General features: G+C 54.8%; 52 protein-coding genes (2 of these 52 cut by a window edge). 48 read left to right on the top strand and 4 right to left on the bottom strand.

From position 1 onward, the window contains the following. Positions 1-192, top strand: partial view of a DUF421 domain-containing protein gene (locus MKY74_RS28650; protein ID WP_432206630.1) — the final stretch only. Its footprint begins 669 nt before the window's first position; the window shows 192 of its 861 coding nt (coding positions 670-861); its start codon lies beyond the left edge, outside the window; its stop codon occupies positions 190-192. 23 nt (positions 193-215) lie between these two features. On the opposite strand, the gene spoVB is transcribed toward MKY74_RS28650, so the two are convergent. Then, a complete protein-coding gene (gene spoVB, locus MKY74_RS28645; protein ID WP_076177012.1) occupies positions 216-1850 on the bottom strand; it encodes a stage V sporulation protein B in 1635 nt (544 codons plus the stop codon). A 278-nt stretch (positions 1851-2128) separates the two neighbouring features. Here spoVB and MKY74_RS28640 point away from each other — a divergent pair, with 278 nt between their 5' ends. The 12 genes from MKY74_RS28640 (at position 2129) to MKY74_RS28585 (ending at position 16424) form a co-directional block, all read left to right on the top strand. Further along, positions 2129-2371, top strand: coding sequence for a post-transcriptional regulator (locus MKY74_RS28640; protein ID WP_076177013.1), 243 nt, complete (start codon positions 2129-2131; stop codon positions 2369-2371). A gap of 141 nt (positions 2372-2512) precedes the next feature. Next, on the top strand, positions 2513-3796 hold the full coding sequence (gene secD, locus MKY74_RS28635; protein ID WP_076176985.1) for a protein translocase subunit SecD: 1284 nt from the start codon (positions 2513-2515) through the stop codon (positions 3794-3796). Beyond that, on the top strand, positions 3786-4691 hold the full coding sequence (secF, locus tag MKY74_RS28630) for a protein translocase subunit SecF (RefSeq protein ID WP_076176986.1): 906 nt from the start codon (positions 3786-3788) through the stop codon (positions 4689-4691). The genes secD and secF overlap by 11 nt, the downstream gene beginning before the upstream one ends. A gap of 159 nt (positions 4692-4850) precedes the next feature. Continuing rightward, on the top strand, positions 4851-5807 hold the full coding sequence (locus MKY74_RS28625) for a cation diffusion facilitator family transporter (protein WP_076176987.1): 957 nt from the start codon (positions 4851-4853) through the stop codon (positions 5805-5807). Positions 5808-5863: 56 nt separating this feature from the next. After that, on the top strand, positions 5864-8263 hold the full coding sequence (gene recJ / locus MKY74_RS28620; protein WP_076176988.1) for a single-stranded-DNA-specific exonuclease RecJ: 2400 nt from the start codon (positions 5864-5866) through the stop codon (positions 8261-8263). Positions 8264-8374: 111 nt separating this feature from the next. After that, the gene (locus tag MKY74_RS28615; protein ID WP_076177014.1) at positions 8375-8893 is read left to right on the top strand and encodes an adenine phosphoribosyltransferase; all 519 of its coding nucleotides are present in this window, start codon (positions 8375-8377) and stop codon (positions 8891-8893) included. A gap of 440 nt (positions 8894-9333) precedes the next feature. Continuing rightward, a complete protein-coding gene (locus MKY74_RS28610) occupies positions 9334-10659 on the top strand; it encodes an ABC transporter substrate-binding protein (RefSeq protein WP_076176989.1) in 1326 nt (441 codons plus the stop codon). A gap of 71 nt (positions 10660-10730) precedes the next feature. Further along, positions 10731-11612: a carbohydrate ABC transporter permease gene (locus MKY74_RS28605; RefSeq protein WP_076176990.1), complete on the top strand. Its 882-nt coding sequence runs from the start codon at positions 10731-10733 to the stop codon at positions 11610-11612. A gap of 86 nt (positions 11613-11698) precedes the next feature. Continuing rightward, a complete protein-coding gene (locus MKY74_RS28600) occupies positions 11699-12457 on the top strand; it encodes a carbohydrate ABC transporter permease (RefSeq protein ID WP_373319006.1) in 759 nt (252 codons plus the stop codon). Positions 12458-12495: 38 nt separating this feature from the next. Further along, positions 12496-14040 (top strand): DUF4127 family protein, encoded by a 1545-nt coding sequence (locus tag MKY74_RS28595; RefSeq protein ID WP_076176992.1) that lies wholly within the window; start codon positions 12496-12498, stop codon positions 14038-14040. 38 nt (positions 14041-14078) lie between these two features. Next, positions 14079-14786, top strand: a complete 708-nt coding sequence (locus tag MKY74_RS28590; RefSeq protein ID WP_432206631.1) for an N-acetylmannosamine-6-phosphate 2-epimerase — start codon at positions 14079-14081, stop codon at positions 14784-14786. A 57-nt stretch (positions 14787-14843) separates the two neighbouring features. Then, positions 14844-16424 (top strand): FAD-dependent oxidoreductase, encoded by a 1581-nt coding sequence (locus MKY74_RS28585; protein WP_076176993.1) that lies wholly within the window; start codon positions 14844-14846, stop codon positions 16422-16424. Between the two features lie 133 nt (positions 16425-16557). Here MKY74_RS28585 and uraA read toward each other — a convergent pair whose 3' ends face one another. Beyond that, positions 16558-17880, bottom strand: coding sequence for a uracil permease (gene uraA, locus MKY74_RS28580; protein ID WP_076177016.1), 1323 nt, complete (start codon positions 17878-17880; stop codon positions 16558-16560). Positions 17881-18159: 279 nt separating this feature from the next. Here uraA and MKY74_RS28575 point away from each other — a divergent pair, with 279 nt between their 5' ends. The 29 genes from MKY74_RS28575 to MKY74_RS28435 all read left to right on the top strand — a co-directional run bounded on the left by MKY74_RS28575 (position 18160) and on the right by MKY74_RS28435 (position 48695). Continuing rightward, positions 18160-20337 (top strand): RelA/SpoT family protein, encoded by a 2178-nt coding sequence (locus tag MKY74_RS28575; RefSeq protein WP_076176994.1) that lies wholly within the window; start codon positions 18160-18162, stop codon positions 20335-20337. Between the two features lie 106 nt (positions 20338-20443). Further along, the gene (gene dtd, locus MKY74_RS28570; RefSeq protein WP_076176995.1) at positions 20444-20890 is read left to right on the top strand and encodes a D-aminoacyl-tRNA deacylase; all 447 of its coding nucleotides are present in this window, start codon (positions 20444-20446) and stop codon (positions 20888-20890) included. 70 nt (positions 20891-20960) lie between these two features. Continuing rightward, the gene (locus MKY74_RS28565; protein WP_163879807.1) at positions 20961-21122 is read left to right on the top strand and encodes a hypothetical protein; all 162 of its coding nucleotides are present in this window, start codon (positions 20961-20963) and stop codon (positions 21120-21122) included. Positions 21123-21410: 288 nt separating this feature from the next. Next, positions 21411-21917 carry a type 1 glutamine amidotransferase domain-containing protein gene (locus MKY74_RS28560; protein WP_076176996.1) on the top strand — a complete coding sequence of 169 codons (507 nt, stop codon included), beginning with the start codon at positions 21411-21413 and terminating at the stop codon, positions 21915-21917. 71 nt (positions 21918-21988) lie between these two features. Further along, entirely contained in the window at positions 21989-22447 is a 459-nt protein-coding gene (locus MKY74_RS28555) for a hypothetical protein (RefSeq protein WP_076176997.1), read from the top strand. 612 nt (positions 22448-23059) lie between these two features. Next, a complete protein-coding gene (gene hisS / locus MKY74_RS28550; RefSeq protein WP_076176998.1) occupies positions 23060-24325 on the top strand; it encodes a histidine--tRNA ligase in 1266 nt (421 codons plus the stop codon). A gap of 30 nt (positions 24326-24355) precedes the next feature. Then, on the top strand, positions 24356-26143 hold the full coding sequence (gene aspS, locus MKY74_RS28545; RefSeq protein WP_076176999.1) for an aspartate--tRNA ligase: 1788 nt from the start codon (positions 24356-24358) through the stop codon (positions 26141-26143). 23 nt (positions 26144-26166) lie between these two features. Further along, the gene (locus MKY74_RS28540; protein ID WP_076177000.1) at positions 26167-26922 is read left to right on the top strand and encodes a tRNA threonylcarbamoyladenosine dehydratase; all 756 of its coding nucleotides are present in this window, start codon (positions 26167-26169) and stop codon (positions 26920-26922) included. A gap of 163 nt (positions 26923-27085) precedes the next feature. Further along, positions 27086-28381: an NCS2 family permease gene (locus MKY74_RS28535; RefSeq protein WP_076177001.1), complete on the top strand. Its 1296-nt coding sequence runs from the start codon at positions 27086-27088 to the stop codon at positions 28379-28381. Between the two features lie 144 nt (positions 28382-28525). Continuing rightward, the gene (locus MKY74_RS28530) at positions 28526-29491 is read left to right on the top strand and encodes a 3'-5' exoribonuclease YhaM family protein (protein WP_076177002.1); all 966 of its coding nucleotides are present in this window, start codon (positions 28526-28528) and stop codon (positions 29489-29491) included. 292 nt (positions 29492-29783) lie between these two features. Next, positions 29784-30272: a DUF5643 domain-containing protein gene (locus MKY74_RS28525; RefSeq protein ID WP_076177003.1), complete on the top strand. Its 489-nt coding sequence runs from the start codon at positions 29784-29786 to the stop codon at positions 30270-30272. Beyond that, positions 30269-30853, top strand: coding sequence for a DUF5044 domain-containing protein (locus MKY74_RS28520; protein WP_076177004.1), 585 nt, complete (start codon positions 30269-30271; stop codon positions 30851-30853). The genes MKY74_RS28525 and MKY74_RS28520 overlap by 4 nt, the downstream gene beginning before the upstream one ends. 210 nt (positions 30854-31063) lie before the next feature. Further along, positions 31064-33229 (top strand): HelD family protein, encoded by a 2166-nt coding sequence (locus MKY74_RS28515; RefSeq protein WP_076177005.1) that lies wholly within the window; start codon positions 31064-31066, stop codon positions 33227-33229. 168 nt (positions 33230-33397) lie between these two features. Continuing rightward, positions 33398-34333, top strand: coding sequence for an SDR family oxidoreductase (locus MKY74_RS28510; protein ID WP_076177006.1), 936 nt, complete (start codon positions 33398-33400; stop codon positions 34331-34333). A gap of 35 nt (positions 34334-34368) precedes the next feature. Next, the gene (locus tag MKY74_RS28505; RefSeq protein ID WP_076177007.1) at positions 34369-34962 is read left to right on the top strand and encodes a TetR/AcrR family transcriptional regulator; all 594 of its coding nucleotides are present in this window, start codon (positions 34369-34371) and stop codon (positions 34960-34962) included. Between the two features lie 357 nt (positions 34963-35319). Further along, positions 35320-35634, top strand: coding sequence for a CD3324 family protein (locus tag MKY74_RS28500; RefSeq protein WP_076177008.1), 315 nt, complete (start codon positions 35320-35322; stop codon positions 35632-35634). A 48-nt stretch (positions 35635-35682) separates the two neighbouring features. Next, the gene (locus MKY74_RS28495) at positions 35683-35874 is read left to right on the top strand and encodes a hypothetical protein (protein ID WP_076177009.1); all 192 of its coding nucleotides are present in this window, start codon (positions 35683-35685) and stop codon (positions 35872-35874) included. A gap of 836 nt (positions 35875-36710) precedes the next feature. Then, positions 36711-38249: a PucR family transcriptional regulator gene (locus MKY74_RS28490; protein WP_076169625.1), complete on the top strand. Its 1539-nt coding sequence runs from the start codon at positions 36711-36713 to the stop codon at positions 38247-38249. A gap of 149 nt (positions 38250-38398) precedes the next feature. Beyond that, a complete protein-coding gene (locus MKY74_RS28485) occupies positions 38399-39049 on the top strand; it encodes an aspartate/glutamate racemase family protein (protein WP_076169626.1) in 651 nt (216 codons plus the stop codon). A 236-nt stretch (positions 39050-39285) separates the two neighbouring features. Next, positions 39286-40896 carry an OPT/YSL family transporter gene (locus MKY74_RS28480; protein ID WP_076169627.1) on the top strand — a complete coding sequence of 537 codons (1611 nt, stop codon included), beginning with the start codon at positions 39286-39288 and terminating at the stop codon, positions 40894-40896. A gap of 12 nt (positions 40897-40908) precedes the next feature. Further along, a complete protein-coding gene (locus MKY74_RS28475; protein WP_076169628.1) occupies positions 40909-41967 on the top strand; it encodes a DUF917 domain-containing protein in 1059 nt (352 codons plus the stop codon). A 72-nt stretch (positions 41968-42039) separates the two neighbouring features. After that, entirely contained in the window at positions 42040-42975 is a 936-nt protein-coding gene (locus MKY74_RS28470; RefSeq protein ID WP_076169629.1) for a DUF1177 domain-containing protein, read from the top strand. 163 nt (positions 42976-43138) lie between these two features. Then, positions 43139-43810 carry an AroM family protein gene (locus MKY74_RS28465; RefSeq protein ID WP_076169630.1) on the top strand — a complete coding sequence of 224 codons (672 nt, stop codon included), beginning with the start codon at positions 43139-43141 and terminating at the stop codon, positions 43808-43810. Between the two features lie 44 nt (positions 43811-43854). Further along, positions 43855-44805: an aminopeptidase gene (locus MKY74_RS28460; RefSeq protein ID WP_076169631.1), complete on the top strand. Its 951-nt coding sequence runs from the start codon at positions 43855-43857 to the stop codon at positions 44803-44805. A gap of 47 nt (positions 44806-44852) precedes the next feature. Next, on the top strand, positions 44853-45713 hold the full coding sequence (locus MKY74_RS28455) for an NADPH-dependent oxidoreductase (protein WP_076169632.1): 861 nt from the start codon (positions 44853-44855) through the stop codon (positions 45711-45713). A 19-nt stretch (positions 45714-45732) separates the two neighbouring features. Beyond that, a complete protein-coding gene (locus MKY74_RS28450) occupies positions 45733-46254 on the top strand; it encodes a nitroreductase family protein (RefSeq protein ID WP_076169633.1) in 522 nt (173 codons plus the stop codon). Then, positions 46244-46558, top strand: a complete 315-nt coding sequence (locus tag MKY74_RS28445; protein ID WP_076169634.1) for a DUF6092 family protein — start codon at positions 46244-46246, stop codon at positions 46556-46558. The genes MKY74_RS28450 and MKY74_RS28445 overlap by 11 nt, the downstream gene beginning before the upstream one ends. Positions 46559-46698: 140 nt before the next feature. Beyond that, complete coding sequence (locus tag MKY74_RS28440; protein ID WP_076169635.1) at positions 46699-47262, top strand: GNAT family N-acetyltransferase; 564 nt, start codon at positions 46699-46701, stop codon at positions 47260-47262. A gap of 122 nt (positions 47263-47384) precedes the next feature. Beyond that, entirely contained in the window at positions 47385-48695 is a 1311-nt protein-coding gene (locus MKY74_RS28435; RefSeq protein ID WP_076169636.1) for a replication-associated recombination protein A, read from the top strand. A gap of 150 nt (positions 48696-48845) precedes the next feature. Here the strand turns inward: MKY74_RS28435 and mnmA are convergent, their stop codons facing one another. Continuing rightward, positions 48846-49970, bottom strand: coding sequence for a tRNA 2-thiouridine(34) synthase MnmA (gene mnmA / locus MKY74_RS28430; protein WP_341013333.1), 1125 nt, complete (start codon positions 49968-49970; stop codon positions 48846-48848). A 404-nt stretch (positions 49971-50374) separates the two neighbouring features. Here mnmA and cymR point away from each other — a divergent pair, with 404 nt between their 5' ends. Further along, on the top strand, positions 50375-50794 hold the full coding sequence (gene cymR / locus MKY74_RS28425; protein ID WP_076169637.1) for a cysteine metabolism transcriptional regulator CymR: 420 nt from the start codon (positions 50375-50377) through the stop codon (positions 50792-50794). Between the two features lie 162 nt (positions 50795-50956). Here cymR and MKY74_RS28420 read toward each other — a convergent pair whose 3' ends face one another. Next, complete coding sequence (locus MKY74_RS28420; protein WP_076169638.1) at positions 50957-51292, bottom strand: hypothetical protein; 336 nt, start codon at positions 51290-51292, stop codon at positions 50957-50959. Positions 51293-51460: 168 nt separating this feature from the next. Between MKY74_RS28420 and MKY74_RS28415 the strand changes: the two genes are divergently transcribed. The 5 genes from MKY74_RS28415 to alaS form a co-directional block, all read left to right on the top strand. Further along, positions 51461-52603 (top strand): cysteine desulfurase family protein, encoded by a 1143-nt coding sequence (locus MKY74_RS28415; RefSeq protein WP_076169639.1) that lies wholly within the window; start codon positions 51461-51463, stop codon positions 52601-52603. A 160-nt stretch (positions 52604-52763) separates the two neighbouring features. Further along, complete coding sequence (locus MKY74_RS28410; protein ID WP_076169640.1) at positions 52764-53285, top strand: PRC-barrel domain-containing protein; 522 nt, start codon at positions 52764-52766, stop codon at positions 53283-53285. Between the two features lie 13 nt (positions 53286-53298). Continuing rightward, positions 53299-53505, top strand: a complete 207-nt coding sequence (locus tag MKY74_RS28405) for a hypothetical protein (RefSeq protein ID WP_076169641.1) — start codon at positions 53299-53301, stop codon at positions 53503-53505. Between the two features lie 414 nt (positions 53506-53919). Continuing rightward, positions 53920-54951, top strand: a complete 1032-nt coding sequence (locus MKY74_RS28400; RefSeq protein WP_373309599.1) for an AI-2E family transporter — start codon at positions 53920-53922, stop codon at positions 54949-54951. A 394-nt stretch (positions 54952-55345) separates the two neighbouring features. Next, positions 55346-57671, top strand: partial view of an alanine--tRNA ligase gene (gene alaS, locus MKY74_RS28395; RefSeq protein ID WP_076169643.1) — the 5' portion only. It continues 299 nt past the right edge of the window; the window shows 2326 of its 2625 coding nt (coding positions 1-2326); the start codon lies at positions 55346-55348; the stop codon falls past the right edge of the window.

Raw genomic sequence — 57671 nt, 5'->3', positions numbered from 1 at the left:
AAATTTACCTATGGCATACTGCCGATCCCGCTCATCATGGACGGAAAAGTACAGGACGACAATTTGGAGCGGCTGAACAAAAATCGCTTCTGGCTGAAAAATCAGATCCGGCAGCAGGGAATCAAAGAGTTTAAAGACGTGTTTCTCTGCTCCATCGACCATAAAGGCCGGCTTTACATCGACCGCAAATAAGACGGGAATTTCCGTGCTGCGGATCAGGCGGCAGGCGTCTTGGGGTTTCTTGGATTTCTAGGTTTGAACCATTTTTCAAGGTAGGGCATGCGGGACAGATCCCGCAAGGACACCAGCTTTAAAGCAAATACGGCGGCCAGAAAAGCGATCATGCCTATAGACATGGCTGCCAAAAAGCGGATCCAAACGATTCCTCCCAGTGGCAGATGGAGATAGCCGTATTGGGTAATGCCCGTCATGATAATCATGGCTCCCGCCAGCTTCAGCAGATCGAACATCCGGAATCGGTAGGCGAGCAGCCGGCTGACGCTGAACCCGTGCAGGAACGTGACCACGATGCTGTTGATGATAATCGCGATAACGGCCCCGTAAATGCCGTACTCCGGCTGGGAGGACAGGTACCAGATCAGGAACAGCTTGAGGACGGCTCCGATCAAGGTGTTGAACAGGGCGCGGCTTGGCCGGTCCAGCGCCTGCAGGGTGGCCTGAAGCGGTGCCTGAACGTACAGAAACAGCGCAAATGGCGCCATCGTGCGCAGCATGTTGGAGATGTCCGCATTGTTGTACAGCAGCAGGCACAGCGGCTCTGCAAGGACATACATAATGACGGCAAAGGGGGCGCCGGTGACGAGCGCGAGCCGGATCGTCTGGTTTAACCGTTTGTGAATCGTAAGCTTGTCTTTGCGGGCGGCGGCTTCGGACAGCGAAGGCACAAGCGAGACCGCGAGGGACGAGGTCAGTACGCCCGGAAGCAGCAGCAGCGGGATGACCATGCCTTGCAGCGCGCCATACTGGGCAGTTGCTACAGCAGTGACAACACCGGCGAGCGCTAGGCTCTGGGCTGTAATAATCGATTCAAGCAGGTAAGAAAAGGAGCCGACCAAACGCCCGGCGGTGACTGGTACGGTGATGCCAAGCAGACGTGGAAACAATCCGCGGCTGACCTGGCTGCCGGAACTGTCTTCAAGGCCGGCTTTTTTGTGCTGCTCTGCTTTCTCTCTCCGGGCTTGCCTGGACGACAGCCAGTTTTCGTCCCGGTGGTACTGCCACAGCAGGGCGAGCAGCCCGAAAAATTCCCCGGCCATCACGCCAAGCATGGCTCCGGCAGCCGCATAAGCTATTCCTTTTGGCAGCAGCAGGTAGGCGAACCACAGCGTGCACACGATCCGAAAAACGGTCTCGATAATCGAAGAGGTCGCAGACGGAATCATGTTCTGCCTTCCCTGGAAATAGCCGCGGTAGACGGACGAGATGGCCACGATAACGAGCATGGGCGTCATGCTGACAAAGGTGTAGTACACGCGGGAATCCGTTATAATCGTTGTCGTGATCCAAGGGGCCAGCCACAGGCATAAAGCCATAAACAGCACGCTGAGACCCACCGTCAACGCGAGGCTGACCCGCAGGACATACTTTGAATTTTGCGGTTTACCTTCGGTTTCCGCTTCCGACACCAGCTTGGCGATCGCCAGCGGGACACCCCCAGTAATCAGCGTCATAATCACCAGGAAAAAAGGATAACCCAGCTGATAAATCCCCACCCCTTCGGCGCCGATGATCCGGGGCAGGGCGATGCGCGGTATAAACCCGAGAATGCGGTTCACGATGCCGGCGGCAAGCAAAATCATCGTGCCTTGGATAAAGGTTTGCTTTTTGATGCCTGGATTTTTAGGATGCTTGTTCAATTGTCCACTCCCTCTTCCCGTGTCGAAGCTGTGCTGCCACTTTTGGTAATGTCAGACCTTGTTTAATGGATATGCTGAACCTGTCCCAACTCATTCATCCTTTCCGGTAACATTTGGACAAAAGAAGGAATCGAAGGCGATGGGGTCGAATACAGAACCAATCAGTGCTACAATGGACTGTAGGACATCCAGAACAGATCGTGCGTGGAAAGAGGCAATCGAGAGGAGGCCGTAGAGTGAGCTCTGAGGAAATGAACGACAGGCAGCTGGAGGAAGCGATTGAATCGCTCTGCCGCAGCAAGGCGGAGGAATTCAGACTCGTCGGCTACGAGCATGTAACCAGCAAGGATATTTGGAACTGCGTCAGCGTCAAATACGAGAAGGAAGGGATTCCTCCGCTCTACATGCTGGTCAATGATATACTCTCTTTGAAAGTGATGACGTTTATGAATTTTATGACTATATCCGCATATAAAGGATCCACTTTCGATTGAAAGGGATCTTTTTTTCTGTTTGTGTTAAAAGAGATGAGGGATACAGTAAAATCGGAAAACGACAAATATTGATAAATTGACTGCCTTTTGGCGCATGGCTATAATAGGAATATTGAGAACGAAAGGGGAACTAGGAACGGCATGAAAAGAATTGTCACTTTCATCATCGTCGTGCTCGTATCGATTGCGGTCATGGCTGGGACAAGCCCTGCGCTGCTCGACAACGTACGACTCGGTCTCGATCTTAAAGGGGGCTTTGAGATTCTGTATGAGGCCCAGCCGCTGGAGCAGGGGCAGAAGATTACGAGAGAGTCCCTCATACGGACGGCGGAAAGCTTGGAGAAACGCGCCAACGCACTCGGAACGAGCGAGCCTGAAGTTACCACTGAGGGCACAAACCGGATCCGTCTGAAAATCGCAGGCGTGACGAACGAAGCCGAGGTCCGCAAGAAAATGAAGGAGCCGGCGTCGCTGACTTTCCGCAGTGCGGATGGTTGTAAGACTCCCGAAGCGGGGAAAGACGGCACGGTAGATCCGAAGGATCTCTATTGTAAAATCGAACTCATCGGAAGCGATTTCGTGGAAAACGGCGCACAGGTGGGTTATAACCAGCTGAACCAGCCGCAAATCGATATCAAAGTCAAAGATAAAAAGAAATTTGCCGACGTGACCAAACGTTTGCTTGGCAAAGAGCTTGCCATTTTCCTGGATGATACCCTTTTATCCGCTCCGACCGTACAGCAGGAGCTGACGGACGGCAAAGCATCGATTACGGGCAATTATACGATTGACGAAGCGAACCAGATCCGCGATACGATCAACCTCGGGGCGCTGCCTTTGAAGCTGACGGAGAAGTACTCTCAGAGCGTGGGCGCTACGCTGGGCATGCAGTCTTTGCATAAAACGATCGAAGCGGGTATCATCGCTTCCATCCTGATTCTGATCTTCATGATCGGCATGTACCGCCTGCCGGGTGTCATCGCCAGCTTCGGACTGATTGCCCACACCTGGCTGCTCATTCTCGTCTTCGTCTGGGCCGACTTTACGCTGACCCTGCCGGGGATCGCGGCGTTTATTCTCGGTATCGGGATGGCGGTTGACGCCAACATCATTACGAATGAACGGATCAGGGAAGAAATGCGGAACGGCAAGAGCGTCATGTCTGCGGTCAAAGCAGGGAACAAGTCGTCCTTCCGTACGATTCTCGATTCCAACATTACAACCATTATCGTCGGAGCGGTTATGTTTGCCTTCGGTACAGGCGCCGTCAAAGGCTTTGCGCTGGTACTGATCGTGGAAATCGTACTCAGTATTCTCACGAATGTGTACTTCACCCATTACCTGCTCAACCTCTTGGTTAAAGCCGGCGTGCTGAAGAAGCCGAAGCAGTTCGGGGTAAAGGAGAGTGATATTCGTGCACTTTAAAAAAGATTACGATTTTATGAAGATGAGCAAGTATGCGTTCATCTTCTCCATCGTCCTGACGATTGCGGGAATCATTACCCTTTCCGCTTTTGGATTAAACTACGGCGTTGATTTCCAAGCAGGCTCCAATGTGGACGTCAAGCTGTCGAAGAACGTGACGAAGGCTGAAGTTGAGCCGCTGCTGGACAAGATCCACCTCAGCGACGGCGCAACGGTTGCTCCTGGGGACAAGCGGGTCAACATCCGTTTTACCAAGGAGCTTAACGAAGACCAGAGTGAACAGCTCAAGTCCGCGATCCAGGAGCTGGATAAAACAGCATCGTTCGAAATCAACACGGTCGATACGGAAATGGCCAAGGAGCTCGGACGGAATGCCATTTACTCGGTTCTGATTTCCTGTATCGGGATTATCATTTATGTAAGTATCCGGTTTGAATGGCGGTTCGCCCTGGCGGCCATCGTGGCCCTGCTGCATGACGCCTTCATGGTCGTGGCCGTCTTCTCGATCTTCCGATTGGAAGTCAGCCTGACGTTTATCGTGGCGGTATTGACGATCATCGGTTACTCCATTAACGATACGATCGTTATTTTCGACCGGATCCGCGAAAATCTGCGGTTCGGCAAGCAGAAGACCAAAGACGATTTGAAAGCTATTATGAACAAGAGCGTGAGCCAGATGCTCATGCGCTCCTTGTATACGGCGCTGACGGTGTTTATTGCGGCCTTCTTCCTGTTCCTGTTTGGCGGGGAATCGATCAAGATGTTCTCGTTGGCGATGGTTATCGGGCTGTTGTTCGGAGCGTATTCTTCGATCTTTATCGCCAGTCCGCTGTGGCTCGTATTCAAAAGCAAACAAAAGACCAGTGCCAAGCCAGCCAAACCTTCCAAGGCGTAACCTTGTGAAGCGAATGTTATGAAGGAAAGCCGCGTCTGATTGGGCGCGGCTTTTCCGCTGGAACTTATCTGACTTTATCTAAACTTATTGTCGTGAATGTCATATCTTTTTCAAACAACAGATCAGAATCGGTATTCAGATTGCCGGGGGGAGGCTTTCATGAGTATAGAGCGTTCAAATCCATCGGGTACCGTCGCCTGGACGGGAATTGCCGGTGAACTGTTACTTGCCTTGTTCAAAGGCGTGGTCGGATATTTTACAGGGAGCAAGGCACTGCTGGGAGATGCGCTGTATTCCGCATCGGACGCAGCCGGCGCACTGGCCCGGCGCATTCCATGGCGGACGTCATCAAAGCTCCGGAGTGCGCAGCAGTCTGATCTGCGGGCCGGAAGAACAGAGCCGATTCTGGCGATTTTGTTTTCGGTTCTTGTGCTGATGGGCGGATTGCAAATTGCCGTAGCGGCGGTCCGGGACCTGGCTTCAGGCCGTGTGCAGACACCCGGGCAGTTTACGCTGATTGCGATACTCGTCTCGCTTGCGGTCAAAGAAGCGCTCTTTCAGTTCCAGTACCGCCAATCCAAGAAGCAGGGTGACGGCATGCATACGGTGTACGCCGACAACCACCGCTTCAGCTTGTATTCGTCCATCACGGTATTGATCGGTGTCATTTTGGCGATGACCGGCAGCGCCTTTCATTGGTCCATGCTGCAGTATATGGATTCCATCTCGGCTCTAATCGTCGCGGCGCTGCTGCTGCGCAGAGGCTACCGCCTCATCGTCAGCTCCGTGTACGGACAGCTGGTGCAGGAGACCGAGCAGGAGGACGCGATTAATTTTATCGATACGGTGCAGCGGGTTCACGGCGTCATTACGGTGGATGACCTGAAAGCATCGGAGCAGGGACATTACATTACGATCGATTTGAAGATCAGCGTCAATCCGCGGATTACCGTCCAGGAAGGCGCCGAGATCGCCGACCGGGTCAAGAAGCTTCTGATGCACCGTTTTTTGCATGTCAGCATCGTAAATATCCAGGTCGTCCCTTATGATCCCGGTTATCCGTACAAGTCGAACCATCATCTGACGGATAATGAGCAGCCGACACTGCTCCAATAGCTTGCTCATGACTTATACGAACAGAAGACGGGGCGGGGAAAGAAAGGTGAAGACGATTGTTTGATTCAAAATATGAATGGCGGACTTCCGAAGCGGATCCGGAGAAGGCGGGACTGCTGGCACAGGAGCTGTCGGTTTCTCCTCTTGTAGGCTCGCTGTTGGCGGCCAGAGGAATTAACAGTGCAGAGGAAGCCGCCTTGTTTTTAAACGGAAGTTTGGACGCATTGCATGATCCGTTCCTGCTGCTCGGCATGAAGGAGGCTGTTCCACGGATTCAGAAAGCGGTCGAGACCGGCGAACATATATTAATCTACGGGGATTACGACGCTGACGGCGTGTCCAGTACTTCGCTCATGATTCATTTCATGCGCTATCTTGGAGCGTCCTACGATATCTATATTCCGCACCGCTCCAATGAGGGGTACGGACTGCACAACCATGCGCTGGATTGGGCGCATCAGCAGGGAGTCAGCCTGATTATCACAGTTGATACCGGCATCAGCGCCGTCGAGCAGATCGCGTATGCCAACTCGCTCGGGATGGATGTGATCGTCACCGACCACCACGAGCCTCCGGAAGTGCTGCCCGACGCCTATGCGCTGATCAATCCGAAGCAGCCGAACTGCCCATACCCGTTTAAAGGCCTGGCCGGGGTCGGGGTGGCTTACAAGCTGACCCAGGCGATGCTCGGCCAGCCGCCAGTGGAATGGACGGAAATTGTGGCCATCGGTACCATTGCGGACTTGATGCCGCTCAGCGGCGAGAACCGCATCCTGGTCAGCCGCGGCTTAGAGCAGATGCGCAGCTCTGCGTTTCCGGGGATCCGCGCCCTCATGGAAGTCGGGGGCATTACGATGCGGAATGTTACATCGACCAATGTCGCCTTCGGCATGGCCCCGCGCATTAATGCCAGCGGGAGGCTGGATCATGCAGGATCGGCCGTAGCCTTGCTGACGACGGAAGACGAGGATGAGGCATTAAGATTGTCCCATGGGCTGGATGAACTCAATAAGGAGCGGCAGCAGGTAGTCGACGATATCGTCCAGGAGGCGACCAGCCAGCTTCTGGCCAAGACCGATGGGAGCCGGGTGCCCGACGTGATCGTGCTGGCCGGAGAAGGCTGGAATGTGGGCGTCGTCGGCATTGTCGCTTCCAAAATTTTGGAACGGTATTACCGCCCGGTCATCATATTGGGTATAGATCCGGATACCGGCATGTGCAAAGGGTCAGCCCGCTCCATTCCGGGGCTCGACATCTATGAGGCGCTGACCTCCTGCAAATCGCTGATGGACCATTATGGCGGCCATCCGTCCGCTGCGGGCATGAGCCTGCACAGGGATCAGCTGGATGCGTTCGAGCAGGCGCTGAACGAGTATGCCGCCGGGGTTCTGACCGAATCCGATTTTATTCCCGTCGCGGCATCAGACGGAGAATGGCGGCTGTCGGACGTTCCCTTGTCGGTCATCGATGAGATGGAAATGCTGTCGCCCTTCGGTATGGCCAATCCTGTGCCCAAGTTTATTTTTCGAAACTGCAGGCTTCTTGAGACCCGGAAGATGGGACGTGACAGCAAGCACCTCAAGCTGCTCGTTCAGCAGGACGGCATCCGCCTGGAAGTGGTCGCGTTCGGCAAAGGCGAGCTGGCCGAAGTGTTGATGGAAGGCGCGGAGCTCGATCTGCTCGGCGAAATGAGCGTCAATGAATGGAACGGATCGCGCAGACCGCAGCTGATGCTGCAGGATCTGAAGCTTACGCAGCCGCAGGTGTTTGACCTGCGCGGATCCAAGGATCCTTGGCAGGAGATCGACCGGGTCAGCCAGCTGATCGGTTCGCATTTCAGACTGGGGCCGACGCAGGTGGCGGCGGTGCTGGAACGGGAGATTCTGGATCCGGCAAAAATCCGTTTGAATGAATCCACCCTTTGGGTATATGATAAGAATGCTGGAATTTTGGCGTATCATCCGAACGAGGAGCGGTCCGGCCAGGACGACGTAACGACGCTGTTCATGCTGAACGCGCCGGAGACGACGGAGCAGCTGGATGCGGTTCTGTTTTCTTTTCCGAAACTGTCCAACGTATTTCTGCTTCATCAGGTACATAAGAGGGAAAGACTCTCTGTGCCGGACAGGGATCAGTTTAAGAAGCTCTATATATTGTTGTCAAGAATCGCAGCCGAGCCCGTCCAAGAAGAAACCGCCTTATCGAGGCTCAGTCAGCAGGCATCGTGCAGCATCCGCATGGTGACGAAGATGATGGATGTGTTCGAGGAGCTTTCTTTTATAGACAGGCAGGAAGGCCTTATCCGTTTTATTCCTAAACCGCCCAAGCGTGATTTGGCTTCATCCCGCCATTTCCTTGCGCTAGGGAACTTGGCGGAAATGGAACAGCATCTGCTGTATGCCAGCACGCCGCAGGTCACGAGCTGGTTCATTGCCCGCATGCAGGGAGCTTCGTGACCGGAGACAATCGGTCGAAATGAATGCTTACGAGGGTCCGTTTCTTCGTAAAACCAAGTAACGCTTACGAAGTCTGTTTTACTTCGTAAAACTCTAGAAGGAGAGATTATGTTGAATTACAAAGATTATATCCGGGTGATTCCGGACTTCCCGGTGGCTGGAATCAGTTTTAAAGATATTACGACCCTGCTTCAAAACGGGGAAATGTACAAAAAGGCCATCGATGACATCAAGGCCATGGTGTCTCATCTGCAGATCGATGTCATTGCCGGTCCGGAAGCCCGGGGCTTCGTCGTCGGGGCGCCGCTTGCATACGCGCTGGGCGTCGGATTCGCGCCGATCCGTAAGAGCGGCAAGCTGCCTTACGAAACGATTGAAGTCGGTTATGATCTCGAATATGGCAAGGATAAGCTGGCCATGCACACCGACGCGATCAAGAAAGGCCAAAACGTTCTGATCGCTGACGATCTGCTTGCCACGGGCGGAACCATTTCCACATCCGTAAATCTGGTTAACCAACTGGGCGGCAACGTGGTTGGGGCGGCGTTCATGATTGAGCTTGAAGCTTTGAAGGGACGCGACAAGCTGCCTGGCGTGGAAGTATTCTCCCTCATGTCCTACGAAGATTAAAAACCGGGAGTTCGTTTCCCGGGAAATAAACAAAGAGCTGTCTGAAGTCGAAATGACTTTCAGGCGGCTCTTTTTTTGTTCTTGTGATAGGATGCCGGCGCCCCTGTGCACTCAGTATATAGTTGCGTCTGAGTCTACTTACAATAAGATCCGGGGAATTATGCGCACATAAAGGAGCAGCGCTGATTTCGTCTCATCAGGCTTGAACGCAGGTTCGCTGTGGAGCGGCAGAGTTTGCCGCTGCCATATATTGAGCTTTTGTTGAAAAGTGGCTGCATTAGAAACGGAGCTTGATAAATCTATTTGGGAAAATAACTCCACTTTTTTTAATAAATATGAAAAATATCTTTTTTATTTTTATGCGGTTTGCTATAATCTGCCTAAAGCAGGAAACACATGCTTGGAATCATCTTTTATGATCAAAGGGGAGGCCATTGCTAATGAGGAAACAGGGAAGAGGTAGAAGTAGAGGATTTGTTCTGACTTTGCTGTCTGTCATGCTGTTGTCGGTCGTACTCAGCGCTTGTGGAGGAGGGAATAAGGCGGATGCTCCGCCATCGCAATCCTCCGAACCGCAGCCGTCCACCGAGACGAAGAGCAGCGATCCGGTCAAGCTGGAGTTTTGGACCATCGCGCTGCAGCCTACATTCACGGACTACTTCAATAAGCTCATTGCCGATTACCAGAGCAGTCATCCGGGCGTCACGATCGATTGGAAAGACTATCCTTATGACGCGGTGACCAACAAGCTGCTGACCAGCATCGCCAGCGGCAACAGCCCGGATGTCGTGAACCTGAACACCGAATTTGCCAGCCAGATGGGCTCCAAAGGAGCCGTGCTCGATTTGAACGGGTTCCTGACGGATGAAGAGAAGGGAGCTTATTTCGACGGCATCTTCAACTCCACCGTTATCGACGGCAAGGCTTATGCCCTACCTTGGTATACAGGCACCGAGGTTCTCTTTATGAACACGAAAATCGTGAAGGAAGCCGGCCTGGATCCGGCGAATCCGCCGAAAACGATGGAGGAGCTGGCCGATTGGGCGCGCCAAGTGAAGGCGAAAACCGGTAAGCTCGGATATTCGCAGCAGTTTGCCTCGAAGCTGCTTCCGGTCAACGGTATTCCGATTCTGAATGATGACAAAACGGCCGCAGCCTTTAACACACCTGAGATGACCAGCATGATCGAAACGATTCAGAAAAACATCGCCGACGGCGTCATCATGAAAGAAGACGTTCCGTTCACGAAGCAGATCCAATATTACTCCGGGGAGCAGGTGGCCTTTGAGCTGGCCGGTCCGACCTTCATCAACTTCCTGAAGACTTCGGCCCCGGACGTGTATAAGAACACGATTGCCGTACCGCTGCCGACCGGAAAAGCCGATGTCCGCTTGTCCAACTCCATGAACCTGGTCGTTCCGGCCAAGTCGAAGCATCAGAAGGAAGCGGTCGAGTTTGCGGTCTTCGTAACGAATGCCGAAAATCAGACGTCATTCTCCAAAGCGGCCAACACGCTGCCGTCCACCAAGGAATCGATCAAGGATCCGTTCTTTACGGAAACCGACAAATCGCTGGAGGCGGAAGCCAAGATCGCTTCGGCCAACAGCTTGGATAAGGCGGTCGACTACATGGTCGGCGTGCCGAACGCAGGGGATATCAACTCCGCCATCGCCCGCGGCCTGCAGAAAATTTTCCTGAACGGGGCTGATGTCAAAGCGACGGTGGATGCAATGGAACAGGAAGTCAACGGGGTGCTTAAGAAGTAAGGGACCCTTAGACGGAAGGCGTACGGGGGACTGGGTTCCCCCGTACATTCTAGTTAGGTGGTGATCACAGAGTGTACAAATGGATGCGGTCGGAGTCATTCACGGCATGGGCTTTTATGGCCCCGGGACTTCTGGTTGTCGCTGTATTCGTATTTTGGCCTATTATTTACGGTATCCCGCTGTCCTTCACGGACTACTCGGTTATTTCCGAAACGCATTATGTCGGTGTCGATAACTTTGTGAACGCGTTTAAAGACCACAATTTCATCATTTCGCTGTGGAATTCGCTGCTGTACGTGATCGTCGTTCCGATCATCCAGATTTTGTCCATCCTGATGGCGATTCTGGTCAACGGGAAAATCCCGGGCGTGAAGTTCTTCCGAACCGCTTATTATATTCCGGTCGTGACCTCCATGGTCGCCGTGGCGCTGATCTGGAGCTGGCTCCTGAGCAACAACGGGGTCGTCAATTTTCTTTTGATTAAAGTAGGAATCATCAGCGACCAGGTATCCTGGCTCGCCACCAGCAGTACAGCACTGTTCGTGCTTATGTTCATTACGATGTGGAAGGGCCTGGGCTATTACATGATGCTGTACCTGGCTGGACTCCAGGGCATTCCTTCGGATCTGTACGAAGCGGCGCGGGTGGACGGAGCGAGCAGGCTGCGGTTGATTCTGAACATCACGATTCCGCTGCTGAGACCCCACATTTTATTCTGTACCCTGATCTCTTTGATGGGGGCGATCCGCGTCTTTGACGAGGTCTATATTTTGACCAAAGGCGGACCGGGTACATCAACGCTGACATCGAGCGTCTATATTTTCCAAAAAGGTCTGGAACAGTTCAACTTCGGGTACGCCTCGGCGCTGGGGCTCATCGTCAGCGTCATTATCGCCATATTCAGCGTGCTCGTGTTCCGATTTAACCGGAAAGGCGGTGTCAATCCATACTGATGATAGCGAATCGTGGGATGAAGCAAGTGAAGACAGGGGTTCGGCTGACGATCGTCTATATTTTGCTGGTCGCGCTGGCTCTGTTTATGATGGGACCGTTTCTCTGGCTGCTCAGCGTGTCTTTGATGCCAGGGAAAAACGTGTTCGCCAACCCGCCGGCCATCCTGCCGACGTTCATTGACTTCGACAATTACGTGAAGGTTTGGCAGTTCATGAACTTTCCGAAGTATATCTATAATACGGTCGTGATCACGGTGCTCGGGGTTGTGACGAACGTCGTTCTCTCCAGCCTGACCGCGTATCCGCTGGCGACCTTTCGCTTCAAAGGAAGGGATCTCGTGTTTACCTTACTGGTGGCCACGATGATTATCCCGTCTTCGACGGCGATGATCGTGCATTATCTGACGATTCAGTCTCTGCATTTAACCGGGTCCTTTCTGGGGGTCGTACTGCCTTCGGCCGTGTCGGTGTTCAACATCTTTTTGATGCGCCAGACGTTTCTCGGGATTCCTTCGGACGTGCGGGATTCGGGGAAAATGGACGGTGCCTCCGAGTTCCGGATCTGGTGGCAGCTGATTCTGCCCTTGGTGAAGCCGGCGATTGCGGTCATTTCGCTGCTGGAGATGATGGCGTTCTGGAACAACTTCCTGTGGCCGATCGTCGTGCTGGACGATCCGCAGAAGTATCCGCTCGCCGCGGCGCTGACGTACCTGAACGGCCAGTTCTCCTACAATTTCGGATGGATCGCAGCGGGAACAATGATCTCGGTGCTGCCGATTATTATCGTGTTCCTGTTTACCCAGCGTTACTACATGGAAGGCATGGCGGGCGCGATCAAGGGGTAAGATGGGCTAATTTACGCTAGGAAAGGAAGCTTGCAGACATGGAGAAAAGTCACAAACTGGTGTTCGTCCCTCTGGACGAACGTCCCTGCAACTATGAATTCCCGTATATGCTGGCGCAGGGAACCGAGTTTGAGATGGTCCGGCCGCCGATGGACATGATGGGTCTCAAAAAGCGCCCGGGCGATACCGAAAGGTTGTGGGCCTGGCTGGAACAGGAGGCCGCTGACGCCGACGGGGCCATCGTCGCCATAGACACGCTGCTGTACGGCGGCATCATCCCGTCGCGCCTGCATTACCTGAAGCCGGGGGAGCTTGCGAACCGGGTGGACCGGCTGCGGCGGCTGAAGGCACGGAATCCGAACTTGCGGCTCTTTGCCTTTCAGCTGATCATGCGCTGTCCGCAGTATTCGATCGCCGATGAGGAGCCGGAGTACTATGGCGACTGGGGCCGGGAAATCTTCCGCAAAGGCTTTATCAGCCACCGGCAGGAGCTGGGGCTGGCCACGGCGGAAGAAAGCATGGAACTGGCCGAGATCGATACCCGGCTGCCCGCTGATGTGCTGCAGGATTATCTGGACCGCAGGGCGGTGAACATCGAGGCAATCGGCCGCGTGCTGGATGTGATTGCAGACGGCAGCATTGATTTTATGATTTTCCCTCAAGACGATTCGGCGCCATACGGTTATACGGCCAAGGATCAGCAGAAGGTCAGAGCGCAAATCTCTGAGCTCGATGTGGAGCTGCGGGCTTACATGTATCCCGGCGCCGATGAGGTCGGATGCACCCTGCTGGCTCGCATGGTCAACGAAATCAAGGGAAGCACGCCGCTCATTTATCCGCGCCTTGCTGCGGTTCAGGGCAGCTTTGTCACACCGCTGTACGAGGACCGGTACTTCTATGAGACGCTGAAGTATCAAATCATGGCGGCGGGCGGCTTAATCGGGTCCGGCTGCAGCGAGTCAGACTTGGTGCTGCTCGTGAATACGCCGGGTGAAACGATGGTCGAAGCCGTGTCCCAGCAGCACCCGTTCTTCGGTTATGACATCAACCGGAATATTATCGAGCTGGTGGAGTATGGGGATTATGTGATGAAGGTTCACGGCACGCCGACAGCTGTCGCGGACGTCGGATATGCGAACGGCGGCGATTTGAAGCTGGTGAAGCTGCTGCGGCAAAAAGGGATGCTGTTTAACCTGGCGGGTTATGCCGGATGGAATACGAGCTCCAATTCGCTGGGAACGGTCATTTCACAATCCATGCTGTACCTGCATTATGGCAGGACGCAGGAGCACCTTGACTTTCTGGCGCTGCGGTATGCCGAGGATGTCTGCTATTGCGCGGGTGTCCGGATGGAGCTGAACGCCGGTCTGGTTGAGCAGCTGGGGCTCAGCGTATTCGAACTGGACGGCCAGCGCGGCGAAGTGTCCAGGCTGGTCAAGGAACGCCTTGGGGAAATGCTGGATCAGCGCATTAACAGCGATCAAGGGGTGGTGGAGATTACGGATTGCTTCATGCCCTGGAACCGTACTTTCGAAGTAGGACTACAAGCGCGTTTTCATGTGAAACCGCCGATATATAGATAATAGTGGCTTTGATAAGCCACATAAAAAGATGAGAGAGGGTGGACATACTGGAGCCAATACTGCAATCTCTGCGATACTGCCTGATCGCATCCTGCCAGGCGCTGCCGGATGAGCCGCTGCACGGTGCGCACATTATGGCCCGCATGGCCAAGGCCGCCGAAGAAGGCGGAGCTTCGGCGATCCGGGCCAACGGGGCGGACGACGTCCGGGCGATCAAGGCTTCGGTTTCGATCCCGGTCATCGGGATCATCAAGCGGGAGTATGCGGGATCGGACGTATATATTACGCCTACGCTCAAGGAGGTGGAGGAGCTGCTTGAGGCTGGTGCGGACATGATCGCTTTTGACGCGACGGGACGTAGTCGGCCCGGCGGAGCCCGGCTGGAGGATCTGATCCAGCTGATGAAGCAGGCGGGCGTTGCCAGCATGGCGGATGTTTCGACGCTGGATGAGGCCGTTCATGCCGCTTCCCTCGGCGTCAGCTGCGTATCGACGACGCTGTCGGGATATACGGATTATTCGCCGCAGCTCGAAGGTCCCGACCTGAAGCTGGTTGAAGAAGCGGCGGCCCGGCTGAGCATTCCGCTCATTGCCGAAGGCCGGATTCACGAGCCTTACCAGGTCGAAGAGGCACTCAAGCTCGGCGCGCACGCCGTCGTGGTGGGCGGGGCCATTTCCAGACCGCAGCAGATCACGCGGCGCTTCTCGAACGCGGCCCGGAAGGCGGCCCAGTCGCTGAGAGCATGAGAAGGACGGGCGTCCACTGAATATGACTGGCTAATAAGGAAAGGAGCGTGGATAACGTTGATTCAAGAGCTGGTGGCTGATGTCATTATCATCGGCGGAGGACTCGGCGGAACGTCAGCCGCCCTGGCGGCGGCCAAAGCCGGGATGAAGGTGGTCGTGACCGAGGAGACCGATTGGATCGGAGGGCAGCTGACCTCGCAGGCGGTTCCTCCCGATGAGCACCGCTGGATCGAAAGCTTCGGCTGTACGGCATCCTACCGGGAGTTCAGAAACCGGGTCAGGGATTATTACAAACGCAACTACCCGCTCAACGAGAAGGCGCTAAACGACCCGGAGCTCAATCCGGGGAACGCTTGGGTCAGCAGGGTGGCGCATGAGCCGAAGGTTGCCCTGCAGGTGCTGGAGGATATGCTGGCCCCGTACGTCAATACCCGCCGGATCCAGGTGCTGCTTAACACGCGCCCTGTTCACTGCGAGACGGCAGGTGATCAGGTGGCGTCGGTAACGGTGGAGAAGACAGATGGGCAGACCAGCTATAAGCTGAGAGGCGCGTATTTTCTGGACGCTACGGAAAACGGAGAGCTTCTTCCCCTGGCCGGTGCGGAATATGTGAGCGGAGCTGAGGCGCGCAGCGAAACGAACGAGCCGCACGCGCTGGAGGAAGCCGATCCGCTCGATATGCAGTCCATCACCCATGTGGCGGCTGTGGAATACATCCCAGACGGCAACTTTACGATCCCGAAGCCCGACAGCTATGATTTTTGGCATGAATACAAGCCCTCATTTTCCACGTATCCGATCTTAAGCTGGTATGCGAACGAAGCCGAGGATACGTCCAAATTGCGGCGGTTTACGATGTTTCCGAACGACCAGGGGATCATGTCGCTGTGGGATTACCGGCGGATCGTGGACCCCTCCCTGTGGCGCGTGCCGCTGAGCGACGGCGAGGTGACGCTGCTTAACTGGCCGATGAACGATTATTATCTGGGGCCTGTGATCGGTGTATCGGAGCAGGAGCGCAAGCGTCATCTGGAGGCGGCCCGCGGGCTTACTCTGTCGCTTGTGTACTGGCTGCAGACCGAAGCTCCCCGGCTTGACGGGGGATACGGGTATCCAGGCATCCGGCTGCGAGGCGATGTACTCGGCACGGAAGACGGCTTGGCGAAATCCCCTTATATCCGGGAGTCGCGGCGGATCCGCGCGCAGTACACGATCACCGAGCATGATGTCAGTCAGGAGCTTCGCGGCGCTAATGGAATCAAGCGGTATGAGGACAGCGTCGGTGTCGGAAGCTATTATTTGGACCTGCATCCGACGACGGTGAACCAGCGGGCTTTCTTTATTCCGAACTATCCTTATGAAATTCCGCTCGGATCGCTGATTCCGGTACGGATGACCAACCTGCTTCCGGCATGCAAAAATATCGGCATGACGCAGATCGCCAATGGCTGCTACCGGCTGCATCAGACGGAATGGAACATCGGCGAATCCGCGGGACTATTAGCCGCTTATGCGGTGATGCACGGCATTCCTCCGCGTGAAGTAAGGGCCTCGGCAGCGCATTTATGCGATTACCAGGCGATGCTGGAGCGATATGGGGTTCAGCTTCACTGGCCGGAAGGGACATTGGAAATGTAGATGCCCTGATTTACGCCATAAATATACGAAAAAGCCGGACGGCATCTTTCGGATGCTTGTCCGGCTTTCTTGCGTTACGTCTGCTTTTTATTTGTGGGTTGGCGGTTCAACTGTTGTTCCGATCCCTTTTTACTCAATCCGGAATTTTCTCTACCAGTTCCTGCTCTTTGCCGCCCGGTTCATTGGACAGCCCGGTGACCTCAATCAGCTTGAAGAACAGGCTGAGCACGATGCCCACGACCGTGGCGAGCGCCATGCCTTTAAATTGAACGGGGCCAATGTTGAGCTGAACGCCGCTGATGCCGACGACCAGAACCAGCGTCGCCAGGATCATGTTGGTCGGCTTGGAGAAATCGACCTTTTGCTCGACGAAGATTCGCAAACCGGAAGCGGCGATGACGCCAAACAGCAGCAGGGATACACCGCCCATGACTGGCGTCGGAATGTTCGCGATAACCGAAGAGACCGTGCCCGAGAAGGACAGCAGGATCGCGATGACGGCCGCGCCGCCGATGACAAAGACCGAATATACTTTGGTCAGCGCCATGACGCCGATATTTTCCCCGTACGTCGTGTTCGGCGTGGAGCCGACAAAGCCGGAAAGGATGGTCGAAATGCCGTTGCCCAGCAGCGAGCGGTTCAGTCCCGGATCCTTCGACAAGTCTTTGCCGACGATGTTGCTTGTTACTAGCAGGTGGCCGATGTGCTCGACGATAACAACCAGGGATACCGGGATGATGGTCATGATGGCGGCCCAGTCCCAGCTTGGCGTGGTGACCGTCGGCATCGTGAGGAAGTGGGCGCTGGCGATCGCGTCCTTATTAACCATGCCAGGCATAAAGAAGGACAGGACGTATCCGACGACGATACCGATCAGAATATGGATGATCTTCGGAAATCCGCGGAACAGAACCGCGCCGATGACAGTTACGCCGAGCGTCGTCATGGATAAAATGATGCTGTTCATGTCATAGGTCATCGCGCCGGAAGCCGCGTCTGCCTTCGGAAGCAGTCCGGCCATGCCTGCCGCAGTCGGCACCAGCTCCAGTCCGATCGTGGCGACGATCGCGCCCATGGCGGCCGGCGGGAACACGACGTCGATCCAGCCCGTTCCCGCGAACTGGACGATCAGGCCCACGATGACGAAGATGATACCCGTAATGATGAAGGCGCCCAGGGCCAGCGGGTAATTTTCCTTCGGATTGTTGCCGAGCACGGCCAGCACCGGAGAAATGAAAGCAAAGCTGGAGCCCAGATACGCCGGAATCTTGGCCCGGCAGATCAGGATGTACAGCAGGGTGCCGATCCCGTTCATCAGCAGGATCATGCCCGGATCGACGCCGAACAGGTTCGGCACGAGCACCGTGCTTCCGAACATGGCGAAGAGGTGCTGCAGGCTGAGCAGCAGCCCCGGTCCAAACGGAAGCTTCTCATTGACTTGAATTTCGCGTTGCAATTCGTTCACTCCCATACGTGATTTCGTCCATATCAATAAATTCATTCAATCTAATTTATCTGGAATTATGACATTTTTCAATCTTTTTTTTCACTCCCGGGGCGCAATTTGGCCAAAAAACTTGTTTGTTGTTCCCAGGCTTCCTGTTCCTGGCAGGAAATGTTGACGTAACGCCGTTCAAGCGTCATAATTATATAAAATCATTACATGACAGAACCTGCAAAGATGGATTATGACGCGGGTTCTATTTTATATAGAAGGGAAACGGAAACGACTAGAATGGGCATAGAGCGATTACTTGAAAAGGCTGGAGCCTATATAAAAGAGCCGGATTTGGACCGCATCAGGGAAGCCTATGAATTTGCGGAACAGGCCCATCACGGTCAGGTGCGCAAATCAGGCGAGCCTTATATCCTGCATCCGCTTGCGGTTGCAGATATTGTCGTGAACTTGATGATGGATACGACCTCCATCGTCGCCGCGCTTCTTCATGACGTGGTCGAGGACACGACCGTATCGCTCGAGGATATCCGTACCCGATTTGGCGCCACCTGTGCCATGCTTGTCGATGGACTGACCAAGCTGGAGCGAATCCAGTTCCGTTCCAAGGAAGAACAGCAGAACGAGAATTACCGTAAAATGTTTATCGCGATGGCGCAGGATATTCGTGTCATCGTCATCAAGCTGGCCGACCGCCTGCACAATATGCGGACACTGAAATACCAGTCCGAGGAGAGTCAGCGGCGGATCGCTTATGAGACGCTCGAAATCTTTTGTCCGATCGCCGACCGTCTCGGTATTTCAGCGATCAAGAGCGAAATGGAGGATTTGTCGCTCCGTTACCTCAATCCGCAGCAGTATTACCGCATCGCCAACCTGATCCACAAGAAAAAGGCTGAGCGTGAGCAGTTCGTCGAAAACGTCATCGTCCGGATCCGCGAAAAGCTGGAGGAAATGGGCATTGAGGGCGATTTGTCGGGACGGCCAAAGCATATCTACAGCGTCTTTAATAAAATGACGACCAAAAACAAGCAGTTCAACGAAATCTACGATTTGCTCGCGATCCGTATTATTGTGGATAACATTAAGGACTGTTATGCCACCCTGGGAATTATTCATACCCTGTGGAAGCCGATGCCGGGCCGGTTCAAGGACTATATCGCCATGCCGAAGGCCAACATGTACCAGTCGCTGCATACGACCGTAGTCGGACCTAACGGTGAGCCGACCGAGGTTCAGATCCGGACCTGGGAAATGCACCGCACCGCCGAGTACGGGATCGCGGCCCACTGGGCTTATAAAGAAGGTACAACCGCCGTCGGCGGCAACTTTGAGAATAAAATGACCTTTTTCCGCGAAATTCTGGAGCTGCAGCATGAAGCCAAGGACGCTTCGGAATTTGTGGAATCGCTCAAAATGGACTTTTTCTCGGATCTTGTTTTTGTGTTTACGCCAAAAGGCGAAGTCATTGAGCTGCCTTCCGGCTCGGTGCCGCTGGATTTTGCTTACCGGATTCATACGGAGGTCGGAAACCGGACCATCGGGGCCAAGGTGAACGGGCGGATCGTACCGCTGGATCACCGTCTCAAAACCGGGGATATCGTTGAGATTTTGACGTCCAAGCATTCTTACGGACCGAGCGGCGACTGGCTGAAGATTGCCCAATCTTCGCATGCGCGAAGCAAGATCAAGCAGTGGTTCAAGAAGGAAAAACGGGAAGAGAACGTGGAGAAGGGCCGCGAAATGGTCGAGCGCGAGCTGAAGGGCCGCGGCCTGGACATCTCTGAATGGATGACGGACGAGAAGCTGCTGGAAGTGGCGAAAAAGTTTTCGTTCAACGATATCGAAGACATGCTGTCGGGCGTCGGCTTTGGCGGCATTACCGCAGCGCAGATTTGTACCCGCCTGACGGAGCGGCTCCGTAAGGAGCAGGAGGAAGCCAGCCTGCTGGAGCTCACGACCGAGAAGAAGGAAATCAAGCCGGCCGAGAAGAGATCGCGCCCGACCAACGGCGTCCGGGTCAAGGGGATCGACAACCTGCTCGTGCGGTTCGCCCGCTGCTGCAATCCGGTGCCCGGCGACGACATCGTCGGTTACGTCACCCGCGGCCGCGGCGTATCGGTGCACCGCTCGGACTGTCCGAACATTCCGGCGTCGGGCGACGGTGAAGAAGCCGCACGCGTGATCGAAGTCGAGTGGGAAACCGAGATCGAGGCGAATTACAGCGTCGATATCGAAATTACGGGACATGACCGGAACGGGCTACTGAACGAGGTGCTTCAGGCGGTATCGGAGAGCAAAACGAACATTTCCGCAGTGACCGGGCGCTCGGACAAAAACAAAATGGCGCTCATCCACATGACGATCCTGATCCGCAACACCGATCATTTGCAGTCGGTCGTGGAACGGATCAAGCGCGTGAAGGATGTGTACACCGTACACCGGATCATTCAGTAAGGATATTCAGTAAGGGGCCTGGGGAATGCACACTGCTCACCGGAGCATACGTTGACAACTCAGGTGCCCAGGGAGCGGAACAAGCGAAGGAGCGTAGAGAGACAGCATGAAAGTGGTTGTACAGCGCTGTAAGGAAGCGCAGGTTACGGTAGATGGGGAGGTCATGGGGGCGATCGGCCAGGGGCTGATGGTGCTCGTCGGCGTGACCCATGAGGATACGGAGAAAGACGCGAAATATTTGGCTGATAAGGTTGCCGGGCTGCGCATTTTTGAAGATGATGAGGGGAAAATGAACTACAGCGTCATGGAAGTTGGCGGGGGCATACTGTCCGTGTCGCAGTTCACCCTGTACGGCGACTGCCGCAAAGGCAAACGTCCGAACTTCATGGCCGCGGCCAAACCGGATATCGCGGAGGGGCTGTACGAACAATTCAACCGCGAGCTCAGAGACAAAGGGCTTGAGGTCGCCACCGGCCGGTTCGGGGCGATGATGGACGTCACCTTTACCAACTGGGGGCCGGTCACGCTGATTATCGACAGCAAAGGGGCATAGAAACGGTAAATATCGGGCAAAATAGGGATGAGCATCCGCCATTTATATACACATAAGGAGTTCATCCAATATGCGCCAATCCGTTCAGACCCAGACGCTGCAGTCGCTGCCGCTTGCGCCGGTCGCCTCGCTGCACGAGGCCGCCAAGACGATGCAGGCTGTACGGGAAATCCCTTTTCCCTTATGGACCTTGTACACGAAGGGAATCGGTCGGCAGCAGACCATCCGGTAGTCGGCCCATGATTGTTTCAAGTAAATAGAACCGAGCAGAACCCTCTTTTGTTGCGAAAGAGGGTTCTTTTCTGTGGAAAAGAGCCCTTTGCAGTTATTTGAGATGATCGGCCCCAAGTTTATTACGAATATCCACCTCCAAAATGACTTGATCAGCTTGCAAACCGAAAATTCCGCCTCTTCTCCTTTCTTTCCTCGCGAATGGAATCCGCGAGCATGTTATAAACGTGCTCGTTTCGGGTAATAACAAGGCGTGGACCACTTATCCATGAAAGGAGAACGATATTCCATGAGCAAGGTTGCATTTTTACTAGCGAACGCATTTGAAGATTCGGAAATGAAAGTCCCATATGATGAAGTCAACAAAGCGGGCCATGACACGGATATTATCGGCCTCCAGCAGGGTGAGAAGCTGACCGGTAAAAACGGCGAAGCCTCGTATACGGCGGACAAAGCTATCGCGGACGCGAAGGCGGCCGATTATGATGCCGTCGTCATTCCCGGAGGCTCTTCTCCGGAGAACCTGCGGCTGAACAAGGATGTGCTGAACTTCGTGAAGGAGATCAACAGCGCCGGCAAGCCGATCGCCGCGATTTGCCACGGCCCGCAAATTTTAATCAGCGCCGGTCTGCTGAAAGGTAGAACGATCACCTCGTACCCGCCGCTGCAGGATGACATGGTGAACGCCGGCGCGGAATTTAAGGATGAGGAAGTCGTCCTGGACGGCAACTTCATCACTTCACGGACTCCCAAAGACGAACCGGCCTTTGTCCGGGAACTGCTGAACGTGCTGTAAGGCTCCGGGAGTGCCTTGGAAGCTTTCGTTTTGTGATTCATGATTTTAAATAGAGATGGAGGTAATGTATCATGACGAAGCAAATTCAAGCGTACTTCAAAACCGAGGATGACGCGGAAAGCGCAAAAACGAAGCTGATTGGCTTCCAAACGGAGCACCTGGAGGTAAGCCGGCTTGGGGAGGGCATCGGCAGTGACCGCCGCATCCTGCTTCCAATCGCCCCCGTCAATTTTAGCGGCAGCTCCAATGCTGCAGGAACGTCAGGTGCGGTAGGCGTGCCTACCGCTTACCCGGCCGCAGGCATCCCTGTGGTGGACGACCGGGATCCGGACGAGCTGTCCGAGGAGGACCGCGAACGCCGTGCGGACGAGGGAGGCGACCTGCTCTCGGGAGCGGTGGACGTGTCCCGGGACGATGAGGACTACCGGGACCTGGAGTACGTCCTTGCTGCCAAAGTGCCTGACGATTCTTATCAGGACGTTGTCAATAAACTGCGGGCAAGCGGCGGTTATGTGGAAATTTTCGACTGATTTCCTCACAAACCGATGCAAAGAAAGCGCCGGATAAAGCGCTTTCTTTTATGTAATATAACTGTAATATTAGTTTCATATTTCCTTAATATTGGCTGTCTATAATAACAGCATGACCCCCTTTTTTAATATATTACCTTATTGAACCTACAATATGGATTGTAGGTTTTTTCTTTGCTGAAAAGTCTGTAAATTGACAGCTGCATCCAATTTGTGACAGAGGCTCTTGACTTTAGTGCAGCGGTTCATTACAATCTAAAAATAATCTAAAATCGATTTGATGACGGGACCAAGTAGTCCGTGCCCCACCATGCAGAGAGGAATCCCTTAGGCTGAGAGGATTCTATGGATGACCGGATGAATGACTTCCCCGAGAACAGGCGGCGAAAGTGGCTTGCAGCGCAGGATGTGCGCTGTTCCAGATCATGAGTAGACGTGCTGCGCTGAACGGGCGTTAATCGTTTGGAGCGGATACATAAGAAGTATCCGGAATGTGGGTGGTACCACGGGAATCAAAGAATAACGATCTCTCGTCCCTGTTGGCTTGTTCAAGCGCAGGGGTGAGGGATTTTTTTGTCTAGCCACAAATGATCTATGAAAAGAGGGGTTGCTATGGCTTACCAAAAACCGACGGGCACGCAGGATTTGCTGCCGGGCACGGTGGAGAAATGGCAGTTTGTCGAAGAAAAAGCCAGAGATTTGTGCCGGCGGTTCAATTACCGCGAAATCCGCACGCCGATGTTTGAGCAGACCGAACTGTTTGAACGCGGCGTTGGCGAAACGACGGATATCGTCGAAAAAGAGATGTACACGTTCAAGGACAAGGGCGACCGCAGCATGACGCTGCGCCCGGAAGGCACTGCCGGCGTGGTCCGCTCCTACGTCGAAAACAAGCTGTACGGTGAACCCGATGTCACCAAGCTTTACTACATCGGCCCGATGTTCCGCTACGAGCGTCCTCAGGCGGGACGTTACCGCCAGTTCCACCAGTTTGGGATCGAGGCGTTCGGTGCAGTGGATCCGGCCATCGATGCGGAAGTCGTCTCGCTCGGATACCAGTTCTGCAAAGACCTCGGCCTGCAGGGCGTGACCGTGGAAATCAACTCCGTGGGCAATCCCGCCAGCCGGGCGGCGTACCGCGAGAAGCTGCTCGCGTTTCTGACGCCGATGAAAGACACGCTGTGCAAGGACTGCCAGTCGCGGATGGAGCGCAACCCGATGCGGGTGCTGGACTGCAAGATCGACCAGGACAAATTCGTCGATGCGCCATCGATTCTGGACAGTCTGGACGAGGAGTGCACCACCCACTTCGAGCAGGTGAAGGCGTACCTCACCGCGATGGAGGTCGACTTCAAGGTCAACCACCGGCTGGTGCGCGGCTTGGACTATTACACCCACACCGCCTTCGAATACAAGGCGCAGGGCATCGGCGCGATCGATACGATCGGCGGCGGCGGGCGCTATAACGGCCTCGTCGGCGAAATCGGCGGTCCGGACCAGCCGGGCATCGGATTCGGCATTGGCCTCGAGCGGATCCTGCTGATCCTCGACAAGCAGGAGATCGACCTTCAAGCGGTGAAGCCGCTGGACGTGTACCTGGTGGCCCTAGGCGAAGCAGCCGACCGCGAAATCACCAAGCAGCTGTACCTGCTGCGCAAGGAAGGCTTTGCCGCAGAGCGTGACTACCTGGGCCGCAAGATGAAAGCGCAGATGAAGTCCGCTGACCGCCTGAAGGCGCGTTATACCGCGATTCTCGGGGACGACGAGCTGTCGCGCGGGGAAATCGCCGTGAAGTCGATGGAAACCGGCGAGCAGCAGACGGTGAAGCTCAGCGAACTGCATTTGGCATTACGTAAATCCGCCGATAAGGCTGAATAAATATACCAATTAAAAGGGGAATGACAAAACATGCATAGGACCCATCAATGCGGTAGCCTGACCACCGCGAACATTGGAGAAACGGTAACATTAAACGGCTGGGTGCAAACCCGCCGTGACCTCGGGGGCGTCTTGTTTATCGACCTGCGGGACCGCAGCGGCATCGTGCAGATCGTATTCAATCCGGCATACTCCGGCGAAGCCCTCGCCATCGCCGACCGAGTGCGCAGCGAATACGTGCTGTCCGTCACAGGTAAAGTTGTGCAGCGCGACGCAGAAACGGTCAACCCGAACCTGCCGACCGGCCAAATCGAAGTGCAGATTACCGAGATCGAAGTGCTGAACGGCGCCAAAACGCCTCCGTTCTTCATCGAAGACGGTGTGGAAGTTGACGAGTCGCTTCGCCTCAAATACCGTTATCTGGACCTTCGCCGTCCGGAAATGCAAAAAACGCTGCTGCTCCGCTCCAAAGCATCGAAGATCTTCCGTGACTTCCTGGACGGAGAAGGCTTTATTGAAGTCGAAACGCCGATCCTGACAAAAAGCTCCCCGGAAGGCGCACGCGACTATCTCGTACCGAGCCGGGTGCATGAAGGCGAGTTCTTCGCTTTGCCGCAGTCCCCTCAGCAGTATAAACAGCTTCTGATGGTAGGCGGCATCGAGCGTTATTTCCAAATCGCCCGCTGCTTCCGTGACGAAGACCTGCGCGCCGACCGGCAGCCGGAGTTCACGCAGGTGGACATCGAAACGTCCTTTATGAACCAGGACGAGCTTCTGGGCATGATGGAGCAGCTGATGGCCCGCCTGTTCAAAGAAACGATTAACGTAGACATTCCTTTGCCATTCCAACGCCTGACTTATGCCGAAGCGATGGACAAATACGGCTCTGACAAACCGGACCTCCGGTTTGGGCTGGAATTGATCCAAGTCAGCGACCTGGTAGCTTCGAGCGGCGTCAAGGTGTTTGCTTCCGTCGTCGAAAAAGGCGGAGAAGTCAAAGTGCTGAACGCCAAAGGCTGCGGCACGTGGAGCCGTAAGGAAATCGACGATCTGGGTCCGTTCGCGGCCCGTTACGGGGCCAAAGGCTTAGCCTGGATTCAAGTCAAGGAAGGCGAGTTCAAAGGGCCGATCGTGAAGTTCTTTACGCCTGAAGAGATCGAAGCGCTGAAAGAGCGTACCGGGGCCGAAGAAGGCGACCTGCTGCTCTTCTCCGCTGACAATAAAAAAGTCGTAGCTGACGTGCTTGGCGCGCTTCGCCTGAAAATCGGCAAACAGCTCGGCCTGATCAACGAAAATGAGTTCAAATTTGCCTGGGTGGTCGACTTCCCGCTGCTCGAGTGGGATGAAGAAGAGAAACGTTACGTTGCTCTGCACCATCCGTTCACCCGTCCGCGCGACGAAGACCAGCATCTGTTTGAAACCGATCCGGGCAGCATTCTGGCCCAGGCTTACGACATCGTGCTGAACGGTTACGAAGTCGGCGGCGGTTCCATGCGGATCTACAAGCGCGACATGCAGGAGAAAATGTTCGCGGCCCTCGGCTTGTCGCCTGAGGATGCCAAATACAAATTCGGCCACCTGCTGGATGCCTTTGAATACGGCACGCCACCTCACGGCGGCATCGCATTTGGCCTGGACCGGCTCGTCATGCTGCTCTCCGGACGCAGCAACCTGCGCGAAACGATCGCCTTCCCGAAAACAGCCAGCGCGACCGATCTGCTCATGGATGCACCGTCGCCGGTCGACCAAGGGCAGCTTGAACAGCTTCACATCAAGCTCGTGAAAAAGCCGGGGGAAGAGAAGAAAGTTCATTCTTAAGTTAAGGGAGGCCACCTGACGATATGCTTAATCAATTTTCACGTACGGAGCTGGCCATCGGGCCGGAAGGCCTGGAAGTCATGAAAAACAGCACGGTGGCGGTCCTCGGCATCGGCGGGGTGGGGTCCATTGCGGTGGAAGCCCTGGCCCGCACCGGGGTCGGCCGCATTATTCTGATCGATAAAGACGTGGTTGACATTACCAATATCAACCGCCAGATCCATGCATTGACGACGACCATCGGCCAGAAGAAGGCGGATCTGATGGTAGAGCGCGTCAAACTGATCAACCCGGACATCGATGCGATCGCATTGAACATGTTTTATACGGAAGAAACCTATCAGGAGCTGTTTAAGTATGAGCTGGATTACGTGCTGGACGCATCGGATACCGTATCCTACAAAATCCATCTCATCAAAGAGTGCCTGAACCGTAAAATCCCGATCATTTCCAGCATGGGCGCGGCCAATAAAATGGACCCGACCAAATTCCAGGTTGCGGATATTTCCAAGACGACGATGGATCCGATCGCCCGGGTCATCCGCACAAAGCTGCGCAAAGACGGCATCAAAAAAGGCGTCAAGGTTGTGTTCTCGACCGAAGAGCCGATCAAGCCGCGCGTGGACGTGACGGAAAAAATCGTTCCGGAGAACGCGCCGGAGATCCGTAAGGCAAAGCAGCCGCCGGCCAGCAACGCCTACGTACCTCCTGTCGTCGGCCTCATCATGGTGAGCGTTGCCGTGAAGGACCTGCTCGCCAAAGCAGGGATTCAGGTATAACGAACATTCCGGAGCCGACCGGGAAGACGCTCGCGAAATAACGGGCATAACTGAAGCAAGTGATGGCGCGCGAGGCCGTATAACGGCGCTCGCGCCTTTTATTTTACAAATATGGTATAAATAAAATAGGTTGGACACCGTTTGTCGAACAGGAGGACTATTGTTGAAATCTAGTTTTTGGCACCGCAGCCTGGGGCTGCTGCCGGGGGACAGCTGGAAGAAAGAATGGATTGCGGGTGCTGTTTCGTATTTTTCCGTCGTATATATTGTGATGGTTAACGCGAATATTTTGCACGATGCGGGGATGCCGCTGAAGGCCGCCATGGTGGGAACACTGCTGACGTCGGTTGTGGGCTGCCTCCTGATGGCCTTTGGCGGCAAGTCGCCGATTGTGGTCGTACCGGGCATGGGCATCAACGCCTTCTTCACGTACACCCTGGTGCATTCCATGAAGCTGTCCTGGCAGGAAGCGCTGATGGTCGTCGCGGTCACGGGCGTATTATTTTCGATCGTATCCTTTACGTCCTTGTACCGGATCGTGAGCGAGGCCATCCCGCACAACCTGAAGCACGGCATTACGGTAGGGATCGGGCTGTTTCTGACGTTTATCGGGCTGCAAAAAAGCCAAATCGTGATCGCCCACCAGACGACTTTTGTCACCATCGGACATTTCAGCGATCCGGCCGTCATCGTGTCCTGCTTTACGCTGCTGCTTGCCCTGATTTTGTTTATCCGGGGCGTGCAGGGAGGACTGCTCATCAGCATTCTGCTGGGAACGGGACTGGCTTATCTGCTCGGTGCCGTCAAGCCGGTACAGCTCGAATCCGGACATACCTTCCGCCAGTACGGGGAACTGTTCGGCCATCTGTCAGCGGCAGGGATCGGCAGCCTGGTGTTCTGGATCGCCGTCTTTCTGCTGCTTCTGATCGTCGTCTTTGAAAATATCGGCCTCATCGCGGCGCAAACCCAGATGATCGGCCGGCCGGAACATTTTAAAGGCAGCCTCCGAGCGCTGTCGATATCGAACATCTTCGCCGGAATATTCGGGAGCAGTCCCGTGGTGGCGGCTGCAGAAACCTCCGCCGGCATTGCCGCCGGGGGGAGAACCGGGCTGTCGGCGCTCGTATCCGGCCTGCTGTTCGGAGCGACCTTTTTCTTCATTCCGCTTCTGAGCTACATACCGGACAGTGCTATCGCGCCTGTACTGATCGTGATCGGCGGGCTGATGGTCCAGAACGTCAAAGAGATGGAGTTTACGGATTTGACCGAAGCGTTCCCGGCATTTCTCATTATGGTCATGATCCCTTTTACGTACAGCATTGTGGACGGCATGGCTTTCGGCTTTATCGCTTACCCGGTGGTAAAGCTGGCCCAGGGCAGAGGCCGGGAGGTTTCGCCTGTGCTGTACGGCATTGCCGTACTGTTTGTGGCAAACTTCGTGCTGCATGCATTCCTCTAAGGCATAAATCGCGGAAGTGGAATCCCGTTAAAGGGGACCCGCTTAAGGGCGGGTGGATCTTTCCGGTTTGGGGTAATGGATAGGGACAGCTAAGCAGCTGTCCTGAACCGTTTTTCAGTGAATTATTTAGGAGGATTTCAAGAGATGACACTTATTCAATCGTTTACCGAAGGGCAGGAAATTACGGGCTTCTATCTGCTGAAATCGCTGCAGGTCAAACAGACGAACGCCACGCCGCCCAAGGATTATTTGGATATGATCTTATCGGATACGAGCGGGGAAATCCCGGCGAAACTGTGGGACACCTCCTCGACGGACAAGGAGACGTTCTTCGCGCCGATGCTCGTCAAAGTGCGGGGTATCGTCCAGCTGTACCGGGAGCGGCTGCAATTTAAAGTAACGCAGATCCGGCCGGCCAAGGATGAAGACGGGTACAGCATTACCGATTTCGTACGGTCAGCTCCCGTGCAGCCGGCGGACCTGGTCTATACGATCAAGGCGGCGGCGGCAAGCGTTCAGGATCCCGAGCTCCGCAAAATTATCGAGCACTGCTACGGCAAGGTTGGGGATAAGCTCATGCATTATCCGGCTGCCAAAGGCATGCACCATGCTTTTTACGCAGGCCTGGCCTACCATGTCGTGCGGATGCTGGAGCTGGCCGAGTTCGTGTGCATGCAGCGGCCGTTTTTGAATCGGGATCTGCTCGTGGCGGGTATTATTTTGCATGATATCGCAAAGACGGAAGAACTGACGGCGGAGCTGGGCATCGTCAGCGAGTACAGCTTCACCGGTAAGCTGATCGGCCACATTCCGCTTGCGGTCAGCTGGATCACGGAGGCGGCGGTGCTTCACGGCATGGACCTGAACGCGGAGAAAATCGTGCTGCTGCAGCACGTTATTCTGGCCCATCATAATTTGGCCGAGTGGGGCAGTCCGGTGCAGCCGCAAATCCCGGAGGCGCTTGCCCTGCATCTCATCGACCAGATGGATGCCAAGCTGCAGGCCGCCGAAGACGCCATCGATACGATGTCCATGACGGATGAATGGACCACGCCGGTACGGGCGCTGGAGAACAAGGCGTTCTACCGTTCGAAATACGGCAAGGCTTAACGTTGTGAGCGTTTTCGTCTGATTTCCGGACTTTATACGATATACGATCCTGAATTCATAAATAATGGGGAATGTTAAAACAGTCAGTGTGCGGTGACCCGCCCTGGCTGTTTTTTGATCTTCAGCGGCAAATAACGCATGGGGCAGCCGGATCTTACATCGCGTAAAAAACGGCTGGAGCGGACGGACGATTACTGCACAGGAATCCGATTGCGATTTTTCCGGTTTATGGTAAAATCTTCACCAATACAAATGGCTATTGAGATCCATGATGAAATAAAGGAGCATGCCCTTGAGAAATGTACCGGTGGGAATGATGATACGAAGGCTGCTTATTTTTGTTTTGGCCGCGCTGCTGCTGTTCCAGCTGGTCGACTGGCTCCCATGGAGAGACGGCAACCGGCTTATGATCGCGGACTTGAAAAACGACGGCCGGGTTACGGCGTATCCGGTGAACCGGAAACTGAGCATGGATGACGATACATTTACTTTAAAGGAGCTGTACACCACGTCCAAACGGACCGCGATCCGCTACGCTTTCCGCAAAAAGGTGCGGGACGGCTGGTCCTTCCCGACGGCTTCCGTCAAGCTGCTGGACGCGTCAGGCAACGAACTGATCCAGCACGGGGCGAGCAGCACCGGAGTGCCATGGGGAGAGAACGGATGGATCTATTTTGACCCTCTGCCTGCAGGGACGAAGAAGCTGACCCTCCGCTATGATTGGTATGACCGGCAGAGTGAGCTGCCGATTCTCCTGGAGAAGGAGGAGAGCACCCAATGAAGATCAGCAGGCTGGGTGGAGTGCTGGAATGGTGCGCGGTCCTGATTTTGTTCATCATCCTGCTGTGGGTATCCGGATTGGATCGCGGCAGCTTTACGGCGCAGGGCGCCCATGAGCTTTCCGAGCGAAGCTATCATTACGGGCCGTCCAAGGTCGTGAGGAAGGTCCAGGTGGATCAGGATACGGTGGTGTTCCTCGGCACCTACAAGCAGTGGTTTTCTGCCGATACGGTCACCTGGAGCCATTTTAAATGGCATCCCAGCGGAGGTGTCGCCGGTGTGCCCAAAAACCCGGAAAAACCGCTGGCCTACAGCTGGGATATGAAGAGCACCGGATCGGATGGCGGGCTGGCCAAATTTTACGGTTATGTCAACGATCCCGACATCGTTACCGTGGAACTGGATGTGGTGATGGAGGACCGCGGCAGCAATACGGCGACGTCCGGATCGGAGCGGCAGCGCATATCGGATGACCGCATGTTCCTGTTTGTGTGGAAAACGGAGGGACGGGATTTCTCATGGCAATCCATCAAAGGACTGGACCGGGAGGGAAAGGTCAGGTACGAGCATAAGCTGCAGTAACGCCGCAAAAGTCGCAGCACGGGGAACATAGGCCGTCTTTATTCCTTTCCCCGGTCCCCGGGAATCTGAAATCCCTATGGTAAAATGCCTCCGGATTATGATATACTGAATATCCTTTTTAAGCGCGGCTTATGGATAAACCTTAAGCATTGGCTTACAAGAGCAGGAGCGGTTAACCCGCTCCTTAATACTTTTAGGAGGTAACTGAAAGTGGAGACCGATTTTCAAAGTGCCTATCAAGAGGAAGAGAGTAGGCTGAATGCGACGATCGCCGAGATCGACCGCCAGCTTGAGAGGCTGGGCGGCATTCCGGTATACACCGGGCATGATTTTACGGAGCAGGTGCTGGAAGCGGGCCGGGAAGAGAAGCGCCAGGCCCTTGCCAAAAGTTTGCAGGAGCCTTATTTCGGCAGGCTGGATTTTCAGGAAGGAAGCGGGGAGCGCAAGCCGCTCTACATCGGAAAAATCGGCGTAGACCAAGCGGAGGTCGGCGACCACCCGATGGTCATTGACTGGCGGGCGCCGGTGGCCAGCCTGTTCTATTCGTTTACGGGCGGGGAAGAAACGGCTTCGTACGAAGCGCCTGAGGGCATCATTGAAGGGCTGGTGTATTTGAAGCGGAACGTGGTGATCCGCAAGCAGATTTTGGAGAGGGTGGCCGATACATACAACCGCGAGAGCGACCAGCCCGCCGTGTCCGACGAGTTTCTCGTGTACCGGCTGGGCGAGAACAAGGACAATCGCCTGCGGGACATCGTGTCGACGATCCAGGCGGAGCAGGACCGGATCATCCGGGCCGCACGGAACACGGCGCTCATCATCCAGGGGGTGGCGGGAAGCGGTAAAACAACCGTGGCGCTGCACCGCCTGGCTTTTCTGCTGTACCAGTACAAGGACCAGGTGTCGGCGGACAAAATGATCATTTTTGCCCCGAACCACATGTTTCTGGATTACATCTCCGACGTGCTGCCTGAGCTCGGGGTCGGGGATATTCAGCAGAGTACGTTTGCGGACTGGGCACTCCAGCTGCTGGGACTTGACCTTTCGCTGGCCGATAACGAAGAAACGCTGCGGTATTGGTTCGAGACGCCGGGGGGCATGCCGGAAATCACCGATAACGTGCCGGGACGGTTCAAAGGGTCGATTGTGTTCATGCAGATGATCCGTGACTGCTTGTCGTCTATGGAATCGAGTTCGGTGCCACCTGGCGATTTTATGCCGTGGGAAGGGGCAACCTTGGCTAGAGAGACGATTCTGCATTGGTTCAATGAGGAATATAAGCCGTACCCGCTGGCGAAGCGAAAAGAAAGGGTCATGGCCAGAATCCACCGCTGGATCGAAATGGAGCTGAAAAAGTCACCTTCGGCGGCAGCGCTCAAGGACCGGAAGAAGAAGGCGGCGCAGCGTGAAAAGTCGTATGCGAACAAATGGCCGAAATACGAGCCGCTGCTGCTGTACAAGCAGATGTTCAAAGCCGTCAAAACGACCGGCGGCTGGCCGGAGGAAGCGCTGAGCGGCATCCCTGCCGCAGTGCTGAAATCTACCCAGTCCGACTTGAAAAAGGACGTCATCCGGGAAGAGGATCTTCCGGCTCTCCTTTATATGCACTACCTGCTGAATGACATTACGGGGGAACAGCGCTTTGACCATATCGTCATCGACGAAGCGCAGGATTTCTCCCCGTTTCAGGTGGCGGTGCTGGACTTGTTTGTGCGGGGACACTCCTTCACGATTTTGGGCGACTTGTCGCAAGGGATCCACGCCTACCGCGGCGTCCACAGCTGGGAGGAAATGAGCTCGCTGTTTGCTCCGGAGAACACCGCCTATTTTGCCCTGACGCGAAGCTACCGCTCGACGATGGAAATTATCGAATTCGCCAACGGTATCCTGGAAAATGGCGTGAAGAGCGATCTGCTCGCCGTACCCGTATTCCGCAGCGGCAATCCGGTGCGCATTCTTCCGTATCATACGGGAGAAGCGGGGAGGGTCCGCTCCCTTCAGGAAGGGCTGCAGCAGCTGGCCGGCGGCGATTACCGGACGGTAGCCATTCTCACGCGGACGCTGTCCGACGCCGCCCGGCTGCATGAGCAGCTGGCCCCTGGAATACCTGACCTGCATTTGATAGACGGCGGCAAAAAGGCGTATGAAGGCGGTTTATCGGTTCTCCCCGTGTATTTGTCCAAAGGTCTGGAATTCGACGCCGTCATCGTGGCTGATGCGGATCTTGCCCATTACGGCGATCAGGCCTGGGATGCCAAGCTGATGTACGTCGGCTGTACGCGCGCGCTGCACGAGCTCTGGATCATGCATGAGGATGCGGTGCCGCAATATTTGAACAACCCGCAGGAGGATATCGTCACAAGCGGGTGGAAATAGCATCGAACTTAAGACCGTTCCTTTCACAAGGGACGGTCCTTTTTTTGTGATAACCGTTGCAGCCCAACTTTTCAAAATACGATTGACAGTACCTGGGAGGGGAGATATACTGAAGACAAATGAATGAATGGTTCATTCATAAAAATAGGAAAAGGCGGTCGATCGAATATGAACAACACGGTACGGTTCAACAATAGCCGGACGCTTGAAGGTAAATATATCGTGATCACGGGAGCGACCAGCGGCATTGGTTACGCGGCGGCAAAGGCATTGGTCCTGAGAGGGGCGAAGCTGGGCATCGTGGCCCGCAGCCGCAGTAAAGCTGCTGAATTGTCGGCAGAGCTGGGTAAGATGACAAACGGGGAAGCCCAGGTAGACTGCTTCATTGCGGATATGTCATCCCAGCAGGATATCCGCCGCGCAGCGGCCGAAATATTGAACCGCGTTCCCCGGATCGACCGCCTGATCAACAACGCGGGAACGATGTTTGTCAAGAAGAAGCTGTCCGAGGACGGCCTGGAAATGACCTGGGCGGTGAACCATCTGGGCCCGTTTCTCCTGACCAGCCTGCTGCTGGATCGGCTGATAGCGAGCGGCGATGCCCGGATTATTACGACTTCCTCCCATGGTCATAAAATGGCGAGAAGGGGCATTGACTTCAATGATATGAACGGTGACCGCCTGTACAGCGGACTAAAGGCGCTTCTCGGAGGTGCGAATCTCCGCTACGGCCAGAGCAAGCTGGCGAACATTTTGTTCACCGCCGAGCTGGCCAGACGGCTCAACGGTACGGGAGTTACGGCTCACTGTTTTGATCCCGGTCTGGTGGCGACCAACTTCAACCAGGATAACGGAGGGCTGGCCCGGCTGACGATGGCCTGCATGAAGCCTTTTTCCCGAACGCCTGAACAAGGGGCCCAGACGCTCGTATGGCTCGCAGAATCATCGGAGCTTCTGCTGAAGAGCGGCGGTTATTACGCGGACATGAAGCTGCAGACGCCATCCAATGCTGCGCGGGATGAAGCCGGCGCGAGCCGTCTATGGCAGGTGAGTGAAGAACAGACCGGACTTCTTGCCGGACCGGGCTTACGACGGATACAATAAAAGCAGGGAAGACTGATAAAAAGGAGGGCGCCAACGTGGCACCGCTGAACGAGCAGCAATTGGAACAAATTCATGATGAACGCAGGGAACAGATCAAGAAGGCGGCGCTGAAGGTGTTCGCCCGGCACGGAATCAACGGAACGAAAATGAGCATGATTGCCGCCGAAGCTGGAATCAGCCAAGGGCTGTCTTACCGCTACTTCAGCTCCAAGGAAGAGCTGTTTACCGAACTCGTGCAGGAGGCGATGGAGGAGGCGCAGCACTCGATGAAGGAGCTGGGGCGTATGCCGGGAAGCCCTGCCGAGCAAATCCGCGTCCTGACGGAGGCTATGCTGGAGGGTGATAATAAGGATGCCTTTCTGCTGATCCACCAGGCTCAAACCTCGAGCGATGTTCCGGAGCGGGCGAAGGAAATGATCGGGCGGTATTCGCCGGAGGATACGATTGAGCAGCTGGTCCCGATTCTGGTCAAAGGCCAGGAAGCAGGCGAATTTCGCGAAGGAGACCCCCGCCGGCTGCTGTTTCTCTATCTGTCTGCGCTGACGGGCTTAATGCTGCAGGAGGTACCGGGACAGCCGGATTATTGGCGGAATGAGAGCGGCCTTCTGATGGGAATTCTCCTCCGGTAGCCCGGTACAGCAGCGGTGGTGAGGAATATCCTATCATCATTGAAGAGGTAAAGAATATTTATATCCGTTCTTTCACTTGCTGGAATTCCCAAAATATGAGTTAATAAAGGTGTCGGACGGCCGACGATTCTGTACGAAAGGAGGCTGATGCAATTTGATCACACAATACGAGGTGGTCTTCGCGTAAGCGAAGCCCCGCAGTATCGGGGGGCCGATCGGCTCCCCTTATACCGTCTTATTAAAATATATGGGTACATAATTCGAAAGGAGGCGAAAACAGCATGATCCAAGCATTTAGCGGGTTTGAAACAACCGTCGGAACTGGACATCTGTTGAAGTTTAAGGAGGACGTTTATCGTGAATTACAAAAACGGGAGGGATGTGCTTCCCCCTAGTTTGCTGAAGGAACTTCAGAAACATATTGAGGGCGAGCTGATTTACATCCCGAAGAGAAGCAACGAACGCGTCGGATGGGGTGTAAACAGCGGGACACGGCAAATGATCGAACGCAGAAACGAGGAGATCTTTGCTCTTCATTGCCAAGGTCATTCAATCGAATACTTGAAACAGGCTTTCCACCTGTCTCAGGAGAGCATCCGTAAGGTGATTTTTAAGAAACGGTCGGAACATGCCGCGGATGCCTCGAAACAAAAAGTGTCGGCACGCCAGTAGGCGAACACCTCCCCATCTATGCGTAATATAGATCGGAGGAGAAAAAATATGATGGAACACCACTATGTACAAGAGAAATTGATGGAATACAAGCACGCGGATCTGCACAGACGAAGGAGCCGGTTGCTGCGTGCAACGGAAAAACCTGTGGAAAGCACAGTACAGCTGTACGGCGGATGGAACAGTCCATGGCCAGGTATGCTCTCGCGTTTGTTCCGCTCCAAAATGCGGCAGCAGTAAAGAGTGCGCGCAGCGTTAAACCCTCTTTTTCATATGCTCGAAATGGCTCAGCAGGCGGGCCGTTTCTAAAGAAACCGTTCGGATGCTGAACGGTTTTTTGCTGTTTAAGATTATAGAATTTATAAATTTCAGCGAAGCTGAACCATTCTATAATCGCAAGAAAAACTTCAGCTAAACGCGGTCTGTCTTCTTTGGAAGTACGTCGATAGACGTTTTTCTTATGATTATAGAATTTATAAATTTCAGCGAAGCTGAACCATTCTATAATCGCAAGAAAAACTTCAGCTAAACGCGGTTTGTCTTCTTTGGAAGTACGTCGATAGACGTTTTTCTTAAGATTATAGAATTTATAAATTTCAGCGAAGCTGAACCATTCTATAATCGCAAGAAAAACTTCAGCTAAACGCGGTCTGTCTTCTTTGGAAGTACGTCGATAGACGTTTTTCTTAAGATTATAGAATTTATAAATTTCAGCGAAGCTGAACCATTCTATAATCGCAAGAAAAACTTCAGCTAAACGCGGTCTGTCTTCTTTGGAAGTACGTCGATAGACGTTTTTCTTAAGATTATAGAATTTATAAATTTCAGCGAAGCTGAACCATTCTATAATCGCAAGAAAAACTTCAGCTAAACGCGGTCTGTCTTCTTTGGAAGTACGTCGATAGACGTTTTTCTTATGCCCGGAAGTCCGCCTCTTTCCTTCTTTTGGGTGCGGTTACAAAGCAATAGCATCGGGGCTAAGCAGTAAGGTACAATGAAGAGGGGGCATATTCAAGCGGTTACGAAAGCAAAAGGACATGCTGCACCCAGATATCCGTGAACCGCGAGGTGATGCAATGAGTCCGAAAGGTTTGACGGTCAGGGAAATGCTGAAGCTGCCGGTGATGGAGCATGCGCAGCTGATCAGCGGGGAACGCGGTCTTGACCGTATCGTACAATATATAGATATTTGGGAGGTTCCCGATATCGGAAATTGGCTGCGGGAAGGCGAGATGGTGCTGACGACAGGCTATTCGACCCGGAACGACCCGTCGCTGCTGGTCGAAATGATCGAACAGCTCGCCAAAGTGAACGGGGCGGGGGTGGCCATTAAGCCGGAACGCTTTATTCCCCATATCCCGCAGGAAATGATCGATAAAAGCAACCAATACGATATTCCGATCATTCAGCTTCCTATCGGGATGGCTTACATCGACATAACATATCATGTTATGGATCAAATTTTAAACCGACAGGCAGTGCTGCTGAGGCGGGCCGAAGAGGTCAATAAGGCGCTGACCCGGCTGGTATTAAACAATAAAGGCATTCAAGTCGTCGCTGACAACGTCTCGGAGTTGATTGATTCGCCGATATGGATCATCGGTAAGGCCGGAGAGGTGCTGGCGTCGTCGCCGGAAGGGTACCCTTACCGGTCTTCGGGGAAGCATCATCAGTGGGAGGTTAGCGTCGACAACAAAATGCTGGGTAAATTTGTGGTGGAGAAGCGGGAGCTGAATGAGCTGGATCTCATGCTGATTGAGCAGGCAAGGCTCGTTTTCTCGCTTGAGCTGATGAGGAACAAAATCGCCAAGGACACGGAAAACCGGCTGCGGGGCACGTTTTTCGAGGAGCTGATTTTGAACACGGTGTCCGATGAGCGGGTGACGGCCTCCAGGGGACGGCAGCTCGGTCTTTCGCCCGAGTGGCTGTGGGAAGTGGCTGTCGTCGAGGCGGACGAGCCTTTTTACAATGAGGACAGTACGGTCGTCACGAATATTCAGGCGTTCATACGTAAGGAGTCTGCCGCGCGGAAAGTCCGGTCCCAGCTCCAAATCCATGGGGGAAGGATCGTGCTGTTTCTGCCCTCCGCCAAGCCTTCGGGACAGGACCGGCGGATCGTGGACAAGGATGTGCCGCTTCCATGGTGCGATGCCCTTTCCGGGCAGCTGAGCTCTTGGGAAGGGGTGCGGATGGGCATCGGCCGTCCGGGCTCCCTAGTCGAGGCACACCGAAGCTATGGCGAAGCCCGAACGGCGGTGTCAATCGGATACCGGCTGAACCAGGAGCGCCGGATGTTCACCTACATGGAAGTGGAGATGATCCACCTGCTGCAGGAATCGACCGACCCTGCCCGCCTGAACCGGTTCGTTGAGGAAAAGGTAGGCGTTCTAGCTGAACATGACAGGACCCACGGCACAAATTACGTCAGGACGCTATATCATTATATGGCGACAGGCGGCAGCCTGAACGAAACGTCGTTGCGGATGTTTATTCACCGCAATTCGGTAAATTACCGGATGGACCGGATTAAATCGATTCTCGGCATGGATTTGAACAATCCAAGGTGCCGTTTCGAATTGTACTTATGTACGACATTTTATTTAATAAATCATTAGCGGATCAAAGCGACCCTTTGTGCCATGAGCACAAAGGGTCGCTTTCAGTTTTGGTGGATGAGTACATTGTTCCATCGGGGTGAAAGGCATAAAATCTAATGTAATATATTTTAACATCAATAGTTTAAAGGAACGAAGGGGTGATCGACTTGATAGGATTAATTCGTGTATTTACGGCGAAAGATAATGAAGTGCTGCAAGCGCACGGAAACATGATTCAAGAGCAATTTGAAGTCCCTGTCATGAGCAGAAGCATACCTGATCAACCGCTGGGCATTTACGATGATGCGTCGGAGGAAGCAGCACTTCCGAAAATCGTAGAGCTGGGCATCCAGATGGAGCAGGAAGGCTGCCGCCTGCTGATTGTCAGCTGCGCCGCCGATCCGGGCGTCCGGGAATTGCGCAGCCGCGTGTCGATCCCCGTCATCGGGGCCGGAAGCTCGGCTGCTTTGGTCGCTCTCTCGCTCGGCGAGCCCGTCGGATTAATGGGGATCACCGAAGGGATCCCACCGGTCATGAAAGTATTGCTGGATGAGCTGATCGTAGGATACTCCCGGCCTGAAGGCGTGACCAATACGACGGATCTGATGACGGAAGCGGGACGGCAGAAAGCGCTGGAAGGAGCACGGTCCCTGGTGGAGAAGGGAGCAAAAGCGATTGTATTCGCTTGCACCGGTTTCTCTACTATTCATTTTGCCGATGTGATCCGGAAAGAGCTGCAGGTTCCCGTCGTTGATATCGTCGAAGCGGAAGGCTTGATGGCCGCCAACTATTATAAGCAGATTATTTCCGCTTCCTGATCGCTCGAATTTGCCAGTACTGTATTACCCTGATGCGAGGCGGTGAAATCTCCCTTCTCATAAGGATTGGGAAGAAGATACTTTTCCTTAACCTCTGAGTGGGCATCCAGGCCCAGCAACACCGCTTGGGGCATGGCATAAAACATATCCTTCAAATGCGGCCTGCAATATAGATTGAACTATAGAAATGAATGTTAAAGTGCCAAGTGAAATTCATATATATTGGAGGCGTTATCATGAGCGAAGTAAAACACGAAGCAGAACAAGCAGGCGGCAAAGAGAAGCACCCCAGCATTTTTGAGCCCTTTGGCTTGATACTCAACATCGTTACCGCCATCCTGGGTGCTATCGTCGGGATTCAAATCGTTACCACGCTTGGTGTTACGCCGAATACGGCTATTATCGGAGCGCTCGTGGCGATGCTGATCGCGAGGATTCCGATTGCGGTCTTTAAGAAATACAAGTCGGTACACCGGCAAAATATGGTGCAGACTTCGATATCCTCGGCCACGTTCGGGGCGGCCAACAGTTTGTTTATTCCGATCGGCATTCCGTTCGTGATGGGGGAAACGAAGCTGATCGTTCCGATGCTGATCGGTGCAGCGCTGGCCATGTTCGTGGATGCGGCGCTGCTGTACAAGCTGTTCGACTCGAAGCTGTTCCCCGCGTCAGGGACATGGGCTCCGGGCGTAGCGACAGCCGAATCGATCATAGCCGGCGATAAGGGCGGCAAGCGCGCCGGACTGCTCGGCGTCGGTACGGTACTCGGACTCATCGGTTCCTATTTCCACATTTCGATGTCGGCCTTCGGCGTCGCCTTTATCGGCAACATCTGGGCGCTCAGCATGTTCGGCATCGGCCTTCTGATCCGGCAGTATTCCATTCCGTGGTTCAACATTAACGTGGAGGCTCTCTATATCGCCCATGGCGTCATGATCGGCGCAGGGATCGTCGCCCTCGTTCAAGCCGCGATTCTGATTTTCAAGCGGCCGAAAAAATCGGAACGGGAAGCTGACGATTCGAAGTATACCCGTACGGAGGGTGAAGCGAGACGCTCCCTGGGACTGGGCTTTGTCGCTTACCTGATCATCGCACTTATTATTGCCATCATCGGCGGCCTGATGACGAAGATGTCCCTTGGCATGCTGATCGGCTTCCTGTTCTTTGCGGCCTTTGCCGCGTTTGTGCACGAAATTATCGTCGGCATCGCGGCCATGCATTCCGGCTGGTTCCCGGCCTTTGCCGTCGCGTTCATTACGCTTTTGTTCGGCATGCTGATCGGCTTTCCACCGGTGGCGCTGGCCCTTTTGGCCGGATTCAGTGCCGCTACCGGCCCGGCGTTTGCGGACATGGGATACGACCTGAAGACAGGCTACATTCTGCGCGGCAACGGGGAAGACCCCGAATTTGAAAAGCGGGGCAGAAAGCAGCAGTACATGACAGGCATGATCGCCTTCGGCGTAGCCGTTATCGTTGTTGCCCTGACGTATAACTCCTACTTCTCGCAAAAGCTCGTTCCGCCGATCGATACGGTTTACGTATCGACGATTCAAGCGGGAACCTCGGGCGACGTGGCAATGAAGCTGCTGCTGTGGGCCATTCCTGGCGCCATTCTGCAGCTCATCGGCGGCGCCAAGCGCCAGATCGGCGTCATGTTCGCGACAGGCCTCCTCATTGCGACACCGAACGCCTGCTGGGCGGTCCTTGCGGGTCTCTTGATCCGGATCGTTGTCTTGAAAGTGAAGGGGAAGGAAGCCGAAACGCCAATGAGTATCCTGGCGGCCGGTTTTATCGCAGGAGACGCGCTGTACAGCTTCTTTAACTCGATATTCAAAATCAGAAAGTAGGTGCATACACCAATGGCACGTATACCTTTGGATGAAAGCATGATGGAGAGCGCCGTTTATGGCGGCGCAGTATTGGGCGGCGGCGGTGGCGGCTGGATCGAGGAAGGCCTTCAGATCGGCCGGCTCGCGCTCGAGCTGGGGCAGCCGGAGCTGCGCACCATCGACGAATTCGCCGATAACGACACGCTCGTGACCGTATCGCTGGTCGGTGCACCGGGGGCAAAGGATAAGTACCTGAAGCCCATTCACTACTCCAAAGCGCTGGACATGCTGACCGGCTTGCTCGGCAAGCCGATCTCGGCCATTCACACCAACGAGAACGGGGCTGGCACAACGGTCAACGGATGGCTGCAGTCGGTCATTACCGGAATTCCGCTGGTCGACTTCGCCTGCAACGGCAGAGCGCATCCGACAGGCACGATGGGTGCCCTGAATCTGACGGAGGTTGAAGATTACGTGTCCCACCAAACGGCCATCGGCGGTAAAGGTGACAACTATCTGGAGTTCAGCGTCTCCGGTTCCCTTGGCAAAGCGGCGTCGATGATCCGCAAGGCGTCGGTTGAAGCGGGCGGCCTGGTCGCAGTGGCGAGAAATCCGGTGACCGCAGCTTATGCGAAGCAAAACGGCGCTCCGGGAGCCATCTCGCAGGCGATCGAAGTCGGCCGGGCGCTGCTCGGCGCCAAAGGCGAAGCAGCTATCGAAGCAGTTGTTGCCAAGCTCGGCGGCCGGATCGTGGCGGCCGGAGAAGTGACGGATTTTCAGATCGAGACGACCGGCGGATTCGATGTCGGGACCGTGCAGATCGACGGGTTCGAAATGACTTTCTGGAATGAATACATGACGCTGGAAAAGGACGGGGAACGCTTCGCGACATTCCCGGACCTGATCATGACCCTGGACGCCAAAACGGCCAGACCGGTCGTGACCGCCGCTTTGGAGAAGGGGCAGCAGCTCGCCGTGATCGTCGTGCCGAAGGAGAAGCTGCTCCTCAGCACCACGATGCGCAACAAGAAGCTGATGCTGCCGGTGGAAGACATTATCAAGAAGCCGGTTCTGGATTATTTGTTCTAAATCGTTACGGATGGTTCGAAAGTTACAGAGAGAACACCCGCACAACAGACAGAAGATGGAGGTATCGGTCATATGACACTCAAGCAAACGATGATTTCGCTGGATGCGATGGATGATGGCTATGTAACGGGAGAGAAGGTCAAAGCGCTGTTCGCCGACTATGCGGAGATTTCCGTCGAAGTACAAACAGTAACCGGCGAAAAGGGAAGCACCGATTTTATTAAAATCGTCATTCCGGGAACCGAGGGCAAGTCCAAGGGCGGTTCGGTTCCGACCCTCGGCATCGTTGGACGCCTTGGCGGCATTGGCGCCCGTCCAAGCCGGATCGGACTCGTCTCCGACGCTGACGGGGCAGTAGCGGCGGTTGCTTCCGCGCTTAAGCTCGCGGATATGCAGGTCAAGGGTGACCGCCTCAAAGGCGACGTCATCGTGACGACGCATATTTGTCCGGACGCCCCGACCCGTCCGCATGAGCCGGTAGATTTTATGGATTCGCCGGTCGATATCGGTGCGATGAACGCCCACGAGGTGCTGCCGGAAATGGACGCGGTCCTCTCGATCGACACGACGAAGGGCAACCGGGTCATCAACCATAAAGGCTTCGCCATTTCGCCGACCGTCAAGGAAGGTTACATTTTGCGGGTGAGCGAGGACCTGCTGCGCATTATGGAAATGACGACGGGACTGCTGCCGGTGACGTTCCCGATCACGATGCAGGACATTACGCCTTACGGCAACGACTTGTACCACATCAACTCGATCCTGCAGCCTGCCGTGGCCACCTCGGCACCGGTCGTCGGGGTAGCCGTAACGGCCCAGTCGGTCGTGCCGGGATGCGGCACGGGGGCGAGCCACGAGATCGACATCGCCGCCGCGGTCCGCTTTGCGGTGGAAGTCGCCAAAGAGGTCACGAACGGAACCTGCGCGTTTTATAATCCGGATGAATATGACCGGATCGTCAAGCTGTACGGTTCGATGAAGGTGCTGCAGACGGCGGGGAATGCCTGAGACAGCCACGGAAGAGGGAAGAGGCCATACGGCTGTCTTCCCTTTTTCAGCAGGGAGATCCCCGTTTGGGTACGATTCAATCATGACGTAACCAGGGGATACGAACAATGTGTAGTGGGGAAGCTTCATTCGATATCGATCATGGTGAAGGAGGATCAGCGGTATGACGAAACTGGGAGTAATTACGATCGGGCAGGCGCCACGGAAGGACGTTACGCCGATTCTGGAGGAGCATCTGCCAAGCCGGGTGGATATCGTTCAGGCCGGCGTGCTGGACGGAATGACCAAGGAGGAAATCGACGCAAAGCTGAAGCCGGAGGAGGGGGACCATACGCTCACCTCGCGGTTAACGACAGGGCAGTCGGTCGTCATGGGAAGAAGCAAGATGCAGCCGCTGCTTCAGCAGAAAATTTATGCGATGGAAGAGCAGGGCATCCGGCAGATTTTGCTGCTGTGCACAGGCGTATTTCCGGGACTCGCCACCCAATCTTCCTATTTGATCGAACCAGATCATATCATTCCCCCGGCGGTGAAGGCGATGGTCGGCCCAAGACGTTTGGGCGTCATCGTTCCGCTGGAGGAGCAGAAGGACAGCATGAACTCGAAGTTTGAGCTTCATGGACTGCATCCGGTGTTTGCCGTTGCTTCGCCGTACATGGTTGAGGAAGGGAATTTCGAAGCCGCCGCACGCGCGCTGAAGGATCAGACGGATCTGATCCTGCTGGACTGCATGGGATATACGGAGGAAGCGCGCCGTATCGTGGCCGAAGCCTCCGGCTTGCCGGTCATTCTGTCGAATGCTATTATGGCTAAAATCGTATCGGAAATGATTTGAGCCGGTCGAACCCTATTTTTTATAAGGAAGGAAGCTGTTTCGCAATGAATGAAAAGATCGTTGAAATCAGTATGAACACGTTGGCCGATTGCCTTGGCTTGAAATCCGGAGAGACTTTTCTGGTCGTTACCGATGAGAGCCGGAAGGAGCTTGCCGAAGCGCTGCATGAAGCCGGAAAGCGTCTCGGAGCCGAGTCGATGCTGGCTGTCATGACAGAACGTGCGAAGTCGGGGGAGGAGCCGCCTGAGGCGATTGCGGCCGCAATGACCAAGGCGCAGGTCGTGGTGTGCATTACGAAGCACTCGCTGACGCATACGCAGGCCCGCAAGCAGGCGGCAGCCGCCGGAGCGCGTCTGGCTACCATGCCGGGCATCACCGAGGACATGTTCCTGGAAGGAGCTATTGCCGCCGATTATACGCAAGTCAAAGCGCTGACCGAAAAAGTGACGGATATGCTGACAGGCGCTCAAACGGTACGCATCGAGAAGGACGGCCGTTCGCTGGAGTTTTCCATCCAGGGGCGGGACGGGGTGCCCAGCACGGGCATGTACCTGGAGCCGGGACAATCCGGAAACCTGCCTTCGGGAGAAGCCTATATCGCTCCGATCGAAGGAACGGCCGAAGGTCAAATCGTCGTTGATGGCTCCATTGCCGGCATCGGCAAGCTGTCGGGCCCGATCGTGCTGACCGTGGAAAAGGGACGCCTGACCGCGGCCGAAGGGGGACCGGAGGGAGAGAAGCTGCTGCAGATGCTCGGCGATGGGGACGGCCGGCTGCTTGGCGAGTTCGGCATCGGCACAAACGAGAAGGCCCGGATCACCGGCGTCGTGCTGGAAGACGAGAAGGTGTACGGCACCATCCACGTGGCCTTCGGCAGCAACAACACGTTCGGCGGCGTCGTCGCCGCAGGCGTGCATATCGATTGCGTGGTCGGCAAGCCGGATGTGTATCTGGACGGCCGTCAAATTATGAAGAATGGGGAATTGAACGGCTGAACCCTATGATGTTCTAGTTGAATGCCTATTGCTTGAGGGGGAGAGACATGGGACGGAACATGATACGAAACCGCTTCGAGCTGGAGGGAAGCGTGACGGACGAAACGCACCTGAACGGGACGATCCAGGTTCTGACCAGCCATGAGTCCGTCCGGGGCTTTACGCCGGAGGAGGTGCCGCCGGCCGCGCTCGAAGCGATCCTGACGTCCGCCAGAAGCGCGCCAACTTCCTCCAACCTGCAGGCTTACAGCATCATCGTTGTCCGGGACGCGGACCGGAAATCGCGAATTTCGGCACTGTCCGGCCACCAGGGTTTTATCCAGGAAGCGCCGGTGATGCTGGTTTTCTGCGCGGACATTCATCGACTGAAATATGTAACGCAGCGGCAGGGCTACGACTTTAAGGCGGACACGCTTGAAATGTTCCTGCTGTCTTCCGTCGATGCCGCACTGGCGATGCAGAATGCCCTGGTCGCTGCCGAAGCGCTCGGTTATGGCGCCGTCCCGGTCGGGTCTGTCCGCAACCATCCGGAGGAGCTGGCGCTTGAGCTTGGCCTTCCCGAGGGGATGTTTGCCGTGGTCGGCCTGGCGGTCGGTCGGGAGCGTGAAGGGGTGCGCAGAGGGGTGAAGCCCCGTCTGCCGCGGAGCGTTACGGTTCATGAAGAACGGTATTCGGCCGCCGCATTGGACAAAGGGCTGAATGCGTACGATGAGCAAATGATATCACGCCGATCGTATGACGGCCGCCGGGTCTCGATTGCCGGCGAACCGGAGAAGGAAGGATCGGATTATGGCTGGTGTGAGCACACGGCCAGACGCTGCACGCGACCGGAGACGATCGCGGCATCGTCAAGCTTAAGAGAGAATTTACGGGAAGTTTTGATGCGGAGAGGATTTTCCTTGTGTTAGGCGAGAGGGGGATAACACCATGGATGTACTGGAAACCATCAAGGCAAGGCGCAGCGCGCGTTCTTTTACCGACCAGCGGCTTGAGCCGCATATCGTGGAGGCGATCAAGGAAGCCATTCTTCACAGCCCGTCGGCAAGCAATGCGCAGGAATCGCATTTTGTGATCATTCAGGACGAAGTGCGGATCCGGCATATCAAGCGGTTTGCACAGGGGCTGTCAGGAGTGCCGGCGGCGGTGGTCGTACTCTGCAGCAATCATCAGGAGGCGCTGGCACGGGGCGGAGCAGACAGTGCCGACACGCTGCGTTTCATTAATTTGGGTGTCGCTGCTTCCGTGATCATGCTCACCGCCCAATCGCTCGGCGCGTCCAGCTGTCCGGTCCGGTCGTTTCACGCACCGTCCATTTCGGCCATCACCGGTTTGCCGGAGGAAGTGAAGCCCGAGCTGCTGATCAGCCTCGGCTACGCCGACAAGCCTCCGCGTCCGAAAACGTCCAAGCCGCCGAAGGAGATGATTTCATTTGAACGCTATGGAAACTAACCTCCAGGCCGGGGATATGCGGGAGCGCATGCTGGATTTTGCGGCCTATGTGCTGACCAGCGCCCGCGCTCTCTACCGTGAGCCCCATTCCTACGGCCCGATGCGGCTCGCGGATACGCTGGAGAAGGGGCTGGAGCTGCTGCAAGCCGCCGGAATCCGGGACGAGACGGTGGAGCAAGCCATGGCTGCTGTCCGCGAATCCCGGCCGGTGGCGATGACGGACCCTGAAGGCTTTGCCGAAGCCTTGGACCGGGCGATCGCCGTGTTGGTTCAAGCGACGCTTGAAGTGAAGCCCGAAGCTTAGCAGCTCGCCGTAATGACGAGAGCCGTTGTTAATAGTACACCGCAGTCCGGCTGGCCGGCTCTGCGGTGTTTTTCGTCATGCGGGCCATTATAATAAAGGCATGACCATCCATTTTCTACAAAAAAGGAGAACAACGAACGATGCAGCATCAGGTGACGGAACATTGGGACGAAGCGATGTGGCAGCAGGCGGAGCCGATTTATGAGGAGGCTTTTCCGGAGCATGGGCGGAAAACGAAAGCGATCATCATGCGCATGTTTGAAAGGGGACTGTGTGCACTGCACGTCTGGAGCGAAAGCCAAACCGCAGCGGCCATGGCCCTGACGGGGATGGATGCCAAGGAAAACCTGCTGGTCATCGATTATATTGCGGTACGGGGAAGTTCCAGGGGACAAGGTGCCGGACTTGCCTGCCTCCGGGATTTGCGTGAATGGGCCGGCAGAAGAGGCTTCAGAGGCATCGTCATCGAAGCGGAAGCCGATCCGTCGGAAGAAAACGCCGGCAGAATCGCCTTTTGGAAAAAGGCCGGTTTTACGCCGACAGCGTACGTGCATTCGTACATTTGGGTGCCTGAAACGTACCGGGCGATGTACCTCAGCCTTGATCCCGAGAATCCCGTCGAATCGCATGACGGCGGCGAGGAGCTGTTTCAGTCGATCCTGCGCTTTCACGAAAAGGCCTACCGCCGTCCGAGCAAGTCATAAGCGCCCCGTCTGTTCGCCCGGAAACAGAAGGGAATGAACTCTCCCGGCCGGGTATGGTATGATAGAAGAACAGCTTTGGTCCGCAGGGACAAGCATTTTAGACTTTCAAGGACGTGAATCGAATGGACTTATTCTCTTTCCAGCAGGACGCGAATCCGGGCGCACGGCTCTTGGCCGACCGGATGCGGCCGACCACGCTGGATGAATATATCGGACAGGAGCATATCGTCGGCCCGGGCAAGCTGCTCCGCAGGGCGATCGAAGCCGACCAGGTATCCTCCATCCTCCTGTACGGGCCTCCGGGATGCGGCAAGACGACGCTCGCCCATATTATTTCGCAGCATACGCAGGCGGACTTCGTCCGGCTGAATGCGGTAGACGCTTCCGTCAAGGATGTCCGCGAGGTGATTGACCAGGCCCAGACCAATAAATCGATGTACGGAACGAAAACGATCCTCTTTCTGGACGAGGTGCACCGTTTTAACAGCTCACGCCAGGACGCGCTGCTGCCTGCGGTGGAGAAGGGGACGATTATTTTTATCGGAGCGACGACGGAGAACCCGTTCCATTATGTGAACGGCGCCTTGATGAGCCGCTCGACGCTGTTCCAACTTCATCCGCTTACCAAAGAGCATTCCATGCTGGCGATGAAACGGGCGCTGCAGGATCCGGACAAGGGGCTAGGCTTCATGAACCTGAAGGTTGACAATGAAGCTCTGGATCATATTGCGACGATGGCGAACGGGGATATCCGGCGCGCGCTGAATGCGCTGGAATTGGCGGCATTGACAACGCCTCCCGAGGCGGACGGAACCGTCCATATCACGCTCGAAGTGGCGGAGGAGTCCATCCGCCGGCCGATCGTGCGCGCGGACGAGTCGACCCAGTATGACGTGCTTTCCGCGTTTCATAAGAGCATCCGCGGCTCAAGCGATGCCGCGCTGTTCTGGTTCCTCTACGCGGTGGAGAAGCTGGGCATGGACCCGATGGTGTTCATCCGCCGGCTGATTGCCGCCAGCAGCGAGGATATCGGGCTGGCGAACCCGCAGGCGATGGTTCAGGCCGTCAGCGCGCTGGACGCTTACCGAAACAACGGCTGGCCGGAGGCGAAGCTGAACATCGCGCAGGCGATTCTGTTCGCGGTGGAGAGTCCCAAATCCAACAGGGTCTATACGGCGATTTCGAATGCGATGTCCGCTATGGACGAGATCAAATCCGCGGAAGTGCCGCTTCACTTGCGGGATACGCACTATAAGGGCGCCGTCAAGCTGGGCCATGAAGGGTACAAGTACCCGCATAATTATCCCGGCCATTATGTGAAGCAGGACTACCTGCCGAAGGAAATCGCCGGCCGGGTATTCTATGAAGCGTCGGAGCAGGGCAACGAGGCAAAAATCCGGCATAACCAGCAGCTTCGGAAGGATCAGTCTTAGACTGCAGGTGCCTGGGAACATCCTTCGATTGGGGATTAGTTTTGCAATGACAGCAGGATAATAATGCTGGCGGGGAGAATCTTTAAGGACGGCATGCAAAAAAACCGCCGGCCCTCGAAAGAGCCGGCGGTTTGCACATATGCTTTGCGTTTAGATGGCAGCTTCGTATTGAACTTTTTCCACCTTGTCGATCGTTCCGCCGCCCAGGCACACATCGTCCTGGTAGAACACGACGGCTTGGCCGGGTGTAATGGCTTTTTGCTTCTCGGCAAACGTAACGTGGACGCTGCCGTCCGGCAGCCATTCCAGTGTAACCTTCTGGTCGGGCTGGCGGTAGCGGAACTTGGCGGTACATTGGAAGGGCTCTTTGGGCACGGCCCCTTGTCCCGCGATCCAGTTCACGCCTGAAGCGATGAGTCCGGTAGAGTACAGGCTGGGATGCTGATCCCCCTGCACGACGTACAAAATGTTCTTCTCCAAATCCTTGTCGGCGACGAACCATGGTTCGCCAGAGCCGGAACCGCCGATACCAAGGCCTTGGCGCTGTCCGAGCGTGTAGTACATGAGGCCGTCATGGCGGCCTTTGACTTCGCCGGTGGCGATATCGACCATTTGGCCGGATTGGGCAGGCAGGTATTGGCTCAGGAACTCTTTGAAATTGCGTTCTCCGATAAAGCATACCCCGGTGCTGTCCTTTTTCTTGGCGGTGTAGAGCCCGGCTTCCTCCGCAATTCGGCGGACCTCCGGCTTAGGCAGATGTCCGATCGGGAACATCGCCTTCGACAGCTGCTGCTGATTGAGCGCGTTCAGGAAGTAGGTCTGATCCTTGTTGCTGTCCACGCCGCGCAGCAGCGTATAGACGCCGTCCTGCTCAACAACGCGGGCATAATGGCCGGTGGCTACATATTGGGCGCCCAGATTCAGCGCTTTCGTCAGAAATTCGCCGAATTTAATCTCGCGGTTGCACATGACATCGGGATTTGGTGTGCGGCCCAACTTATATTCATCGAGAAAATAGGAAAATACTTTATCGTAATATTCCTTTTCGAAGTTCACCGTGTAATAAGGAATGCCGATCTGCTCGCAGACGCGGCGGACGTCCTCGGCGTCGTCTTCCGCGGTGCAGTTGCCGAATTCATCGGTGTCATCCCAGTTTTTCATAAAAATGCCGATGACGTCGTAGCCCTGCTGCTTCAGAAGCAGCGCGGTGACGGATGAGTCGACACCGCCGGACATCCCGACGACGACACGTATATTTTGATTATCTGTAGACAAAAGTCATCACCATTTTCATATGAGATTGTGCCCATAGCCTCTATTTTAACACATTTGTCCACAGATCACACCACATAGGTTGTCCACCGGACGCGAACATTTCTTTGTTTTGTCATTGTTTTTTAAACCAAAACGGAGCCGGATATGTTAACATAGGCTAGGGAAATGATCGGAATACGCAGATATGGAAAAGCTTACATAAGCTGTATTCTCTTGGATTAACTCACCGACATGCTGAACCAAAGCCATTGATAACGATACATGAGGAAGAGCTAAATAGATGCAACTCAAGTTTCGAAATTTGAACCCCCTGTTGTCATAGGCTTATCCAAGCCCTTCAACATGAAGATTTTGAGTTCATTCTATATAGATACCATGAATTTTACTTGAGAGAGGTGCCACCTTTGAAAATATCGACAAAAGGCCGTTACGGCTTGACAATCATGATGGAGCTTGCCGCCAAATACGGCGAAGGGCCGACATCCCTGAAGAGCATTGCCGAGAAAAACCAACTTTCCGAGCACTATCTGGAGCAGCTGATCGCTCCGCTCCGGAACGCCGGACTCGTTAAGAGCATCCGCGGCGCTTACGGCGGTTACATCTTATCGCGTGAAGCTTCCGAGATTACAGCCGGTGATGTCATTCGCGTGCTCGAGGGGCCGATTTCGCCTGTCGATTTTACAGAAGAGGATGATCCGGCTAAACGTAATCTTTGGCTGCGGATCCGTGACGGAATCGCCAACGTGCTGGATTCGACGACGCTTGCCGACCTGATTTCCTACCAGGAGAAAGAGACGTCCGAGAACTATATGTTCTACATCTAGACTAAAGCTGCAGCCACTCGCCCCTTGCGAGTGGCATTCGGCTTTGCAAACGGCGTACCTTCCGGGTGTACCTTCTGTAAGGATAGTCAACTTCCAAAGTTTTGTAAGTAAATGTTTTCCAAATTAAAAACAGACCCGCTTCGGCGAGTCTGTTTCCGGTTGTTACTGTTGACGGAACTGGTTGTTGAACCCCGTTTGGAAGCCTTGCGGCTGCTGCGTTTCCATATATCCCGATACCGGCTGGGAAACGGAGCTCACCATTTGCTGGGCCAGGCTGGAGATTTGCTGCAGCTGTTGAATGGCGCGCTGGTGGCCTTGAAGGGCGGATTGAATCATTTGCGACGTTTGCTGCTCACGCTGAGCGAGCTGCTCCAGCTGCATCGCATTTTGCTGCTCCTGCTTCAGCATTTGCTGGTAAGCCATAGAAGCTTGTTGGGTTTGCTGCGTCAGCTGATGAATGATTTGGTTGATTTGCTGGGATTGGGAATACGGGTTCATGTCATGACCTCCATATCGGGATTGGATTACCGACATATTATGACTACCCGGAAACCGTTCTATCCGAGCCAAACCCTGTATGAACAGGCTCCAAATTCCTGACTTGAATACAACAATTTCACTGGACATCATAAGCGAAATACTACACAAGACCAAGGTGGTGTAATCATGAAATCAATCTATTTGGACCATGCGGCTTCCACTCCGGTACATCCGGAAGTGGCAGAAGAAATGATGCGCGTCATGACCGGACAATACGGCAACGCCTCCAGCGTTCACGCATTCGGCCGTGCGGCCAAGCGCACCGTCAGCGGGGCAAGGGACCGGATCGCTAAGTTTCTCGGCTGCCTGCCCGATGAGATCGTCTTTACCGCCGGGGGAACGGAAAGCGACAACCTCGCTTTATTCGGCGCAGCTTCCATGCGCAGGTCTAAGGGGAACCACATCATTACGTCGTCCATCGAGCATCATGCTGTGCTTCACGCCTGCGAAGAGCTGGAAAAGGAAGGATTCCGTGTCACTTACCTGCCGGTAGACCACACCGGACGGGTTCGGCCCGAGGATCTGGAGGCTGCATTGTCGGAGGATACGATTCTGATCAGCATCATGTATGCGAACAACGAGGTAGGAACGATTCAGCCGATTGAAGAAATCGGGAGAATCGCCCGAAGCAGAGACATTCTTTTTCATGTGGACGCCGTTCAGGCTCTTGGAGCGCTGCCCATCAACTGCCATGAGCTTCCGGTCGACATGATGAGCTTTTCCGCGCACAAAATCAACGGACCTCAAGGTGTAGGAGCGCTGTACGTCCGCAAAGGACTGGTCATCGCACCGCGCCTTCACGGCGGACTCCAAGAGAAAAAGCGGCGCGCCGGAACAGAAAATATGGCCGGAATCGCCGGCTTCGGCAAAGCCGTGGAGATTGCTTCCCGCCAGATGGAGCAGCGAAGAGAGCATGATCTTCGTTTGCGCCAGGCCTTGATCAGCACGCTGGAGCAGAAGATCGGCAGGGACGCTTTTGTAATCAACGGCCACCAAGAGGAATGCCTTCCCCACATCGTGAACATCAGCTTCCCGCAGACAGATACGGAGACGCTTCTGATGAACCTCGACATGGAGGGCATCGCCGCCGCCAGCGGTTCGGCATGCACTTCAGGCTCGCTGGAGCTGTCCCATGTGCTGGAGGCCATGCAGCTGCCTCAAAATGTTTTGCGTTCGGCGATTCGATTCAGCTTTGGTTTGGGTAATACTACTGAAGATATGGAGTACACAGCCCAAAAAATTGAAACCATTCTGCGTCGTCTTACGTAAGAAAGGTAGGGATTCTCCATGGATGGAGAGGGAGGGATGAGTGCTCCATACCGTTCGCGAGACAAATCGACCTGAGCGTGCCGCATTGGATTGACTGACTTCGGTGGTAACGTGAAGGGGTTCGTTTCAATTTTGAAGAGGGTAAGGTGGGATCCTGGCCATGAAATTCCAAGAGATGATCGGACTTGCCGTATTTGATGTGGAAGAAGGCAAGGAGATCGGCAAAATATACGATATTATCATCACCGAAGATTGGAAAATTCAAGGCCTTGAGCTGGAAGGCAAAGGGTTGTTCTCCAACACAGCGAAGACGGTGTCCTGGGAGGACGTCGTTGCTTATGGCGAAGATGCTGTGATGATTCGTAATAAACAGGCTGTTCGCAAGACGGATGCCGACGACATACAATACACCTATCTTTTGGGTAAAAATAAATTAAAGGATCTGGACGTACTTACTGAGGACGGTACGATGCTCGGTAAAGTGACGGACGTTTATTTTGACCAGGAAATGGGAAATACAATATTAGGTCTCGAAATAAGCGACGGATTTGTTTCGGATTTGATTGAAGGGCGGAAATGGCTGCCTTGCACCACGGAAATGTCCATAGGGGAGAATGCGGTCATGGTTCCGCCTATGAGCGAACAGCGTTTGGAAAAAGCCATTAATTCTGTTAACGGATAGGTGATCAATGAATATGAGATGTCCTAACTGCAATTCCAAAGATATAGGAAAAATCGGTTCCCACCAATTTTACTGCTGGGGCTGCTTTATCGAACTGACGGTGAACGGGGAGAAAATGTCCGTATACCAGGTAGAAGAGGACGGTACGCTCAGCTCGCTGGACGATTTGTTCTTTGAGGAGATTCCTCAGGATTTTCCTCATCTGCACGCTTCCTCTTAAACAATATGCATGTACCAGTCAGAACATTTCCGCAGACCTTCGGGTCCTAACGAATATTTTTCTGATTTATGCTGTGTAATGGAGCCGCCCCTTCCGCTAATTGTGGTTTGTCTTCACTTTGCCACGGCCCGCAAGGGGGATTCACCCGGCAGCTTCAATCCTATTATTGGTTACATAGCACCCACAGCGGAAGTACCATACACGGTCTTATTGCCGTCATCTTGGAAACCCGTACCCGTTTTTGCCTACACGGCAGAATCAGGTATCCGGGTTTCTTTGCGTTTTACCCATAGTTCTCCTCCCGTGGCCGCCAATAGGTTAAATTCGAATTTCGGGACATATACTAACTTGACAGCACGTCCGGAAGGAGGAGACAAGGTGGATAAACTGACGGCCAATAAATGGTTCCGGGGGATGATTTGGGTCCTGCTTGGTCTGATTATTCTGTATTTCGTTTGGCTGCTGCGGCCGATGTTCATGAATATCTATCAATTTCTGAAAGCGATCCTGGCCCCCTTTGTCGTGGCGATGATCATTTCCTATGTGCTCAATCCGGTCGTATGCATGCTGGCCGCGCGGAAAATGCCGAGGGGAATCGCCGTGCTGCTCATTTACGCCGTCTTTCTGACCTGCCTTGCGGTGATTCTGATCAATCTGATCCCGATGCTGATCGAGCAGATGGAGGAACTGAATGAGCATTTGCCGGAGATGACGATGCATGCCCAGAACATCATGAACAACCTGGATAATCGGGGGGTTCCGGTGGGAATCAAGGAGGGCGTGGATCAGTGGCTGCTGCAGTGGGAGGACCGCCTGGCCAAAGGCATCTCCAATTTCATGGACCATATCGGCAGTACGATTAACATCGTGCTGAACATTTTCATCATCCCGTTTTTGATTTTCTACATATTAAAGGACTTCGACGTTTTTGAGCGGGCGGTCGTATCGCTGCTGCCGCGCACCCGGCGCAAGGCTTCCGTCAGATTGCTGAAGGAGATCGATGAGGCGCTCGGGAATTATGTCCGCGGGCAGTTCCTGGTGTGTCTCATCGTCGGCATTCTGGCCTATATCGGATATATGATCGTCGGCATGCCGTATGCCCTGCTGATGGCGAGCATCGTTGCGGTATTCAACATCGTGCCCTACCTGGGCCCGTTCCTGGGCGCGGCGCCTGCGGTGGTCATGGCTTCGACGATATCTTGGAAAATGGTGCTGATGGTCATCATCGTGAACTGGCTGTGCCAGCTCCTGGAGAGCAATATCGTATCGCCCCAGGTCGTGGGGAAGAAGCTGCATCTTCACCCGATGCTGATTATTTTTGCCCTTCTGGTCGGCGGGGAGATCGCAGGGATCGTCGGACTCATTTTGGCAGTGCCTTTATTCGCGGTGCTCAAGGTCATCATCCAGCACTTCTTTGCCTATTACGTCAAGCGGAAGACGACGTAGAGCGGTTTGACAAGCGTCCGCGCTATCGGATATAATTCAGACAATACTATGCAAAAATGGACAAAACGGCGATGAAATGAAGTACGGCAGTTCCTCCTTGTTCAGAGAAGGGCTCCTTCACGGTAAGCGTGACGGCTGCAAGAGCCCCCAAGCGATACTGTCCGGAAAGCTGATTTCGGAGTGTGACAAATTCACCGGCTGGCCCCGTTAACGGCCTTAACAAGGCGATCGCCTGATCATTCAAGCTGGCAGCCGGCGTATGGCGCCCGGCAGTCGTTCAGGCGGTAACCAGGGTGGTACCGCGAATTCATTCGTCCCTGATCTGATCAGGGGCGTTTTTACGTTTATCCGTCCATTTGCATGCAATTTACGAGAGAGCTGGAGGCTGTTTACTATGAAAGCAAGTGAAATTCGTTCCAAATGGCTTGAATTTTTCGCAAGCAAGGGACACCAGATCGAGCCGAGCGCTTCGCTCGTTCCGCATAACGATCCTTCCCTGCTGTGGATCAACGCGGGGATGGCCCCGCTGAAGCCGTATTTTGACGGACGCATCAGTCCCGAAAATCCCCGGCTCACGAACTCGCAGAAGTGTATCCGTACCAACGATATCGAAAATGTAGGCAAGACCCGCCGGCATCACACCTTCTTTGAAATGCTCGGCAACTTCTCCATCGGCGACTATTTCAAGGAAGAGGCCATTACATGGGCATGGGAATTTCTGACCAGCAAGGAATGGATCGGATTCGATCCGGAGCGTCTGTCGGTCACGGTATATCCGGAGGACGAAGAAGCCTTTAAGCTCTGGAACGAAAAGATTGGCCTGCCGGCCGAGCGGATCGTGAAGCTGGAGGATAACTTCTGGGACATCGGCGAAGGCCCTTGCGGTCCTTGTACGGAAATTTTCTATGACCGCGGCGAAGCCTATGGCGACCTGTCCGATCCGGAAATGTACCCGGGCGGGGAGAACGAACGCTTCCTGGAAGTGTGGAACCTCGTCTTCTCGCAGTTCAACCACAACAAGGACGGCTCCTACACGCCGCTTCCCAACAAGAACATCGATACCGGAGCGGGCCTGGAACGCTTTGCATCCATTTTGCAAAACGTCGACTCCAACTTCGACACCGACCTGTTCCAGCCGATCATTCAAAAAACGGCAGAGCTGGCCGGCGTTAAATACAATGCCAGCGTAGAGGGCGACGTCGCGCTGAAGGTCATTGCCGACCATGTGCGTACCGTTACGTTTGCGGTGGCCGACGGCGTGCTTCCGTCAAATGAAGGACGCGGCTACATCATCCGCCGTTTGCTGCGCCGCGCCGTACGTTACGGCAAAGTGCTGGGTCTTGACCGTCCGTTCCTGTACAGCCTGGTGGAAACCGTCGGCGACATTATGGGCGTATATTACCCGAACGTGGTGGAGAAACGCGAATTCATCGAGAAGGTGATCTCCACGGAGGAAGAACGTTTCCATGAGACGCTGTCCGACGGCCTGGCGATCCTCGAGGAAATCAGCAAGCAGGCGCTGGAGCAGGGCACGAAGCAGATCGGCGGCAGCGACGCATTCAAGCTGTACGATACGTACGGTTTCCCGTTCGACCTGACGGAAGACTATGCGGCTGAGCATGGGCTGACCGTTGACCGCGAGGGCTTTGACGCAGCGATGCAGGAGCAGCGCGACCGCGCGCGTGCAGCCCGTCAGGAGAGCGGCGGCATGAAGGTTCAGGGCGGCGTCCTGTCCGATTATACGGTTAAAAGTGAATTTGTTGGATATAATGACACCGTAACCGAGTCGAAAATTGTGGCAATCATTGTCGATGACGCCATGGTGGACATCGCCGGGGAAGGACAGAGCGCCCAGGTGGTGCTTGACGTCACTCCGTTCTATGCGGAGAGCGGCGGCCAGGTCAGCGACCAGGGTCTGCTGCGCGGCGGATCGGTGACGGCCAGAGTGGAGGGCCTCTTCAAGGCGCCGCATGGACAGCATGTGCACCAGGTGACGGTGGAAGCCGGGGAGCTCAAGGTCGGCGAGACCGTCAAGGCAGAGGTCGATCATGACAAACGCAGAGACATCGAGAAGAACCATACGGCGACCCACCTCCTTCATAAAGCGTTGAAGGAAGTACTCGGCACCCACGTCAATCAGGCCGGATCGCTCGTTGAGCCGCAGCGCCTGCGCTTTGACTTCTCGCATTTCGGCAGCATTACGCCGGAAGAACTGGCGGATATCGAACGCCGCGTGAATGAACAAATTTGGAAGGGCACTAATGTAACAATTGAATATAAATCGCTCGACGAAGCCAAAGCAATGGGCGCCATGGCGCTGTTTGGCGAGAAGTACGGCAGCATCGTCCGCGTCGTGCAGGTCGGCGATTACAGCTTGGAGCTGTGCGGCGGATGCCACGTGAACAACACGTCCGAGATCGGAATCTTCAAGCTGGTCAGCGAAAGCGGCATCGGCTCGGGGGTACGCCGGATCGAGGCGGTAACCGGCCGCTTGGCATACGAATTCCTGGAAGGCCAGCTGTCGCTGCTGAAGCAGTCCGCAGAGCTTCTTAAATCGAATCTGCACGACGTGCCGAGACGGATTGAAGCGCTGCACGGCCAACTGAAAGAGCTGGGACGCGAGAACGAGTCGCTTCAGAGCAAGCTGAGCACGATCGAAGCCGGCCAGCTCACCGAACAGGTGAAGCAGGTGAACGGAAGAGAGCTGCTCGCTGTCCGCG

This window comes from Paenibacillus sp. FSL R5-0378 (genome assembly GCF_038009285.1).
GTDB classification, from domain to species: Bacteria; Bacillota; Bacilli; order Paenibacillales; family Paenibacillaceae; genus Paenibacillus_AQ; species Paenibacillus_AQ favisporus.
The sequence above is the reverse complement of the archived record's forward strand: the minus strand, read 5'-3'. Positions and strand labels throughout refer to the sequence as shown.

Excerpts from the sequence above, each read along its gene's own strand:
- MKY74_RS28530 (WP_076177002.1), top strand. The coding sequence starts at position 28,526 with ATGACACTTATTCAATCGTTTACCGAAGGGCAGGAAATTACGGGCTTC.
- MKY74_RS28520 (WP_076177004.1), top strand. The coding sequence starts at position 30,269 with ATGAAGATCAGCAGGCTGGGTGGAGTGCTGGAATGGTGCGCGGTCCTG.
- hisS (WP_076176998.1), top strand. The coding sequence starts at position 23,060 with ATGGCTTACCAAAAACCGACGGGCACGCAGGATTTGCTGCCGGGCACG.
- MKY74_RS28555 (WP_076176997.1), top strand. The coding sequence starts at position 21,989 with ATGACGAAGCAAATTCAAGCGTACTTCAAAACCGAGGATGACGCGGAA.
- MKY74_RS28475 (WP_076169628.1), top strand. The coding sequence starts at position 40,909 with ATGGCACGTATACCTTTGGATGAAAGCATGATGGAGAGCGCCGTTTAT.
- MKY74_RS28420 (WP_076169638.1), bottom strand. The coding sequence starts at position 51,292 with ATGAACCCGTATTCCCAATCCCAGCAAATCAACCAAATCATTCATCAG.
- aspS (WP_076176999.1), top strand. The coding sequence starts at position 24,356 with ATGCATAGGACCCATCAATGCGGTAGCCTGACCACCGCGAACATTGGA.
- MKY74_RS28595 (WP_076176992.1), top strand. The coding sequence starts at position 12,496 with ATGGAGAAAAGTCACAAACTGGTGTTCGTCCCTCTGGACGAACGTCCC.
- MKY74_RS28410 (WP_076169640.1), top strand. The coding sequence starts at position 52,764 with ATGAAATTCCAAGAGATGATCGGACTTGCCGTATTTGATGTGGAAGAA.
- secD (WP_076176985.1), top strand. The coding sequence starts at position 2,513 with ATGAAAAGAATTGTCACTTTCATCATCGTCGTGCTCGTATCGATTGCG.
- MKY74_RS28460 (WP_076169631.1), top strand. The coding sequence starts at position 43,855 with ATGAATGAAAAGATCGTTGAAATCAGTATGAACACGTTGGCCGATTGC.
- MKY74_RS28435 (WP_076169636.1), top strand. The coding sequence starts at position 47,385 with ATGGACTTATTCTCTTTCCAGCAGGACGCGAATCCGGGCGCACGGCTC.
- MKY74_RS28470 (WP_076169629.1), top strand. The coding sequence starts at position 42,040 with ATGACACTCAAGCAAACGATGATTTCGCTGGATGCGATGGATGATGGC.
- MKY74_RS28440 (WP_076169635.1), top strand. The coding sequence starts at position 46,699 with ATGCAGCATCAGGTGACGGAACATTGGGACGAAGCGATGTGGCAGCAG.
- MKY74_RS28455 (WP_076169632.1), top strand. The coding sequence starts at position 44,853 with ATGGGACGGAACATGATACGAAACCGCTTCGAGCTGGAGGGAAGCGTG.
- MKY74_RS28510 (WP_076177006.1), top strand. The coding sequence starts at position 33,398 with ATGAACAACACGGTACGGTTCAACAATAGCCGGACGCTTGAAGGTAAA.
- MKY74_RS28575 (WP_076176994.1), top strand. The coding sequence starts at position 18,160 with ATGGGCATAGAGCGATTACTTGAAAAGGCTGGAGCCTATATAAAAGAG.
- MKY74_RS28415 (WP_076169639.1), top strand. The coding sequence starts at position 51,461 with ATGAAATCAATCTATTTGGACCATGCGGCTTCCACTCCGGTACATCCG.
- dtd (WP_076176995.1), top strand. The coding sequence starts at position 20,444 with ATGAAAGTGGTTGTACAGCGCTGTAAGGAAGCGCAGGTTACGGTAGAT.
- MKY74_RS28560 (WP_076176996.1), top strand. The coding sequence starts at position 21,411 with ATGAGCAAGGTTGCATTTTTACTAGCGAACGCATTTGAAGATTCGGAA.
- MKY74_RS28600 (WP_373319006.1), top strand. The coding sequence starts at position 11,699 with ATGATGGGACCGTTTCTCTGGCTGCTCAGCGTGTCTTTGATGCCAGGG.
- MKY74_RS28610 (WP_076176989.1), top strand. The coding sequence starts at position 9,334 with ATGAGGAAACAGGGAAGAGGTAGAAGTAGAGGATTTGTTCTGACTTTG.
- MKY74_RS28565 (WP_163879807.1), top strand. The coding sequence starts at position 20,961 with ATGCGCCAATCCGTTCAGACCCAGACGCTGCAGTCGCTGCCGCTTGCG.
- MKY74_RS28450 (WP_076169633.1), top strand. The coding sequence starts at position 45,733 with ATGGATGTACTGGAAACCATCAAGGCAAGGCGCAGCGCGCGTTCTTTT.
- MKY74_RS28540 (WP_076177000.1), top strand. The coding sequence starts at position 26,167 with ATGCTTAATCAATTTTCACGTACGGAGCTGGCCATCGGGCCGGAAGGC.
- MKY74_RS28465 (WP_076169630.1), top strand. The coding sequence starts at position 43,139 with ATGACGAAACTGGGAGTAATTACGATCGGGCAGGCGCCACGGAAGGAC.
- MKY74_RS28480 (WP_076169627.1), top strand. The coding sequence starts at position 39,286 with ATGAGCGAAGTAAAACACGAAGCAGAACAAGCAGGCGGCAAAGAGAAG.
- MKY74_RS28495 (WP_076177009.1), top strand. The coding sequence starts at position 35,683 with ATGATGGAACACCACTATGTACAAGAGAAATTGATGGAATACAAGCAC.
- MKY74_RS28625 (WP_076176987.1), top strand. The coding sequence starts at position 4,851 with ATGAGTATAGAGCGTTCAAATCCATCGGGTACCGTCGCCTGGACGGGA.
- MKY74_RS28445 (WP_076169634.1), top strand. The coding sequence starts at position 46,244 with ATGGAAACTAACCTCCAGGCCGGGGATATGCGGGAGCGCATGCTGGAT.
- MKY74_RS28405 (WP_076169641.1), top strand. The coding sequence starts at position 53,299 with ATGAGATGTCCTAACTGCAATTCCAAAGATATAGGAAAAATCGGTTCC.
- MKY74_RS28400 (WP_373309599.1), top strand. The coding sequence starts at position 53,920 with ATGATTTGGGTCCTGCTTGGTCTGATTATTCTGTATTTCGTTTGGCTG.
- MKY74_RS28640 (WP_076177013.1), top strand. The coding sequence starts at position 2,129 with ATGAACGACAGGCAGCTGGAGGAAGCGATTGAATCGCTCTGCCGCAGC.
- MKY74_RS28490 (WP_076169625.1), top strand. The coding sequence starts at position 36,711 with ATGAGTCCGAAAGGTTTGACGGTCAGGGAAATGCTGAAGCTGCCGGTG.